67 protein-coding genes and 1 tRNA gene (2 of these 68 running past the window's edge) are annotated in these 56418 nt (G+C 41.5%); 28 read left to right on the top strand and 40 right to left on the bottom strand.

From position 1 onward, the window contains the following. Together ACTS9Y_RS01360 and ACTS9Y_RS01355 are read right to left on the bottom strand one after the other, a co-directional pair. A protein-coding gene (locus ACTS9Y_RS01360; protein ID WP_442584233.1) for a single-stranded-DNA-specific exonuclease RecJ crosses the window boundary here: on the bottom strand, positions 1-863 show its 5' portion. The gene continues 856 nt to the left of window position 1, outside the view; only the first 863 of its 1719 coding nucleotides appear in the window; it begins with the start codon at positions 861-863; its stop codon lies off the left edge, out of view. A gap of 276 nt (positions 864-1139) precedes the next feature. Then, positions 1140-1559, bottom strand: coding sequence for a hypothetical protein (locus tag ACTS9Y_RS01355; protein WP_442584232.1), 420 nt, complete (start codon positions 1557-1559; stop codon positions 1140-1142). Positions 1560-2206: 647 nt separating this feature from the next. Here ACTS9Y_RS01355 and trfA (ACTS9Y_RS01350) point away from each other — a divergent pair. Both trfA (ACTS9Y_RS01350) and pgsA read left to right on the top strand, forming a co-directional pair. Then, positions 2207-3268 carry a plasmid replication initiator TrfA gene (gene trfA / locus ACTS9Y_RS01350; protein WP_442584231.1) on the top strand — a complete coding sequence of 354 codons (1062 nt, stop codon included), beginning with the start codon at positions 2207-2209 and terminating at the stop codon, positions 3266-3268. Positions 3269-3272: 4 nt separating this feature from the next. Continuing rightward, positions 3273-3872, top strand: a complete 600-nt coding sequence (pgsA, locus tag ACTS9Y_RS01345) for a CDP-diacylglycerol--glycerol-3-phosphate 3-phosphatidyltransferase (RefSeq protein ID WP_442584230.1) — start codon at positions 3273-3275, stop codon at positions 3870-3872. Here the strand turns inward: pgsA and ACTS9Y_RS01340 are convergent. The 4 genes from ACTS9Y_RS01340 to ACTS9Y_RS01325 all read right to left on the bottom strand — a co-directional run bounded on the left by ACTS9Y_RS01340 (position 3814) and on the right by ACTS9Y_RS01325 (position 8209). Beyond that, positions 3814-4134 carry a hypothetical protein gene (locus tag ACTS9Y_RS01340; RefSeq protein ID WP_442584229.1) on the bottom strand — a complete coding sequence of 107 codons (321 nt, stop codon included), beginning with the start codon at positions 4132-4134 and terminating at the stop codon, positions 3814-3816. The genes pgsA and ACTS9Y_RS01340 overlap by 59 nt on opposite strands. Beyond that, on the bottom strand, positions 4135-4953 hold the full coding sequence (locus tag ACTS9Y_RS01335; RefSeq protein ID WP_442584228.1) for a hypothetical protein: 819 nt from the start codon (positions 4951-4953) through the stop codon (positions 4135-4137). A 316-nt stretch (positions 4954-5269) separates the two neighbouring features. Next, a complete protein-coding gene (gene dnaN / locus ACTS9Y_RS01330) occupies positions 5270-6412 on the bottom strand; it encodes a DNA polymerase III subunit beta (protein WP_442584227.1) in 1143 nt (380 codons plus the stop codon). Between the two features lie 876 nt (positions 6413-7288). After that, a complete protein-coding gene (locus ACTS9Y_RS01325) occupies positions 7289-8209 on the bottom strand; it encodes an exonuclease domain-containing protein (protein WP_442584226.1) in 921 nt (306 codons plus the stop codon). Positions 8210-8402: 193 nt separating this feature from the next. On the opposite strand from ACTS9Y_RS01325, the gene ACTS9Y_RS01320 reads away from it, so the two are divergent. After that, complete coding sequence (locus ACTS9Y_RS01320) at positions 8403-8711, top strand: hypothetical protein (protein WP_442584225.1); 309 nt, start codon at positions 8403-8405, stop codon at positions 8709-8711. Positions 8712-8740: 29 nt separating this feature from the next. Here the strand turns inward: ACTS9Y_RS01320 and ACTS9Y_RS01315 are convergent, their stop codons facing one another. Beyond that, positions 8741-9382 carry a uracil-DNA glycosylase gene (locus ACTS9Y_RS01315; RefSeq protein ID WP_442584224.1) on the bottom strand — a complete coding sequence of 214 codons (642 nt, stop codon included), beginning with the start codon at positions 9380-9382 and terminating at the stop codon, positions 8741-8743. 3 nt (positions 9383-9385) lie between these two features. After that, on the bottom strand, positions 9386-10660 hold the full coding sequence (locus tag ACTS9Y_RS01310; protein ID WP_442584223.1) for an EAL domain-containing protein: 1275 nt from the start codon (positions 10658-10660) through the stop codon (positions 9386-9388). A gap of 155 nt (positions 10661-10815) precedes the next feature. Between ACTS9Y_RS01310 and ACTS9Y_RS01305 the strand changes: the two genes are divergently transcribed. The 8 genes from ACTS9Y_RS01305 (at position 10816) to ACTS9Y_RS01270 (ending at position 19120) form a co-directional block, all read left to right on the top strand. Continuing rightward, the gene (locus tag ACTS9Y_RS01305; protein WP_442584222.1) at positions 10816-12324 is read left to right on the top strand and encodes a 3'-5' exonuclease; all 1509 of its coding nucleotides are present in this window, start codon (positions 10816-10818) and stop codon (positions 12322-12324) included. 15 nt (positions 12325-12339) lie between these two features. Continuing rightward, on the top strand, positions 12340-14292 hold the full coding sequence (locus tag ACTS9Y_RS01300) for a toprim domain-containing protein (protein WP_442584221.1): 1953 nt from the start codon (positions 12340-12342) through the stop codon (positions 14290-14292). Between the two features lie 4 nt (positions 14293-14296). After that, the gene (gene parC / locus ACTS9Y_RS01295; RefSeq protein WP_442584220.1) at positions 14297-16696 is read left to right on the top strand and encodes a DNA topoisomerase IV subunit A; all 2400 of its coding nucleotides are present in this window, start codon (positions 14297-14299) and stop codon (positions 16694-16696) included. Beyond that, positions 16689-16919 (top strand): hypothetical protein, encoded by a 231-nt coding sequence (locus ACTS9Y_RS01290; RefSeq protein WP_442584219.1) that lies wholly within the window; start codon positions 16689-16691, stop codon positions 16917-16919. Before parC ends, ACTS9Y_RS01290 begins: the two co-directional genes overlap by 8 nt. Further along, the gene (locus ACTS9Y_RS01285; RefSeq protein WP_442584218.1) at positions 16909-17349 is read left to right on the top strand and encodes a hypothetical protein; all 441 of its coding nucleotides are present in this window, start codon (positions 16909-16911) and stop codon (positions 17347-17349) included. The genes ACTS9Y_RS01290 and ACTS9Y_RS01285 overlap by 11 nt, the downstream gene beginning before the upstream one ends. 234 nt (positions 17350-17583) lie before the next feature. Next, on the top strand, positions 17584-17967 hold the full coding sequence (locus tag ACTS9Y_RS01280; protein WP_442584217.1) for a hypothetical protein: 384 nt from the start codon (positions 17584-17586) through the stop codon (positions 17965-17967). A 2-nt stretch (positions 17968-17969) separates the two neighbouring features. Continuing rightward, positions 17970-18284 carry a hypothetical protein gene (locus tag ACTS9Y_RS01275; RefSeq protein ID WP_442584216.1) on the top strand — a complete coding sequence of 105 codons (315 nt, stop codon included), beginning with the start codon at positions 17970-17972 and terminating at the stop codon, positions 18282-18284. Between the two features lie 221 nt (positions 18285-18505). Continuing rightward, positions 18506-19120 carry a hypothetical protein gene (locus ACTS9Y_RS01270; protein WP_442584215.1) on the top strand — a complete coding sequence of 205 codons (615 nt, stop codon included), beginning with the start codon at positions 18506-18508 and terminating at the stop codon, positions 19118-19120. A gap of 74 nt (positions 19121-19194) precedes the next feature. Here the strand turns inward: ACTS9Y_RS01270 and ACTS9Y_RS01265 are convergent, their stop codons facing one another. The 21 genes from ACTS9Y_RS01265 to ACTS9Y_RS01165 form a co-directional block, all read right to left on the bottom strand. Beyond that, the gene (locus ACTS9Y_RS01265) at positions 19195-19518 is read right to left on the bottom strand and encodes a hypothetical protein (protein ID WP_442584214.1); all 324 of its coding nucleotides are present in this window, start codon (positions 19516-19518) and stop codon (positions 19195-19197) included. Between the two features lie 92 nt (positions 19519-19610). Then, positions 19611-20396, bottom strand: a complete 786-nt coding sequence (locus ACTS9Y_RS01260) for a hypothetical protein (RefSeq protein WP_442584213.1) — start codon at positions 20394-20396, stop codon at positions 19611-19613. 1 nt (position 20397) lies between these two features. After that, positions 20398-20682: an HU family DNA-binding protein gene (locus ACTS9Y_RS01255; protein ID WP_442584212.1), complete on the bottom strand. Its 285-nt coding sequence runs from the start codon at positions 20680-20682 to the stop codon at positions 20398-20400. Between the two features lie 77 nt (positions 20683-20759). After that, a complete protein-coding gene (locus ACTS9Y_RS01250) occupies positions 20760-21023 on the bottom strand; it encodes a hypothetical protein (RefSeq protein WP_442584211.1) in 264 nt (87 codons plus the stop codon). A 31-nt stretch (positions 21024-21054) separates the two neighbouring features. After that, positions 21055-21465, bottom strand: a complete 411-nt coding sequence (locus ACTS9Y_RS01245) for a single-stranded DNA-binding protein (protein WP_442584210.1) — start codon at positions 21463-21465, stop codon at positions 21055-21057. Continuing rightward, positions 21462-22511: a recombinase RecT gene (locus tag ACTS9Y_RS01240; protein WP_442584209.1), complete on the bottom strand. Its 1050-nt coding sequence runs from the start codon at positions 22509-22511 to the stop codon at positions 21462-21464. The genes ACTS9Y_RS01245 and ACTS9Y_RS01240 overlap by 4 nt, the downstream gene beginning before the upstream one ends. Positions 22512-22775: 264 nt before the next feature. Further along, positions 22776-23411 (bottom strand): dTMP kinase, encoded by a 636-nt coding sequence (gene tmk, locus ACTS9Y_RS01235; RefSeq protein WP_442584208.1) that lies wholly within the window; start codon positions 23409-23411, stop codon positions 22776-22778. Between the two features lie 101 nt (positions 23412-23512). Next, a complete protein-coding gene (locus ACTS9Y_RS01230; protein WP_442584207.1) occupies positions 23513-23827 on the bottom strand; it encodes a hypothetical protein in 315 nt (104 codons plus the stop codon). Positions 23828-23841: 14 nt separating this feature from the next. Then, the gene (locus ACTS9Y_RS01225) at positions 23842-24621 is read right to left on the bottom strand and encodes a DNA/RNA non-specific endonuclease (RefSeq protein WP_442584206.1); all 780 of its coding nucleotides are present in this window, start codon (positions 24619-24621) and stop codon (positions 23842-23844) included. Positions 24622-24802: 181 nt separating this feature from the next. Then, positions 24803-25480, bottom strand: a complete 678-nt coding sequence (locus ACTS9Y_RS01220; RefSeq protein WP_442584205.1) for a hypothetical protein — start codon at positions 25478-25480, stop codon at positions 24803-24805. 72 nt (positions 25481-25552) lie between these two features. Beyond that, on the bottom strand, positions 25553-25858 hold the full coding sequence (locus ACTS9Y_RS01215; protein ID WP_442584204.1) for a hypothetical protein: 306 nt from the start codon (positions 25856-25858) through the stop codon (positions 25553-25555). Between the two features lie 70 nt (positions 25859-25928). Next, positions 25929-26582 carry a hypothetical protein gene (locus tag ACTS9Y_RS01210; protein ID WP_442584203.1) on the bottom strand — a complete coding sequence of 218 codons (654 nt, stop codon included), beginning with the start codon at positions 26580-26582 and terminating at the stop codon, positions 25929-25931. A gap of 80 nt (positions 26583-26662) precedes the next feature. Then, on the bottom strand, positions 26663-27109 hold the full coding sequence (locus ACTS9Y_RS01205; RefSeq protein WP_442584202.1) for a hypothetical protein: 447 nt from the start codon (positions 27107-27109) through the stop codon (positions 26663-26665). A gap of 225 nt (positions 27110-27334) precedes the next feature. After that, positions 27335-27808: a hypothetical protein gene (locus ACTS9Y_RS01200; protein WP_442584201.1), complete on the bottom strand. Its 474-nt coding sequence runs from the start codon at positions 27806-27808 to the stop codon at positions 27335-27337. Between the two features lie 12 nt (positions 27809-27820). Next, positions 27821-29632: a DUF4942 domain-containing protein gene (locus tag ACTS9Y_RS01195; RefSeq protein ID WP_442584200.1), complete on the bottom strand. Its 1812-nt coding sequence runs from the start codon at positions 29630-29632 to the stop codon at positions 27821-27823. A 1-nt stretch (position 29633) separates the two neighbouring features. Beyond that, positions 29634-29795, bottom strand: coding sequence for a hypothetical protein (locus ACTS9Y_RS01190; RefSeq protein ID WP_442584199.1), 162 nt, complete (start codon positions 29793-29795; stop codon positions 29634-29636). 1 nt (position 29796) lies between these two features. Further along, the gene (locus ACTS9Y_RS01185; protein WP_442584198.1) at positions 29797-29997 is read right to left on the bottom strand and encodes a hypothetical protein; all 201 of its coding nucleotides are present in this window, start codon (positions 29995-29997) and stop codon (positions 29797-29799) included. Positions 29998-30121: 124 nt separating this feature from the next. Then, positions 30122-30580, bottom strand: a complete 459-nt coding sequence (locus tag ACTS9Y_RS01180; RefSeq protein WP_442584197.1) for a hypothetical protein — start codon at positions 30578-30580, stop codon at positions 30122-30124. Positions 30581-30582: 2 nt separating this feature from the next. Next, positions 30583-31197 carry an A1S_2505 family phage non-structural protein gene (locus ACTS9Y_RS01175; protein ID WP_442584196.1) on the bottom strand — a complete coding sequence of 205 codons (615 nt, stop codon included), beginning with the start codon at positions 31195-31197 and terminating at the stop codon, positions 30583-30585. 3 nt (positions 31198-31200) lie between these two features. Further along, positions 31201-31800: a hypothetical protein gene (locus tag ACTS9Y_RS01170; RefSeq protein ID WP_442584195.1), complete on the bottom strand. Its 600-nt coding sequence runs from the start codon at positions 31798-31800 to the stop codon at positions 31201-31203. A gap of 171 nt (positions 31801-31971) precedes the next feature. Beyond that, a complete protein-coding gene (locus tag ACTS9Y_RS01165; protein ID WP_442584194.1) occupies positions 31972-32370 on the bottom strand; it encodes a hypothetical protein in 399 nt (132 codons plus the stop codon). A gap of 464 nt (positions 32371-32834) precedes the next feature. On the opposite strand from ACTS9Y_RS01165, the gene ACTS9Y_RS01160 reads away from it, so the two are divergent. From ACTS9Y_RS01160 to ACTS9Y_RS01150, 3 genes are all read left to right on the top strand, one after another. Further along, positions 32835-33734, top strand: coding sequence for a hypothetical protein (locus ACTS9Y_RS01160; protein ID WP_442584193.1), 900 nt, complete (start codon positions 32835-32837; stop codon positions 33732-33734). Between the two features lie 80 nt (positions 33735-33814). Further along, on the top strand, positions 33815-34069 hold the full coding sequence (locus ACTS9Y_RS01155) for a hypothetical protein (RefSeq protein ID WP_442584192.1): 255 nt from the start codon (positions 33815-33817) through the stop codon (positions 34067-34069). 123 nt (positions 34070-34192) lie between these two features. Then, positions 34193-34486, top strand: a complete 294-nt coding sequence (locus tag ACTS9Y_RS01150) for a hypothetical protein (protein WP_442584191.1) — start codon at positions 34193-34195, stop codon at positions 34484-34486. Positions 34487-34491: 5 nt separating this feature from the next. On the opposite strand, the gene ACTS9Y_RS01145 is transcribed toward ACTS9Y_RS01150, so the two are convergent. Further along, positions 34492-35064, bottom strand: coding sequence for a hypothetical protein (locus ACTS9Y_RS01145; protein ID WP_442584190.1), 573 nt, complete (start codon positions 35062-35064; stop codon positions 34492-34494). Positions 35065-35171: 107 nt separating this feature from the next. Here ACTS9Y_RS01145 and ACTS9Y_RS01140 point away from each other — a divergent pair, with 107 nt between their 5' ends. Then, a complete protein-coding gene (locus ACTS9Y_RS01140) occupies positions 35172-35828 on the top strand; it encodes a nuclease-related domain-containing protein (protein ID WP_442584189.1) in 657 nt (218 codons plus the stop codon). 124 nt (positions 35829-35952) lie between these two features. Here the strand turns inward: ACTS9Y_RS01140 and ACTS9Y_RS01135 are convergent. Continuing rightward, a tRNA-Pro gene (locus ACTS9Y_RS01135) sits at positions 35953-36030 on the bottom strand. 290 nt (positions 36031-36320) lie between these two features. Here ACTS9Y_RS01135 and ACTS9Y_RS01130 point away from each other — a divergent pair. From ACTS9Y_RS01130 to trfA (ACTS9Y_RS01095), 8 genes are all read left to right on the top strand, one after another. Continuing rightward, on the top strand, positions 36321-36740 hold the full coding sequence (locus ACTS9Y_RS01130; protein WP_442584188.1) for a hypothetical protein: 420 nt from the start codon (positions 36321-36323) through the stop codon (positions 36738-36740). 71 nt (positions 36741-36811) lie between these two features. Beyond that, positions 36812-37882, top strand: coding sequence for a hypothetical protein (locus tag ACTS9Y_RS01125; RefSeq protein ID WP_442584187.1), 1071 nt, complete (start codon positions 36812-36814; stop codon positions 37880-37882). A gap of 314 nt (positions 37883-38196) precedes the next feature. Next, entirely contained in the window at positions 38197-38433 is a 237-nt protein-coding gene (locus ACTS9Y_RS01120; protein ID WP_442584186.1) for a hypothetical protein, read from the top strand. Positions 38434-38673: 240 nt separating this feature from the next. Further along, a complete protein-coding gene (locus ACTS9Y_RS01115; protein ID WP_442584185.1) occupies positions 38674-39333 on the top strand; it encodes a YkgJ family cysteine cluster protein in 660 nt (219 codons plus the stop codon). Position 39334: 1 nt separating this feature from the next. After that, positions 39335-39529 carry a hypothetical protein gene (locus ACTS9Y_RS01110; RefSeq protein WP_442584184.1) on the top strand — a complete coding sequence of 65 codons (195 nt, stop codon included), beginning with the start codon at positions 39335-39337 and terminating at the stop codon, positions 39527-39529. Next, a complete protein-coding gene (locus ACTS9Y_RS01105) occupies positions 39529-40638 on the top strand; it encodes a tyrosine-type recombinase/integrase (protein ID WP_442584183.1) in 1110 nt (369 codons plus the stop codon). Before ACTS9Y_RS01110 ends, ACTS9Y_RS01105 begins: the two co-directional genes overlap by 1 nt. Beyond that, on the top strand, positions 40613-41494 hold the full coding sequence (locus tag ACTS9Y_RS01100) for a M48 family metalloprotease (protein WP_442584182.1): 882 nt from the start codon (positions 40613-40615) through the stop codon (positions 41492-41494). The genes ACTS9Y_RS01105 and ACTS9Y_RS01100 overlap by 26 nt, the downstream gene beginning before the upstream one ends. A gap of 1251 nt (positions 41495-42745) precedes the next feature. Beyond that, positions 42746-43708, top strand: coding sequence for a plasmid replication initiator TrfA (gene trfA / locus ACTS9Y_RS01095; RefSeq protein WP_442584181.1), 963 nt, complete (start codon positions 42746-42748; stop codon positions 43706-43708). A gap of 569 nt (positions 43709-44277) precedes the next feature. On the opposite strand, the gene ACTS9Y_RS01090 is transcribed toward trfA (ACTS9Y_RS01095), so the two are convergent. The 7 genes from ACTS9Y_RS01090 to ACTS9Y_RS01060 form a co-directional block, all read right to left on the bottom strand. Continuing rightward, entirely contained in the window at positions 44278-44934 is a 657-nt protein-coding gene (locus ACTS9Y_RS01090) for a hypothetical protein (protein WP_442584180.1), read from the bottom strand. Between the two features lie 19 nt (positions 44935-44953). Beyond that, a complete protein-coding gene (gene traA / locus ACTS9Y_RS01085; protein ID WP_442584179.1) occupies positions 44954-45232 on the bottom strand; it encodes a TraA family conjugative transfer protein in 279 nt (92 codons plus the stop codon). Between the two features lie 76 nt (positions 45233-45308). Further along, positions 45309-45920, bottom strand: coding sequence for a PRTRC system protein A (locus tag ACTS9Y_RS01080; RefSeq protein ID WP_442584178.1), 612 nt, complete (start codon positions 45918-45920; stop codon positions 45309-45311). Further along, positions 45917-46615, bottom strand: coding sequence for a PRTRC system protein B (locus ACTS9Y_RS01075; RefSeq protein WP_442584177.1), 699 nt, complete (start codon positions 46613-46615; stop codon positions 45917-45919). Before ACTS9Y_RS01075 ends, ACTS9Y_RS01080 begins: the two co-directional genes overlap by 4 nt. Positions 46616-46682: 67 nt before the next feature. Then, positions 46683-47801 (bottom strand): hypothetical protein, encoded by a 1119-nt coding sequence (locus ACTS9Y_RS01070; RefSeq protein ID WP_442584176.1) that lies wholly within the window; start codon positions 47799-47801, stop codon positions 46683-46685. Between the two features lie 73 nt (positions 47802-47874). Beyond that, the gene (locus ACTS9Y_RS01065) at positions 47875-48081 is read right to left on the bottom strand and encodes a PRTRC system protein C (protein WP_442584175.1); all 207 of its coding nucleotides are present in this window, start codon (positions 48079-48081) and stop codon (positions 47875-47877) included. After that, positions 48081-48602 carry a hypothetical protein gene (locus ACTS9Y_RS01060; protein ID WP_442584174.1) on the bottom strand — a complete coding sequence of 174 codons (522 nt, stop codon included), beginning with the start codon at positions 48600-48602 and terminating at the stop codon, positions 48081-48083. Before ACTS9Y_RS01060 ends, ACTS9Y_RS01065 begins: the two co-directional genes overlap by 1 nt. A 146-nt stretch (positions 48603-48748) precedes the next feature. Between ACTS9Y_RS01060 and ACTS9Y_RS01055 the strand changes: the two genes are divergently transcribed. Together ACTS9Y_RS01055 and yidC are read left to right on the top strand one after the other, a co-directional pair. Then, a complete protein-coding gene (locus ACTS9Y_RS01055; protein WP_442584173.1) occupies positions 48749-49576 on the top strand; it encodes a PRTRC system ThiF family protein in 828 nt (275 codons plus the stop codon). Between the two features lie 47 nt (positions 49577-49623). After that, positions 49624-51060 carry a membrane protein insertase YidC gene (gene yidC, locus ACTS9Y_RS01050; RefSeq protein WP_442584172.1) on the top strand — a complete coding sequence of 479 codons (1437 nt, stop codon included), beginning with the start codon at positions 49624-49626 and terminating at the stop codon, positions 51058-51060. A gap of 76 nt (positions 51061-51136) precedes the next feature. Here yidC and ACTS9Y_RS01045 read toward each other — a convergent pair whose 3' ends face one another. Next, a complete protein-coding gene (locus ACTS9Y_RS01045) occupies positions 51137-51775 on the bottom strand; it encodes an SOS response-associated peptidase family protein (protein WP_442584171.1) in 639 nt (212 codons plus the stop codon). A 414-nt stretch (positions 51776-52189) separates the two neighbouring features. Between ACTS9Y_RS01045 and ACTS9Y_RS01040 the strand changes: the two genes are divergently transcribed. Together ACTS9Y_RS01040 and ACTS9Y_RS01035 are read left to right on the top strand one after the other, a co-directional pair. Then, positions 52190-53761, top strand: coding sequence for a hypothetical protein (locus ACTS9Y_RS01040; protein ID WP_442584170.1), 1572 nt, complete (start codon positions 52190-52192; stop codon positions 53759-53761). A gap of 154 nt (positions 53762-53915) precedes the next feature. Beyond that, positions 53916-55196: a Y-family DNA polymerase gene (locus ACTS9Y_RS01035; protein ID WP_442584169.1), complete on the top strand. Its 1281-nt coding sequence runs from the start codon at positions 53916-53918 to the stop codon at positions 55194-55196. A gap of 302 nt (positions 55197-55498) precedes the next feature. Here ACTS9Y_RS01035 and ACTS9Y_RS01030 read toward each other — a convergent pair whose 3' ends face one another. Beyond that, positions 55499-56302 (bottom strand): hypothetical protein, encoded by an 804-nt coding sequence (locus ACTS9Y_RS01030; RefSeq protein ID WP_442584168.1) that lies wholly within the window; start codon positions 56300-56302, stop codon positions 55499-55501. A 103-nt stretch (positions 56303-56405) separates the two neighbouring features. On the opposite strand from ACTS9Y_RS01030, the gene ACTS9Y_RS01025 reads away from it, so the two are divergent. Continuing rightward, positions 56406-56418: the beginning of a helicase C-terminal domain-containing protein gene (locus ACTS9Y_RS01025; protein ID WP_442584167.1), read on the top strand. 2084 nt of this gene lie beyond the right edge of the window; only the first 13 of its 2097 coding nucleotides appear in the window; it begins with the start codon at positions 56406-56408; the stop codon falls past the right edge of the window.

The following is a 56418-nucleotide window of genomic DNA, read 5'->3' as shown; positions in this document are numbered from 1 at the left end:
TCTAATCTGCCGGCAGCAGCAATAGCTGGAGCTAATTTAAATCCAATTGTCTCTGCATCAACAGGCCCATTTTGTTCGGAACAAAATACACTCCAGCAAGCTTTACTTTTATTATTAATTAGCTCGAGCCCACGCTTAACGAAAGTTCGGTTAATTAGACTTTTTACAGGACTCATAGATACGCAGTCTGCGACAGTTGCTACTGCAACATAGTCCATCAATGGCAACAAACTACCTATTTCAGTTTTAAATCCAGAATCAATAAGTGCAGTTCTAACTTTAGCCATAGTTAAAAAGGCGACACCCGCTCCACATACATACTTGTCGTATGATGAATCCTGCCTGATTGGATTAACTACAGCGTAGGCTGAAGGCGGTGGACCGGACTCACCAAGTTCATGGTGATCAGTCACAATTACATCAATTCCTACCTCAGATAGCTTTTTGATTCTAATTTCGTCACTACTTCCTTTATCCGCCGTTATCACCAAGTCTGGCTTAAGGTCAATGATCCTAGCCGCTACTGGCTCGGTAATTCCATATCCTTCTGTTAACCTATGACTGGTAACTACATTCAGTAAGTCACTATCGACCTCAAAAAAATTTACAAATGCGCTCCAAAGCAAAGCAGCTGAAGCAGTGCCATCCATGTCATGATCACAAGCAAATACAATTCTTTCCCTATTTTTAATTGCCTCAACAATACGTTTAACTGCTTTTTCCATATCTGGAATTGCTATTGGGTCTGGCAGGTTCTTTAGTTCAAAACTATTCAATTTTGAATATTCGAAGGACTCATTCAGCCTTGTGGCTAAAACTTTCGCCAACCATTGTTCCAAACCCTGTTGGATAAGGTTTTCCATAACTATTTCATTGATAGGTCGCTCTATCAGCAATGGTTGCGGCAATGTATATTTTTTTATTTGCTCCATGGATTGGAATGTATTACCTATTTTTTTGAAGTGAAGTATTAAAAAATTTATTTAAGCGCTTATTACCTTGCCCAATCTAAATCTTCATAGTCCAGAGTTCATTTTGTAAATAAATATGGTCATAAAATGTAGTTTGTTTACAAATTAATTAACCGAACTCCTAGAGATTGAGTAAATAAAGGCTACGAATGGAAAATGGACAATTATTCATCCGTATAAATCCACTGTGATCAGTGCGCAACAACCTTCGTTTTTTGCCTCTTGAACCATGTATTTATTCAAGCCGTACCCTACAGTCCTTAACGGGCATTTAGAAATAACTTTCCCGCCAAAAGCTCTAATTGAGCGTGCAACAACTGCTAAACCAGAAACACCATCTGCGTCATAATCGGCGCATATGCAAATAGTGTTTCCCGAAATAATATGCTCACCAATAATTTCTCCAGCCAGTGCAGCTTGCTGAAGATTGTCTTTGCGTAGGATTGATTTTTCTAGGTACTGTGAGGGTAGGGCACCTCGGCCAGCATAAATGCGTGCTAAAGCATCGCTATATCCATCTCCACGCAGCTTGTGATATATGTCCTGCTGAACTTCACGAACAATTACTTTCTTACCGCCTACAATCATGCTAAATTTTCTTTTTCTTAAGTGATGCTTCACTATACATTTTTCAGGCCAGTATTCTGCCGATCCGGAAGCACCTGAAAAGTACGTTTTTATTGTTATGAACGTTAGCCCAAATGGGCCATAAAAGAATTCGTGTTTTCACATACAAACACAGTCAATTTCTATTCGTGTTTTGACATATTTTCCATTCGTGGTTTCAAATCTAACTATTCGTTTTTTACCATATCAGCATTCGTGTTACTACATAGGTATGAAAAATTCTACTGAAGAAATACAGCAGAATTAATCTAATTTAAACAATAGCTTAGAAACTCTTCTTTCCACAACATAGCCTTACATTTTAGAACCCTAATAAGCTCTAATATCTCTATAAAAGCGCCAAGCCGCCTATATATCAAACCTCGAATGAAATAGTATATTCAAAACTACCTGCTGCTCTGAACCCCGCATTCCAATGTTGAAAAAAGTATATTTCACATATGGGACATAACTTACAGATGGCATCCATCTTGCTATATCGAAACTCGCTTCATTAGATTTTTCGTATATCGATTTTTTTGTTTCTAGTTTTACAGATGGGAGTCTGAGAAACAGCCAATCAATACGAACTATTCGAGTAATCAAATATAAAACAAGATTGGGTGTGTATGTCATTAGAGCAAAATGTAATTGATGCATTGGAGCCAATGCAGAGCGATTTAACTGAGTTTGAATTAACTAATGTTGAAACCAGCTCAAGAAAGCCTGCACCAGTTTCGTTGTCTCTCTTCCTAAACGATCTGAAAAATGGTGTCACACCCAAACTATCACCAGCTGTAAAAAAATCAGCTGGTGATAAGCCTGCAAGAGTAAAGATTGATATCAAGTCAGACATACCAATCACTCAGCAAATGGAATTCTTCCCGCTTCATGCTAATTTTCAGCGTGTTAGTGCTAATGCATTATCCAGGTCATCACTGTTTACCATCAATGCCCGGCCAGCTAAAGACCAGCCGCGCGAAGTCATCAGCAAACGCACCCAAATTTTCAGCTTAAAAGGATGTTCGATTTATTTCTCTGGTGAGTTGCTTGATCAGTATGATCTTGATGTCTTTATGGCAATTATTCTCTGCTATGGCGATAAGTACAAATACAACGAAACCATACGCACAACGCCTCTGCAACTGCTTAAGCATGCTGGCTGGAATAGCTCTAAGAAAGATTATGTACGCTTGATGGAAACATTAAACCGCATGGTTGAAGCTAACATCGAGGTTGAATATGTCCGTACTGAATACCTACGTGATGCAAATGGAAAAAAATTAGCTTTAGATCCTATCGAGCATAAAGTTAAGGTTAAAGGCCACCTTATCTCAACATATAAGCTTTCCGAAATCGGTGAGCGTGGCAACGGTCACAAAAAAGAGCTTGAACTGAAAATCGATGAAGAAATTATCAAGCTATTTAAACCTGGTACTTACTCTTCATTGAACTGGGATAAACATCTCGACTTGTCACAAATGGCAAAGTTTTTAAACCATTTCTACGCCACTCATACAAAACCATTTCCATATGGCGTTGAAATCTTCATGAAGCTCACCGGCTCTCGTTCAAAATCAACCTCATCGTTTAAGCAAGCTTTAAACAAGGCTTTGCAGGAACTGGTTGATGCTCAAATTCTTAAGTTTTACAACATTATCAATAATCAGGTACACGTCATAAAGGTATAGATCTATGTCAATTCTGTCAGCAGACGCTATTAAGCGTATTCCGAATATCCTTACTGTCGGCAGAATTGCGCTCGTACCCATAATTGTCGCTATTTTCTACCTGACACCAGGTACATTTTCGACAGAAACCGCCAATAACCTAGCGTTGGCGGCTTTTTTTATTGCCGCCATCAGTGACTATCTTGACGGACACATCGCTCGCAAATACAACGCTCATTCAGAGTTTGGTGCAACATTTGATCCCATCGCTGACAAGCTGCTTGTTACTGTCATGCTTTTATTGTTCGTGAAGTTAGCTAGAGCCGACCTTGTGTTGGTCACTCTGCTTATCTCGCGTGAAATCATTATGTCTGGCTTCAGGGAGTGGATGTCAAAAGTGGGGAAGGCCGCCGCAGTCAAAGTATCTAACCTCGGTAAATACAAAACGACAGCGCAAATGCTGGCTATTGGTTTCTTGGTTGCAAATCGATATGAACTGATGGATGGCTACACCACTTACCATGTAGGTAACTTTTTGCTGGTGATCGCCGCGATTTTATCTTTGGTCAGCTTGTTGGATTATTTTCACAAGGCTTTTCAGAAGCCTCTACTAAATAAGGCTTGATCCAGCGTAAGTTTAAAACTTCACAGGTTTTCACGAATAGATCAATTTCCTGCCCGTGCTTTTCATCAAATGGGTAAATAGCCCCATATTGAGTGCCACGGGCAAATATGTGAATCCTGTATTCACCTTCTCTGATTACCTGGCATACGTCTGCATGTACAACTTCACTGTTATCCCACTTTTTGTCCACAAAGGCTACCGGCTTATGCCCGGCCAATAACATCTGATGCAGTTCTGCGTAGTCTTGGGATAGGTCGTACATCTAAACGACTTCCTTTGATGGTTTTGCGTGATACAGGTTTGATTTAAATAGCCTGCCAGCATTGATATCAGTGGACTTCTTGTAATGCGGTGTGAGCGTCTTTTTATGCACGTATATCCCGCTGGCATCCACGGCAACGTATTTACCGCTATTGAGTACCATTACTTTGAATAAGCAGAAAAAATCGAAGTTCCTATCTTTCTGACGTAGCAGGTTGCCAATATCTTCATCAATGAAGAATTTCTTATCAAATCCAGTCAGTTTCACGAAGCTGCCACGCTGATTTTCTTCAAGGTGATATTCAAAGATAAATCCTGCCACATAGAATTCGCCACCACATAGGGGCGGCAGGGAGTTAATCACGATAAGGTTTTGCTCTTTTTTATCTTCACCGTACTCCGGGAAAAACAGAAGACCTTCCTGGAAGCTCTCCATGAATTTTTTTCTAAATAGGAATTTATTGCGAACACGCTCAAAGTTAGGCGACCAGACATTCATACCCATGTCCACCAGCGTTAATTCCAGAAGCTTTTGCATGTTGCCCAGGCTGGTTTTTTTGTAAAACTCACCTTTTTTACCCATATGACCACACGGGCACTGCTCTTTATGCTCAGAGCCATCGCGGTTTTTGATGTAGAAATCATCGCCACGCTTCCCTACGCTCATCGTAATAGGCTGCTTAATACCATGACATAGACAGCTGATCGTTTCGCCCTTATTCCAGACGATTTCCAGATACCTGTTCTTGTCTACTGAAATCTCAGACCACCTGGCCGTTAATCCATCATGGATTTTTATAAAAGGATTTAGGAATTTCACAGTTCTTCCCCTGTGTTTTTGTCTTTCACGAAACACACGGCTGCCCACCCCCGGATGAGGCCTAGCCTACTCATTTCCCTGATTTGAGGTACAAGCTCTGGCATTAACGCATACACCATAGCTTTACGCCTCATCGCTTGGTCCAGCTCAAATTGTGAAAGAGGGCGTGCAGGCCGAAATTCTTCTCGATATACGATTTGTTTTTTTTCTTCAGCTTGTTCCGAAGACTGATATTGGTATTGATCGCCCATTGCAAAAGGCAGGCAATAATTATGCCTGCCTTCAAAGCAAACCTTTAGAAATCAGCTGTTTATCGTTATCCGCGTACCGGCATCACTACAGCGGCATACTCAGTGTGGATTGGATTGCTATCGTTATGGAAACGCAACACCATCGCCGTGTTCTCATCTTTCATCATTATTTGCACTTTTTCAGATGAAATGCTGCCCACGATTTCTGCGAGATATTCGTTGTTATACAACCCAGTTGTGCCTTTCCCAGTGCGCTTAATATCGCACTCAACTTGGTCTAGCACGTCATCTATTGTCGCCTGATTACTTAGCATTTCAGATGAAATTAACAGACCATCATCCGTAGTCGTATCAAAGCGAACATGTTTGGCAACGTCAGAAACAATACCTACGCGTGAAAATGACTTCTTCAGTGTGTCCACGTCAGCAACAATCTCAATCCCAAATTCGCTCGTATCTGGAATAACACGTCTGTAGTCAGGGAATTTCCCTTCAAGCAAGCGTGTAACAAACTCCACGTTGCCCACTTCAAAACGAGCCATGTTCGATGAAACGCTAATCGTTACCAGATTATCTGAATCAGACAGCACCTTCAAAAGCTCAGTCATCGTCTTTTTGTAGATGATTGCTGAACAATTTACTTCCTTGTCTTCAATTTCAATATGGGAAAAGCACATTCTGTGGCCGTCTGTGCCAACCATGTGCAACTTGCCGTTTTCCACGTTCATATACAGCCCGTTCATGAATGCACGCACGTCATTGGAAGCAACGCAAGTCAGGCACAATTTAATTAAACGCTTCAGCTCTGACTCTTTCACAGCGACTGATTTAAAATCCTTATCTGTGAAAGCCATCACAGGGAAGTCTTTATGCTCGAAGCCGCGCAATGTGAATTTACTCTTGCCAGACTTCACCACTGATTTCATGTCATCAGATATAGTCGATATATTGACCTCGCCCTCATCAGGAATTGACTTGAATACATCATGCAGCTTTTTACCGTTCAAGCTGCAACTACGCCAGCCTTCGCTAGATATGCACGCCACTTTCATCTTTAGCTGCATCTCAGAGTCACTTGAAATCAAAGTCAACTCTTTGTCGTTAGCGATGATTAAAACAGTCTCAAGAACTGGTGTATTTACTACCTTTGCCGCCACCGCAGACATCAGGCCAAGGCTTTTAACAATTTGTGATTTTGCTACTATCATTTCTTCTCCAATACTTAGATTAGTGATTAGATGATAGCAACTTAGGTGCCCGATTTTGCCGAATCAAATCCTTACTATAAGAACAGAAAAAGGCCCAACTAACCGGGCCTTAAATACATGACTAAAACGGGCTGCTTAAAGCTTTTGAAACCGCATTTCCTACAGACTGTCCTGTACTCTCTAAACCTTTAGTCAGCCCTTTAACTCCTTTTCCAACTTCATTTATAGCTGCTGATGCAGTCTGACCAGGGTTATTCAATTTCTTTAAAGCTATATTTAATTCTTTGACAGCCTGCCTAGATTGCCCTGGTGGTTAATAAAGGACTACGTTGTAAATCTGAAACCTGCGAATTTCTGATCTATATTATTTTTTTAATCTTGTATTTTCATTCCTGGATGGTCGTAATCCATGACCAATGCGTGATCAACGCTTGTGTTATTTTTATATTTACTAGCCCACTTGAGCCTCTGTTCTGGAGTCCAATTTTTGCAACGAAATTCATGACGATTTCTCCAGGCCTTGCAAAGACCACCCATGTCTTTATTGAAAATCGTGAAAAGGCTGTAAGTTGCCCCGCAAAATTCACAAGTTATGCTGTATTGATTATTCATTATTTTGCATTTTCTTATTTGTAGTACCGGTTCCCAGTAGCCCCGTGCAGCATATTTCCATCAACATCTATCCGCCATGTAAGCTTTCGATGCCCATTGCCCTGGCAAACATATGTCACCGTTTCTTCCGCGTCAACTTTAGTGCTTGCGCAAAGAGCATCGCAATCCAAGTGTGGACATTCTAGGGGAGGGTAGGAAGCTACTAAAGCCAGTCTTTTTTCCCTGATTTTTGCAAAATCGTACACAGTCGCCATCATGGTTCCCCTACATCATAATTTTCAATTGATTTGTTCTTGTTACACGTCTGCTGTAACGGTCGTAGCGGTTGAATCTATCCAGACGGATTTCAGTTTTTGGGTTGCAACCTGCATACACCACTTGCTTCAGGAACATGCATTCCTCAATCAATTTGTCTTCAGGTACAACTTTATGCCAAAATTTATTTTTATAACCACCATCAAAAAACTTGTAATCCTGGTCATACAAGAAGGTTTTAGCATCAAATGGTGCATCCAGCGCCGCTATATCAATCACTTCTTGGTCAAGATTATCAATCAGTGATTTCAGGTACGTGACACCCTCATTATTAACGCAGTTTAGTGCCCAAAGGCCCGCCCAGGCATCATCCAGCGCTCTATGCGCATTGAAGTGATATCCAAGCTCCATTAGTATGTAATTTAGCTTTCTGGTTTGAAACTCCCAGTTCACCTCAGTCATTGAGCAAGTAAATTTAACATGCTCTAAATCTTTCGTGGTTTTTTCCATCATTTGACGGTCGAACCCCGCATTGTGCGAACAACCGAAGTCGCATTGTTCAATCATACGATTCACACGTTCTAAATCAATATACTTGCCCCGCACATCGTCCATCGTAAGGCCATGTATCTTGTGTGCTTCCGCGCTAATTTCGGTACCTACAGGCTCGCTGAATCCTTGATAGAAGTCCAGAATTTCAATTAGCTGCCCAGTATCAGCATTTACCTTGGCTAGAACCAAACCAATTTCAATCACATGGTCTGCAAAGAAACTTAACCCGGTAGTCTCACAATCCATATACAGGATGTTTAACGTATTTCTAACGTTAGGCGAAAATATCGCTCCAACCTTCAGCTCCGGAAGAGGTGCTAAAACCTTGTAGCCAGCTGCCTTCACTATTTCAAGTGCCCCACTAATTAATTCTGTCATTTCTCAATTCCTTATCAACTGAGAAAATTATATAAAAAAGTGAGATGCTATTTGCCGAATGGCTAAAAGTTCTGGTTATACTGAAAAAGAAGCGACTTACTGGATCTGTTCTGGCATAGAACATGCAGTAACTGCCCGGTAGAATTAATTACCTGGCTTATTGGAAGTAAGTCACAGTACGAAAGGAATTACCATGAAACAAAACAATAAAAAGACAATTGTTGAATCTGGATGGATGGTTGAATTCTATTCAGGCGTTGCGGTGCATGAGTCAGGCTTCAGTGTGTTTATTACTGATTCGTACAATCACGTATCTTCTCAATTTTTTGAGCATACAACGAACAGCTACCTTACAAAGCACGGCATTACACTTGAAGATCTATACTACGCAGGTAAAGAAATTCTCGTTCAGTCCCTGGTAAATAAAGCACACAGGCTTGAAATCAGTATGTCTGTCATACGCCATACCCAAAGTAAGAGTAGAAATCTCGCCAAAGGATAACAAATAGCGGCTGAATAGCCCCTTATCTTTTACTGCTTCCTGACTAACCTAGATAGCCCAGAAGCAAACTCTGTCGCGCCTCCGTTTGCCGGATGCCTAATACACTCAGCTTTGATACCAGCATTTTGCAACAATCCTTCAGCAATCCGACCGACACCAATAAAAATCGAGTTTGGATAATAATCTCTCAGCATTAGCAAAGATTCTTTTCCGTATTCGATTTCTTCTTTTGTGGGTTTTCTGTTGCTCTGATTGTTCATTTTTTCGTGAGGGTGCATTTGCACCGCATTCCAAAGAACAACTTTCTCCTGGATGCCAAGTTTGTACAGGTTTTTCCAAACTATAGTGGCTGATGGTTCTTTTAATGGCCTTGCAAATTTAGTAAGGCGCTCATGTTTTGAAGAAATCCTCGGAATGGCGTTTTCAACCACTAAAAACTCACTTAAAAAGGCAACCCCAGTATGCCGGCAGCCTTGAAATCCTGGCGCTTCCCCGCATAGTATGTACCTCGCATCACAATTTAAATGTGACTCAAGCCTTTCAAGCTTTGCACCAGTAGTATTCCACTCCTGATCATTCTCGCAAGTGTCTTTCCAGGGGTTAAACAACCCAGGAATGTCATAGGGTAGGGTATTGATTAATTTCTCTCCCAGACCTGATTCGTAAGCCATTTTCTATTTATTCAAAAATCTATCCAAGACAAAAGTGTCAGCTGGCCTGAAAAGCCCAGTACCCTGCAATAGCATATCACCAGCTTTGCGCAAAACTTCCGCGTCTACGATTTCTTCAACACCTTCAGCCACAAAACCAATACCCACGTTTTCGCACATCGTATTCAAAGACTTCACATACTCGAACAGCTTTATGCTTTCACTTAGGCTTTTTGTCAAACCTCGGTCAATCTTGATTAAGTCTATTTCCAGGCCAAGTATTTCAGGACCTGTAATCTCACACTTATCAAAATCATCCACTATTACCTTAAACCCCTCAAACTTTAGCGCTTTGACTATCTGTTTCCAGTCTCCCAGAGATTTCTTCGTAATAGCTGCACCGTTGATCTCAATTCCAACATTACTAGCACTTACACCTTCGTTATCCGCCACTATCCTCAAGCGCTCGGCAGCATTTTCAATGAGCAACGTCTGTTTGCTTACATTGATCGAAATAAACTCAGGGATTGTTTTGTATTCATGCCATCTGCGTTGCTCACGGCAAGCCATTCTAAGCACTGTTTCATCCAGCTGGATAGATACACCTACGTCACATGCTGAATTAACAGCATCCAGCGCCCCTGCATAACGTCTGGTCCCATCATTTACACGTAGAAACGCCTCAACAAATAACGTTTTTCCAGTGACATTGTTTATTATTGGCTGAAGTGCAATTGTTAGGCCTCCAGTCTCGATCAGGTCCTGAACGTCAAAACCTCGATAAACATTCCTACCGGCGTATTGGTTGATGATTATGCGCTCACCACTGTTAACCGCTTCCATCATGTTGCCATACATACGTGCCATGATGCCCTCGCTGTCATTCTCAGCGCCGCGCCATATCAGCCCACCGATGCCAACCTTAAGGTGAACTTTCTTGCTCCCGACAAGCATGCTTTTATCTACTATCTCAGAAATAATTTCACTTGCATTGCGTGCCCTTGACTCAGCATCTAATGGGGTCTCGACGTGATTACCAAAGAACATCAGGTTGCTTCTGTCATCAACATAGAAATTAAAACTCTCTTTTGACATGTGCTTTTGAATTTCGGATTCAATAGCTACAAGTGCGCTCTCGGTCTGGTCGTAGCCAAACAACACGCGCATTTCATCAACGCCGTAAATCCTCACAGAAATCCCCCACAACACAATGCTTTCCTCTTTGTGTCGAATAGATGATTTAACGAGGTTGTAAGATGATCTCTTCACGCCCAACCAGGTGTGAAAATAATCAAACATCGCACTAAACGTTTTCATAATATGTAATTAACGCACATAAATTGTTTTACTTAAATCTGGTTCGGCGGAAATCTATATTTAATTTGCTAACATCGCCTTATTACCAATTTTTTAGTTATCAACACTCTTTACTAAGCATTAAAAATACCAACTTCATGAATTACAACCAACAACAAGATGCAATCATTGCCGCTGATGGTCAAATTGTCCTGACTCCTGCATTCGCTGGCGCTGGAAAGAGCACAACGCTAGACGGGTTCTCTCGTTTTCGGCCAAAAAGCAGAATAATTAATATCTGCTTCAGTAAATCAGTTCAATTGGCAGCTGATAAACGGTTCCCAGAGAACGTGACAAATAAGACATCTCATGCTTTGGCATTCCCAAAGTTTGGTTCAAAGTTTATGAACGCAAAAAAGCTTTCCGGTGAGGTCAAGCCAAACGACATAAAACAGTTTGTACCAAAAAACATGTCACCTACTGTTAGCTTCGTATTTGCAGCCAATGTTCTGTCTATAATTTGCAATTTTATCAGCTCGCCAGATTTGTTAATTGATGTAAAACACCTGAAAAACATCCCTAATTCAAAGTATTACGACTTAGCTGACCTACTGCCAGTAGCCATCAAAGTCTGGTCCAATATGGTCGATTTGGAAAGTAGCGCCAAAGTTACTCATGACGTATACCTCAAGCTGTGGCAGCTTTCTAACCCATCTTTTGACCGTTACGACTACATCCTTTTGGATGAAGCCCAAGACACCACGCCTTGTGTAATAGACGTGTTTTCAAAGCAACGTGCGCGCAAAATCATAGTGGGAGATAGTCACCAATCGATCTTCCAATTCAGGGGTGCTGTTGACGCGATGAGGATGTTCAAACCAGACATCGAACTACCTTTAACTACCAGCTACCGCTTTGGTCCAAACATCGCTTTGTTGGCGAATATGCTCATTCAGTCTTTTTGTGAAGAGCCATATTTGTTAGAAGGCTATAGGCAATCAGACCAAATTGGAACAGTCGATAAGTCTAAACCCTATGCCGTTATTGCAAAAACCAATATCGGACTATTCGACCAGGCAGTTGATGCTGTCCAAGATGGCTTAAGAATTCACTACATTGGTGGCATTCAAGGTTATGGCCTGGATCTGATTATGGATGTCTATTACCTGCGTACAGGTGAGATTTACAGTATCCGCGATGCATTCATCAGGTCATTCCAGACTTATATGCAATTCACCGAATACGCTGATGACTCTGAGGATGTGGGTTGTAAGAACCTGATTAAAATCACAGACAACTACGGCGCGAAAATTCCCGAATTGATCGCCAGAATCAAGGCCGCCAATGTATCAATAGAGAATTCCGTTCAGCCTTCGAGTGCAATTGAAGACATCTACAATGCACAAGTTTTTCTGACCACCGCCCATAAAAGCAAAGGACTTGAATTCAATCAGGTTATTCTCTCAGAAGACTTTAGTAATTTAATCGACCGCAACGAATATGCTCACCCTGATGATTTGTCAGATGCAGATCGAAACCTTCATTATGTGGCATTAACAAGGGCTAAACATGTACTTCAACTCAATCAGCAACTCAAAGATTTTGTAGTCGTATTCAAACAGAAACGACTTCAACGACAACAAGCTAAAAAAACAGCGCAAGCATAAAAAAACAGGTGAAATATGGCAAAAGCAACGCAGGTATATGACGAATCATCAATTAGAGTTCTTGAGGGTCTTGACCCTATTAAGCTCCGCCCTGACATGTATACGGACGTGGAAAATCCTACACACCTGATTGGAGAGATGGTTGATAACGCCGCTGATGAAGCTATAGCCGGTTATGCGGACTCCATTGAAGTTACTCTTTACCGTGATGGCTCCTTGGCCGTAGAAGATACAGGCCGGGGCATTCCTGCCGGGATACACCCAACCAAGAAGATACACACATTCAATGTCTTGCTACAAACGATCCACAGTGGGGGTAAATTTTCTAACACAGATGAAAATGCATCATATAAGCAATCAGGTGGATTGCATGGGGTAGGTATATCCCTAACAAACGCCTTATCAAACAAGCTTGAACTCAGAGTTAAGCGCGGCGGTGAGATCCATCATGCCGTGTTTGAAAATGGTGAAACCGTAGTTGAGCCACAAGTCATTGGAAAGTGCCCAAAGAACCAAACTGGTACTCTCATTCGCTCATGGCCTAATCCAAAATACTTTACTTCACCACATATCAATAAGGCTGCTCTGATTAACTCGCTTAAGTCCAAAGCGATTTTCATCCCAAGCACGAAGATTATATTCAACCTGGAAACTGATTCAGGCTTCGACACTATCGAATGGGCATATAAGAATGGCCCGCTTCAGTATTTCAATGAAGAAATTATTAAAGATGCCGAAATCATCGGCCAGCCTTTGCACTTCGATAAAACACTCCCTGACCAGTCAGACTTTAATCATCCCGGTGATGGCTTTGAGGCAGTTTTTGCATGGTCGATATCCCCAGGCAACGGGGCTAGTTTCTGTAATCTGATCTTGAATAAAATGGGTGGCACTCATGAAAGTGGATTCCGGGATGCTTTATTTGCTGTCATTCGAGACTTTGCAGATTCGCACTCAATGAATCACAAAAACGTAAAGCTCACTGCTGAAGATGTCTGGACTAACCTCAATTTTATAATAAACGCTCGCATGGCCTCACCAGCATTTAAGGGCCAAACTAAGGACAAGCTAAACTCGCCAAACGCCATTCGACTTGTTGCAGCCTGCATTAAGGATCAATTTTCAATCTGGTTCAATAATAATGTACAAATAGCTACAGAGATTACCAAGCTGGCTATCGGAAATGCCATAGCCCGTTCAAAGACAGAAAAACCTGTTGAAAGACGTAAAACAAGTGGTGTGTCATTGCTTCCGGGAAAGCTTACTGATGCTGAAGTTATCGGGCCTGGAAGTGAATTATATTTGGTGGAAGGCGAAAGCGCCGGGGGCAGTGCTAAACAGGCAAGAAACAAAGGCAATCAAGGCATCCTAGCTCTTAAGGGTAAATCACTCAATACTTGGGAAGAGGATAGCGCAACCATTCTATCCAATTCTGAAGTCAATAATATTGCAACTTCAATCGGTATCGATCCTCATGGCCGCCACGACAAAATTGACCTAACTCAGCTTCGATACGGAAAAATTATTTTGCTCATGGACGCAGATTTCGATGGCCTCCACATACAGAGTTTGATCATGACTTTGTTCATGGCGCACTTCCCGCAGCTGCTGTTGAATAACCACGTCTACATCGCGCACCCACCTCTATACATCGTGAGCGTGCAGGCACACGGCAAGATGCCATTTAGACAGCTCTATGCAGCTGACAACACTGAATTAAAGGCCATGACAGATTCCCTTACAGATCAGAAAGTGAGTAAGGACAAAATACATGTCTCTTACTTGAAAGGTTTGGGCGAAATGGATCCAATCAACCTATACGAAAGCACGTTAAATCCCGCTGTAAGACGATTATCGCGCCTTGTCATTACTGATTGGGACAGGGCATTCGCAACTTTTAACACAATGATGGCTGACAACCAGGTAGAAGCCCGTAAAGCCCTCATTTCTAACTTTAAGCCGGAATAACAACATGGCAAATCAACCATCACTATTTGATCAGAACAATGAAAATCCTGAAGCTTTAACGCATTCAAATCAAACATCTGAAACAGTTGAATTGGGCGACCAAGATAAAGATATTGCCCAACATTTGGAATATGCATACGTTAATTACGCATATTCTGTTGTGAATGACCGTGCTTTACCCTCGGTTACAGACGGCCTGAAGCCTGTGCAGCGTAAAATCATTTACGCCATGCATGAACTTGGTATCACCCCATTAGGCAATCAGAAAAAGTGTGCCCGGATCGTTGGCGATACACTCGGTAAGTACCATCCGCACGGCGATGCACCAACCTATGAAGCATTGGTCAGACTTAGCCAAGAATTTGTAATGCGCTACCAATTAATTGTTGGTATCGGCAACTTCGGTTCGCGCGATGGAGATTCAGCCGGCGCAATGCGGTATACAGAATCACGATTATCAGAATACTCGAATCTGCTTCTACCAGATATCAACCAAAATACAGTCGATTTCATTCCAAACTATGATGGCAGCGAAACTGAGCCAAAATACCTTCCAGCACGTTTGCCTTTCATTCTGCTAAATGGTGCATCAGGCATCGCTGTAGGCATGGCAACAAATATACCGCCTCATAACTTAACTGAAATTTCTAAAGCGGCTATAGCTATCCTCAAGGGCAAAATTAAGGACTCCGATAGTATCGAAGTCAAAATCAAGAAGTTAATGGAACATGTGCAAGGTCCTGATTTCCCGGTGCATGCTCAGATAATATCTTCCCCAGAAGAGATTGAAAAAGTTTACAGAACTGGTACCGGCTCTATTAAGTTGCGTGCCAAGTGGACAATCGAGCAGCTTGCCCGTGGTCAATGGCGCATGATTATTACTGAACTGCCTTACGAAGTCTCCGCCGCTAATATCCTGGCAAAACTAAACAAGTTAACTGACCCTAAAGTTCCAGACGGTAAAAAGGAATTTACTGCCAAGCAAAAGCAGCTCAAACAAATATCAAATGACTTGATTGATGCAGCACGGGATGAGTCTGGTAAGGAATATGCCGTCCGCTTAATAATTGAGCCTAAAAATTCCAAGGTAGATCCAAATGCTCTAATTGCATTTTTGTTGAAGCAAACAGACCTTGATACTTCATATTCAGTAAATATGACGATGATCGGCTATGACAGCCGCGCGGTCAGAAAAAACCTTTATGATGTTCTTTCTGAGTGGTGCCAATTTAGGTTCGACCATGCGAGCCGCCGCACACAGTACCGATATGACCAGATTAGCCATAGGATTCATATCCTTGAGGGTAGGTTAATTGTCCACCTGAATATCGACGCAGTAATTAAAGTCATCCGTGAGGCTGATGATCCTGACAAAGAACTGATGGCCGCCTTTGGTTTAACTGAAGTGCAGGCCAAAGATATTCTTGAAATTCGCCTGAGACAACTTGCCAGAATGGAAGGCATCAAGATCGAAAAAGAGCTTAATGAGTCCAAGGAATTGCAAGCCTATCTCCGTAACCTGTTGGATGATCGTGATTCAATGGTTTCACTCATCGTTGATGAAATTAATGCAGACATCAAGAAGTATGGTGACGTGCGCAGAACCACTATCGAACACGGCCAAATCTACGAATCAATTGCACCCGTCCAGCAAGATGACCAAATTGCCATTGTGTTATCTAAAAATGGCTGGCTTCGTAAGAAATCTGGTCATGAGCTGGAGTTGTCGTCATTAAGCTTCAAGGATGGTGACTCATTGCACACATCCCTAAACACAACCACATTAACGCCCGTCATCGCATTTGATACGACTGGTCGAGCCATCACTGTACCTACATCCGAAATATCCTCTTTCCGGGGCGATGGCACCCCAATAGCTTCACTCATTACCGTCCAGCCGGGTGCTAAAGTTGCGCACTTCATTAGCTCACCAGTTACTAGCTTGGCGCTTTTCTCAAACGATGCGGGCTATGCATTTATTTCTAAGATAGAAAATATCGTATCCAAGCAAAAAGCGGGTAGGGCGTTCTATAAGATTCAAGACGACGAACAGTTGCTTGCGCCCGTTATACTAAAACCGACAGACACGCATGTAGCCGTTTACTCAACTGAAGGTAAGTTTGCAGTTATCCCACTTGACCAATTTAAGGAATTGCCTGGTGGCCGTGGCGTAGTTTCCCTCAAAGTAGGGACACCAAACAAAGTAGGCACTATATTTGCATTAAACCTTCAAGACACAATCATTGTGGAAGGTGAGGGCAAGTTGGGTAAGCAGTATGCCGAAAGAATTAAAGGCGAAGCTCTTCAGTCATTTGTTACCGACCGCGCTAAGAAAGGCAAAGTGCTGCCATATAAGTTTGAGGTAGCCAAATTATCCGTACTGGAGTTAGAGAATAATGGCTAGTAATGCAGCTGCTAAAAAGCTTAAACCCGATCAGCAACGCGAGCGTGCTGTTGAAATTCAACGCCTTGAATCCGAGCGCAAGGCCTTGATGAGTATTTATTACTGGATTAAAGACCATCTTGCTCGCAGTGATGATGATGTCATTAAGGCAGTAGCTGAAAAGAAAGCTACTGAAGTTAAAACCGAAGCTGATGCTATTAAGGGGAAGATAGATGCAATCTGAACAAATTGATGATGTCGCAGCACATGTTATCCGTGCGGCCAAGTCTGAAAACCCTCCATATACCTTTATCGAACTTCGAGAAGTCTTGAAAGACATTTACAGCCCAAAAATGACGCTTCAAGACAGCGTTCTAATTTTGAGTGAAGTGTTTCAGAAAGCGGTAATGGATCGCCGCCTTAAAATTGGCTTTAGTCCTGAAGCCATGTCAAAGCTCTTGCTGTCACCGATCAATAGAATCATGACAGACAACATGACTCAATTTCCAAAAGTAGAACTCACAATGGAAACTACGCTAAGTATTGAAACGCTTTACAACTATTTTATCCACCACATCATTACGATTCTCAGGCTTTGCTATCGTGGCGATGCTCCAGAACTTGCTGATGATTATTTAGCTCAGAAACAAGCTGCTCAACTAACAAGTGCGTAGGTAACATATGACTTTAGTTTATATCGGTATATTCATTGCATTTGCATTATTGCAGCTTGCATGGATTTGTCATGGCTCATACACGGTAGGTCATGGCCTTTCAGCTCAGGTAAGTATCTTTGGCAGCAATTATCCAGCAATCCTACTCACAGCATTGCCAGTGTTCTTGTTTGCCTGGTGCTTATTCCTCATGCACACAAGATACAAAACACCAGAATAACCCGGATAATTTAAATGCTTGATTCAATGTCAGTCATGGAAAGGTTCTTTAAGCGGTTAACCCCAACATATGCCTTACATCATTCAGATGAGATGAACTACGTTCAGCTAAGACAGGCTTTAATTAATCTCCACGATGCGATGGGAGATGCTGGCCTACATAATGCGCAGCCGGCACTGATGTACCCTCGTCAAATATTGACTGGAACCATGGACTTTTTTATCGACAAGCTCATGCTTATTTGCCATTTTATTGAAATAAGCGACAGTAAAGCGCCAATACGCTCAATCGTTCCACAATTGAATGAGGCGCTTGTATACCTGGTGTTTTGCGCTAAATCCTCATCCGATACTGTCTTCAGGCAGAAAATCATCAATTCACTTAGGCAACTAAACTGAATATGAAATTAATTCTATTTTGCTTTAAAGCATTTTTAAACTTTTACAAGAACGCATCTGACATCGATGAATTAAAGTTTACGTTCCAGCGCAATGGTGGTGGAATTTACAAAAGAATCGATGAGAACAGGGAATTATTAACTCTGATGCAAAAGCATTCTCCAGAGCTATTAGAAGCCCATCCCCATATCGTTGATCTTATATCAAGCCATGACCAGTTTTTTACTGAAGCTGCAAAACTTGTAACGCCAAAGTCATACACCTTTCCACCTACCAAGAAATTCCCACGCCCATTTCCATTGCGTGCTATTAAATAAATTACCAGTACGACTCAACCTCAACTCACCTCAAGTCCCAAAATTACATCTCCTAGCCTTATAAATTAAGGATTCAACACTCTGAACAATTAAGTTGAGTCGTAGACATTAAAGTTTAGTCGTAGACAATAAAGTTGAGTCGTACAACTTATTTATTCAGTCACCCTAAAAAATCACATATAGCGATCCGTTAAGCATGTACAACAATAAAGGATTCGCTTATGTCACTCTCCAAGTCCCTAATACTCGCGGCCACAGTCGCAGCAGGCGCTGAGACCTTAACGCCAGATCAAGTAGCACAAGCCAATGAAAGCCCAAATAACTATCCAGCCAATTACGAACAGATTGCTACGCTGGTGACAGATGCAAGGGAAAACCTTGTTCTGAATGAAAAAGTAGAAGAATCGATATCCGATCTGCAATCAGCCGCAGACCAGGGTAACAAACAAGCCTCAATGCTCCTTTCAGAAATTTATACTTCTGGCACGTATACCGACCAAGATCCAAAATTAGCCAATTTCTATTTTAAGAATGCAATTTTCAATAGCTGGTCTTTCCCGGAACCGCGCGAGCTAGATGCCATCAATGATCCAGCCAAAGACCTGGATTATGTCTTGCTAAAATTACCAAGCATCATTGCCAATCGAGTTAAGTCAGTTGCCACAAATGGTACCGCGTCTATACTTTATGGTGATCCCGAATTAATGGCTGAAGAGCAAGATTTTGCATATTACGTTGGCCGTGCAATTCGTGGTGTGGCTGAGTATGCATTCTCAGATATGAATGCCACGCATTCAGCCAGGAAGGGCGCTCAGCCTTCACAAAAGAATGTTTGAGTAGTTGTTGTTGTCGTCGTCGTAAAAAAACCCGGCTCTGGCCGGGTTTCATATTTTTACTCTACCTCATTTGATTACTTCTCTAGTTTTCCATTTCGCACCGTCAATGCCATCTCTTTATCAAGATAAGCATCAATAATGTCACCAGGCTCACCAATTATCACTGGCCTTAAAGCCTTAACTGCTTGCCGAACGTATTTCGGAACAGCTTTAGCCTTTTCGTAGGTCTCTACCATCCGCTTTTTTCCATCATTACTTATTTCCTGACCTGCCAATGCTGGCGCAATGCTTTCCAATGTTGCACGCAATTCCTCTGGCGATTGCCCGATCTCGCATGCTACCCATCCAATCAGACGGCGTAGGTGATTTATTTGTGAAGTGGAGAGTGACTTAGCCATTTATGTATTTTCCAGAAATTTAAACCATTTTACACAATCACGGCCCGGTATATGCTGAATTAGATTTCAGAACTCAAGACTGAATCAAGAAATTACGCCCTAGACATCTCAAGCCTCGCCACCAAACCAGAAATAAAATTTTCTTTATCTGGAATATGGCCCAAAAGCTCCAACACCTCATCATTGCCCAGTGCATCTTTTAATGTACTTATAGCCTCATTAACCTTGCCTACAGATAGGTATACATTAGCCACTGCAAGCGGGTTGGTTTTGTCTGTGAACATGTTGTATGGATATAGCCTATTAACTAATTCCCGTAATTCCTTATGCTTCTCATCGAAAGTTGGAAACAGAATACGGTTAATGTCACCCATCACTGATAAAGCCTCATAAGTCTTTCTTGGTGGCTCCGGTGAATCAATATCATTTTTCTCATGGATTACCATACCTTTTTTCATTTGCCTGGTAAGAAACTCATCACTGGCTTTTTTAACTACGTTGTGTGGTTCAACCATCATTTCAGATTGTATGAAGCCTAAGAATATTCTGGGATGTATGTTGCCTCTCTGTATATTGCTTGCCAGCGTATTAAATGCAGACTGTTCTAGTGGTTCGTAAGTCTCTAATAGCCTGTATATGACATCAATGTAGGACTCACGCTTAAATTTATTCAAACCGATAATGAATGCAGATAATCCTGCTGCAATACTTACTGGCCCGGCTCCAATCACACTAAATGCCGTGAATATAACCACACCGAGAGCTATCGACTTATCGTGTCTCGGGCTGATTCCTACGAATCTGCAATGGATGTTTTTTGCCCACATCAATGCGCAAAAGTGGATTTTCTTTAAAATGTATTTTCTGTGTTTGTCCAATTTATTTCCCCTTCAGCTCTGAAGAGAAATTTACACCAGCCGTAAACTTAACTATCTTACGTTCTGGTATTGAAACGGATTGTGCTGTCCTAAAGTTCCTACCCAGATGTGCTTTACGCACTTCCACGCTTAGCGTCCCAAAGTTCTTCAATACTAATGGCTCGCCTTTTAAAAGCTGCTCTTTGCAGTTTCTAAGAAATGAACTAAGTACAGCATCTAAGTCTGACTTTTTAACTACTCCGTCAATATCTTCATGGACTAAATCAATCAGGTCCTTGATAACCATTTATAGCACTCCAATAGCTGATAACCATTCCCATAAAGCAATTTATTTACCAGCTACCGGTGCAACTACAATAAAACTTAGATACTTGATGCAATCGTCACGAAAGCCATGCCAAGGGCAACAGACGCATGCTTTGAATTCAACTTAACTAAGCCTTGCTCACGTTGCTTCAATACATTTGCCATGCCGTGCGAAATGAATAATCCTCCAGCAACAATCATCGCAATCCTGGCTGCATTCAATGAGCTGTTTTCCCCGAAATGAGAAAATGCCTCAACTGAAAGTGCGCCGGCCATGACTAACAAGCAAAGCACCATAATGCGGTCAAATACTTTGTTCATGAATTACCTCCTAAAAATTTCAAAAAAACGATCAACCCTCACGGGAACCAGAGTAGGGCATCTCAGCCCCAGGATTTACTGTCGCGTCATATCTGTACTTACGAAGCCCATGGATCTGGAAGCTGCTAATTACAATTTCAGCTCGCACCCACTCTTTTTGAGATGCGTCCGTAGTTCTGCTATAGGTCAACTCACCCTTAACAGATATTTCACTTCCAATTTTCGCCAATTTAACTAGGGCCAATGCTGTGCGGTCCAAGGCAACTATGCAGTGCTGATCAAAATGCTCCTTACGCACCTTATCCTTGCCCCCAGGCTTCTCTTCTGTCCACGTTTTACATGTCTCTAAGAAAAAGGTGCAAATGCTTCTTTCGCTTCCCTCTTTCATTTTGGGTTCAGTCATTACAAACCCTGACAGGTTTACATCATTGCTTTGGCTCACACAGTTTCCTCAAAATTTATTTGCTGTTGCTGTGTATTATTACCAGTGCGGAAGCCACGTTCAACCTTTTTTGCGCTTGTCGCGTGGTAGTTGCTCATAAGCTTTTTCATATCGCCTTCAGCAAAGGTATCCAAACCCTGTCGTTCACCGACATCGATCATATTGTCTACAGTTTCAGCTAATGATATTTCGCTGCTCATTTGTACCCACTTACGCAGTCTACGAATGACAGCAACACGCCACATTTCGCCTTCATGCTCTACCCACGCACCAGCCACCTGGTTCTTATCGTCGCGCGTTTTAGTCATTTCTTTCACGCGCTCGATATCGTGTTTCTGCATCATTTCAATGTGAGCATCTGAGTCCAATATATTCACGGTAGCGTATACCGCAATTTTTTCGCCTGGATCTTCACCAACGAACGGCGCATGCTCCAAGTCCCAGATGTACATTAGGCGGCCACTAGCAACGACTGATTTTTTCTTCAGCGTGAATTTGTCTTTTTCATAAACAATCACAGCATCAATGTCACCCACGTTGCCAGGTCTGCGCATTAACTCCAGGTAGCCCCGATACCCTATACGCATTTCAACTTCGTACTCACCAAAGTCTGAATTGTATTTCGGCATGATATGGACTAATCCAAGTGGCCCTGGCTCTAATCCAAGTTGCGCGCACAGACGCAGCGCGCCGATCACACTTTTAATCGAGCAACGAGTAACTTCAACGTTTTCGCGCGCCATACTACCCAGTGCGCCAGCCCATATTGCCGCCCGGCCAATGCCTCGATCATCATCTTGACGGAAAGCTTTAGGAAAGCATGCAGCGATGCTCTCATGCAGTTCTGGCTTAGCCATCTCTTCAATAAAGGCTTCCAGTAGCTTTTTATTCGCATCAGCTTGATTAACGATCCTGCCTTTATTGCGAGGCGGCTTTTCGCCTTTTTCAGTCTTTTTTTGCTCTTGTTGCTGTTGCATACCAGACAAGGTAAGTACATCCGTAGATGTGTCTTGGTCGCCACCACTGCTCTTGTCGATTAATGTCATACAAACCTCTTTCAATAAAAACTAACATCGAAAAAGATAGGTAGGGTTAGGACATGGGCGATAGCCCATCTTTGGTATAACCAGAAAATCCATGTTTGAATTTTCCTACAAAGATTTATCACACCTACAAATCTTTAAATATGCACCCAACCGGGCGCGGTACTGCAACGTTTATGTGAGCAATTTTATTAACTGCAAATAATCTAAGTCAATAAAACTGCCCGGATATTTCAAAAAATCTGAGTCGTGGAAAAAATACAACAATCACAGCTCGTAATGCTTTAGCCAACCAATACATTCACTCAGTATGTCCGTGGGTGACTGTGATGCGTCAATCACTACAAACTTACCCGGTCCACCAATTTTCGGGTTTGACGCTTGATCAAGGTATCCCTGACGCACGCGCTTTTGAAATTCCATGTCGTAGCCTTCGTACTTATCTACTTCGCCTTTACGGGCCGCAATACGTTCAGCTGCAAGCTCTGGATCTATATCCAGGATGATTGTTAAATCCGGAACCAGTCCTACAGTCGCCTCATCATTGATTTTTTTGATTACAGCTAAACTAATTCCCTGGCCGTATCCTTGGAAGCTAATCGAAGAGGGTAGGTATCTATCACACAGAACATACTTACCTGTTCTCAAGCCTGGCTCAATGACTTCAACAATATGTTGATGGCGTGCAGCTGCAAAAAGTAGCACTTCAGTAATCGGCTGTAGCCCGGATTCCTTCCCATCAAGCAGTAGTGATCTGATTCGTTCACCAACAATACTTGAACCCGGCTCACGGCTATGCGTGAAACTTTGCTCTTTGGAATGCAGATATTCTTTTATGCCATCCATCAATGTGGTTTTGCCAGCAGCGTTCAATCCTTCCACAACCACCCAACGACCCTTCATATTCACCCCAAAATTTAATTTAATTCCATTCTACAAAATTCCTGCATCGATTCCGCCGAATTCACCGGGCAATAAAAAGCCAGTCAATGACTGGCTCATATTTAATGTTTTGACACGCCGTATTTGTGTCTTGGCCGTTTGTTTGCCAGCAAGTGTGTAGCCCATGCTTTTACATTTGAGTTGAATTCTTTTCTGATTACCTCGGCTCTCGTATTCTCCAGGTTCAGCCCGAATTCATTTGCCCATTTCACGCTTGCTTGCCCTAGTTCAATAGCTCTCTCAAGCTCACACCGGGTTGGTGCCGCCTTATCTGCCAACAATTCAAGCGTTGCCAGGTGCCCTTCAAGTATATAGAGCATCGCATCATTCACATTTTTCACTTCACTTACCTTAATTCCAATTCCAGTTAATGCCATTTTAAATTCCTCACCTAATCGTCCATCCCGTCTGCATTATTAAATACATCTATCCCATATGTGTTCCTGAATGTTTTTAACCCCATAGGCTTTGATACAACTGCCTTTTGTATGTTTGGCATGATATGTACCCAACCCTTATTCACTACCGGGTCGTAGACCGCTTTCCAAAGGTGTGTGGGTATGTACATGCCATTGATGTTCTGTGCATTCTTTGCAAATAACACGCCAGTCACTATGTAGACATCACTGGCCGCGCGCTTAACGTACTTTCGGGTAGATTTTTCAACTTCAGCCCAGGGGCCGCGGTTCATGGATGGGTTTTGTGGGACTATGTTTGCCAGTGAAAAACTCTGATACTCCGAACTTTTGGTCGGCATGTCAGCACTTGCAGTCAGGTGGCCGCGATCATAAGCAATATTGCCTGTCATGCGATTCAGGCGTTTGAAATCATCTAGTGTTGTTCTGTATTGCCTGGGTATGCGTTCTTCTTCATGAAAAGCATCCCGCTCGCTACGGCCAACATCGTAGCCTTTGACTATCTCTCCCTTGTTTGACACTTGGGCGCTATAAAGCGGTACTCTTCCATCATTAAAAAACAGCACTGCCATTTCGTCATAGCATAAATACGATAAGCGACTCTCATTACCGCGCAGTGCCGGCATGTAGGGTTCAACATTCTTGTGGAATTGCGTTGCGCACTGGACAAAGTTATTTTCAGCTGCATCAGCTTCATGCACCAGTGATGAGAGACTTAGTAAAACTATTACCAGCGCATCTACCAGGTATTTCATTGTCGAGATGTCCATGTAAGAAATCGATAAATTGATTATATGAGTTCGGTCGGTCTATTCCGCCGATTCGTTTTTCTGTCATATAAGCAAAGTTCTTACCATCTCAGCCGCACAAATGAAAAAAAGAGGCCAATCAGAAGATTGGGCACTCTTTTATCAAATAAAACAAACTACGAAGACATTAAGCCCAAAGGGTTGAAGACGTTAAACTGTCCGGACCAAAAAACAAACCAACGCTGAGTTCTTCATGTATACAAACTTCAGCACCAGGTATTTCTTTAATCACCTTCGCACAAAATGCTTTAAAACTGGCATGTAGATCCTGCAACAATCCTGATGAGGGTGACTCATCAAACATTGCATCAATTTCCACTACCATTAAGTTGATGTGGTTCCGTTCAGTAAATTCACTGCATCCAAGTATGTCATAAGGCTCACCAGCAAATTCAGCCCTAATATCTTCAATACCGTCAGTAATAAATTCTTCTAAAGCTTCTTCATCAACATCTTTACCACAAGTCACAACTAACTTAGATTTTCCAATCCAAAGATTATCGTGGACCTGGATAGAATCGACATCAGAATACGATTGATCAGTGATGACATAGCCAGCACGATTAACGTAACCAATTTCGCTACCTAACCAGTTAACTCCATCCATTTCATAGAATGTCCAAACCTTGCGAGGGTTTGCAGCAATCGCCTTTTTAACAATATCTGAATCAACCGGATGAACAAACTTTTCCGAGAAACTTTCTTCAGACTCATTACCTACGATTGCAACTGGTAGTAACCTGGCAACAAACTCATCAAATTGGATATGACGAATGACAGGCGATGGTAGAGTATTTGTTTGCATAACTGCTCCTAAAGTAAGAACAGGCTTGCAGACCAAAACCTCAATGGGATTTAGTAACAAGCCCAAGGGGTTTTAAATAAGTGCTATTTGAGAATCAACTTTCTGGTCATTAACATCCCCAACATAAACCTGATAACGATTGCGAGAATGGCGATCAAGAACGGGGAAGGTTAACTTAGCATTAGGCTCAGCGCGTACATTTTCAATAGGTACAACTTTTACCCTAAATTCTGAAAATATTGCTTTCAACCTGTCTTTTACAAAACCAGCGTCATTTTTGGTACGAACACCATAAGAAACTATGAAGTTATCAATACGGTTATATGTACCAACGCGCTCTGAAAGTGAACAATCAACAATTAGATACTGTAGATTCATAGAATGCCTCCAAAAAAAAGAAGGGACATATCTCCCAATGACTGGAGAACATGCCCCAGACTGGGTGAAACTACTTAACTAATACAAATTCAAAAACTTCAGCTAAATCGCTGATGTTATTTAGAATGTAAGTATTACCATCGAATGCAAATTTGCCTTGTGAGACTTCAGTAAACTGCTTGTCCTTAAGATTTGATAGTGCTGCAAATTGATTCAATAGCTCTACCGATGCCTCTTCGCCCTGATTAATTGAAGTTAAATCCAATTTCATGACAGATTCAGGCATCTCATTGTTTACATCAGAGTACCAAATTATCAAGCTTCCATTGCCTGAAGTAATGACAACATCAGGCATAGTTACTAAACCATCGTCATTTAGATTCCAATCAAACATCATGGATGGGTAGCAATACTTGTAGTAAAGATATGACCCGGATTCATCTTGGCAGTTGAATTCCAAACCATCTCTACCCACAAGAATTTCTTCACCAGATAACTCATTTTCACCTTCAGCGTAATACGAATACTCAAAGTCTGCCGGCTGAAAAACTACGCGTGTTGCATAGTCATTTTCTTCCAGGTATTTCTGAGCCTTGTCTACGCTAGTTGGATCAAAAGCGAACCATGTCCTGATAGGGCTTGGAATAGCGTCTTCTGAAGTGGAAAGCGCCTCTTGATTAAACATTAAAACAACTTTAATTGGTAAATTTGCGTTGTTAATCATAACTGTCTCCGAAATAAAGAATAGACAGGCATGACAAAACCCGAATCGGGTAATGTCTTGCTTTGCCCGATAAAAGGTTTTTAGAAATAAGTAACAGAAAAGTCGCCATTAACATCCATAGCGATTCTAGGTACAACAGCTTTTGCAACATCTTCCGATTTGCGGCCACTGCGATTAACAAAGACTTTTTTAAGCTCATTATTGCCACTACAAATAACGTAGGCATGAACGAATTTTTCTTTGTTAGATTTAAATGTTCTGAATTCGTAAAAGATTGCATCATCATCTTGCGATGTGATGTCTTTTAATTCCTTCAAAACATGACTTGGTACGCGCTCAAACAGCTTTAAATCAAACGACTGGAGTTCTCCAGCTGAAAAATTAGAATAACCGTTGCAATCGCGTTTATTGAGGCTTCTAACAAAACCCGATAACTGTGGGGGAGAAAGCACATTACCTTGAGTAATGATCCCTTTATTAGCCAGATCGTCAAAAGATTTACAACCAGATTTGATTTGTTCAAACATAGATTAGCTCCTAAAGAAAATGAAGAGGCTAATGAATGCCCGAACCGGGATTATTAGCCCCAGTGGGTGAAACGAAGAATTTTCCAAAAGTGGAACATGCCACTTCAGGATTGCAGATAAGCACGGAACCCCGTACCTATGAGAGATTTAAAATTAACACAAAAAAGTGTTAGCAGCTTGGCGGACCAAAATGTGAATCCAGTTTAATCCAACATATAAAAAAAATCAATTCACCACATTCGCAGCGGCCCGGCCATTAACTGTCTGATCCACTACTATAAAATCCTGATAGCCAATGTCGTTGTAGACCACGCCGCCAATGCTCATCGCGCGATTGATCAGCCGCTTTAGCATTTCAAGGTTGTACCGCTCCCCATAAGCATCACAGAATACAAAATAATCATGTCTTGCTAGGCTTTTCATCTCTGCCAGGCTCTCGAACAAATAGTCGCTGGACTGAATCACTCTGGCAATCGGTATGGCCGTAATATCCCATACTGAAATTTCTCCGGTCGCAAAATTGATGTCATTCCAGGATAGGGCGTGCAAGTCATACAGTCGCAAACCCTTCGTCAATAATTCCAACATCAATTTTTCCATACCACTCACTGAACTCACCAGGCATTGAGCATCACTGGCCGTCACTGAAAATACACGCATAAAAAAACCCTCACCGTAATAGATAAGGGCTTTTTGCAATTACTGTACCAGTTAGGCCGCAAGGGTCAGCTGTAGCACTTCCTGTTGCTGTCCTTTTGTTGGTTTTGACTCGATACGTTTATTTATGTCAATTCCTCTTTTTGCCATATCTGATTCAATTGCGTTATATACTGCATCCGCAATGCCTTGGAATCTGCCTGGCTCGCGCTCTTCACCTTGATTTAAATACCACCATGGATTATCGTAACTACCACGCGAACAACTCTTGATTGCTTCTTCAACTGCTTTTTCAGATTTCTCCGCAGCCTCGTAATGTTTCCAGTATTCTGAGTCAGTTGCATCGACACTGGTTGGTAACCAGCGACGAATTTGACCTACCCTGAAATTTAGGCGATCAATGATATCTTTGCGAGTAGGGAAGAAGTGAATTGTGCCCACTTTATAAGACCGAATCTCGAAATAATCCGTCTTAATACGCTCTCCACTTTCCAGACGCTTTTCAGTTTCTTTGTCATTAAACGCATCGTACAGGCCAAATTCACACCCTGGCTTGCCGTCAAGCATTGCAAATACTTTGTCAAAGTCTGCCAGCTTTTGTTTAGCTTCCCAACTAACGCTCCCAAACCATCTATTGTTAGGCAATATAAAACGTGTTGTGCGGATTTTCATCCCAATCAAGTGTTTATCATTGGATTTGTAACCGCAGTAGTGAACAGCATTTTTACAATCACTTCTGTACCGGGTAACTGAATCAAAAAATTCCAGCATCATTTCTTCCTGGATTTCACCTTGCTTATCCAAAAGTCCACAAATGAAACCGTAAATATTAGCGGTATTGAACTCCAGCGACTTGATGTGTATGAAGTCAGATTCAAACTTAGCCAATGATTTTTTTGACATTTTATCACGCACTTCTGTACTGCAAAGGATGCTGGTCCAGGCACGGTTTTTAAGATCCTGATAACCTTCAGCGTATTCCACCTGAAGCTCTTTTGGCCTCATTCCCTGAATCTTGTTGTTTGTATCCGATCTCAGGTTCTCAATAGTCTGCCCAAGCATGCTCGCGTAATGGGTAAACCTGTATTTCGCAAACAGGCTTTGACGTAATGCAATATCAGATGCCTTGAACGCAACTACCAGATTTTCAATGTAATTTTTAGGGACTGCCAACGCGTGCTGCTGAAATGCCTCACCAGTAATATCTTCCACTTCCTCGCTTTGCAGCTGTGACCAGATATCCCCTACAACATCATCTGCATATGAGCTAACTTTGTTAAGGTAAATCAGCGCGATTTCTACTGCTGTTTCGCGCTCAGCCTCAATGAAAGCGTTTTCAATATACTCAACGCTCCCATGCTCTTCGATCAAGTCGCAAAGCCTTCTAGCATCATTTGAACGTGGGTTGCGAACAGACTCAGCATTCAAGATAATTACAATCTCAGCTGAATACGCAATATCCCAAGCGTGCAGTGCATGCGTTACCCCTGCATTGAACGGCGGGTTTAAAATGATGTGGCTGAACATGCTACCTGAAGAAAACTTCATAAAGTCCACGCCAACAACCTTATGACCCTTGGCGCGCAATATATCGTGCTTAGAAATATCTAATTCGATGCAATGCACACCCTTGATTTCACGGGTGATCTTATAGCGCTTTCTTTTAGTCATCACGTTAACATCGCCAAATGCCTCGCAACGCTCCCGAAACTCTTCGTCACTCTCAACGATTTCACCAGGGATCAAGTGTCCTTCACCAGCTGAAGGCTCCAGCACTGTCGTAAACTCACGGTTTTGAAACAGCTTCCAGGCACGGTCTCTTAGCTCTGGCGGGGTAGGATAGAACTGATGTACGTCAAACTGCATATCAATCACCTTCCAGCGTCAGTGTTTCATCATTGAAAGGCGACTTAACCTCTTCAGCTGAAGGCTCCAGCACTGTCGTAAACTCACGGTTTTGAAACAGCTTCCAGGCACTGTCTCTTAGCTCTGGCGGGGTAGGATAGAACTGATGTACGTCAAACTGCATATCAATCACCTTCCAGCGTCAGTGTTTCATCATTGAAAGGCGACTTAACCTCTTCAACGTCACCGCTTGTCAGGAAGCTTGAATCAATCCCAAAGATACCCTCTGTTGTCATATCTTTGTAGATGGAAATCTCAACCGGCAGCTTAGTGTCTGGGTCGATGACTACAACTTCTTTAATGAATTTTGCTACACCTTTTGTCATTCGTTTTTCTCCTTCGATAGATAGAAGATATCAAAACGAGGGGTCGTTTTTGCCGAATGGAATTGGCTTGAAACAGTCGAAAAAAAACCAGGCCGAAGCCTGGCTATGAGCTTGGGTGTTTTCTTTACTTAGCTGCTGAGAACCAGCTGGTGATAACTTCAGTAGTCGATTCTTTCGACAAGTATCTGACCATCACTATGACTGTTGTAGCTGTGAGTATCTTAAACAGATATCCCACTGCATTTGTGCTGCCACTGCCAATCCCTGAAATCGTAAAAACGACCATGAAAACCAAAATGACATAGCAGTACCATCTGATATATTTAATCACCTTCACGTTTCCGCTAAAGAAGAAATAGACTAGCGCGATAATGTAGCCAACCGAACTGATTGCATATGCCGCGCCTGAAATGCTGAATGTCCATCCCCACCATTTAACCTGTGGATTAGGAATAAACGCTGTGCCCGTAAAAAACATCGCGCTCCCGGCCAGTATCCCTGAAAGCATCATCAGGAATAAAAATGCAAACACGCCCATCATTAAAAAGCCGTTCTTGCTCAACATGTTTTTGATAAATGGCATTACTAAACCTCAATAAAATTATTAACCCACTCGATAGGCAAGCTGCAATTACCAGTCACGCCTTTAAACAGTGGTCCAATGTCCGAATCCTTAAACCCGGCCAACGTGCATCCAACGCGCGTCACGTAAAAACGCTTGTCGAGATTATCACCAGCAAACTTAATAAAATCCGAAATCGAATTTTCTACTTCATCCAGTGACAGCGACCGTACTTCTGCTTTCTTTACCGATAACTCGTTAGCATCGCGGGTCGGCAGAGCATAAGACCTACCAGCAAAACCCTTGCCAACTCCGTACACTGCGCCATATTCATTTTGTGCGATCAGTGCTGCGCCTTTACCGTGCCGGCCTTTTAGATTGCTTCCGAACACAAATACTTCGCTATACGTTGGTTGCGCCATGTCTTGATGAAACAGAATGCCCTGATGAATGTGAGACTTACGAACAAATTTGAAATTACTCGATAGGCTTTCCCAGTCTTCAGCCTCATATTCAACGTGCAGCGCGCTGATGTCGCTATATAGACCCAGAACGCCAGCCGATCCCGTTTGATCAGCCACGGTGCCATGCAGTGCTATTGTCCGGCCATTTGATTGATAAAGTTCTACCAGACCCATCTCTTACCTGACAAATGACATCCAGCGGGTAGGGTGGCCGCTTTTGTTGTACTCAATCAGGCTTAATGCGCGCATGTTGCGATAGTGCATAGTCAGCCTGAAAGCGCCAATCTCGAAGTCAGCATCGTCACATGTGCTGCTATCAATCCTTACCAAGTAAGTATCGAAGTCAGAATCTTCCTTGATTTCATACTTTCTACCCAGGTGGTCAACAAAAACAGTTCCAATTTCATCTCGTACCAGTGTAAATTTTGAGCGGCATATCTCTTTGTTGTTACTGGCAAGCAATGCATTACCGTAAGCATCGTTCACGCCCCAGTAAATAAACTGGTCAGTCATGATCAGGCTGCCGTAATTAGTAAATGAAGCTGCATCATTAGAGAACCACAAGCCTTTCACGTCATCACTGGTCTTGACTGTAATACTTTCGTCCAGGCTGTCGAACATGTATCCAATTTGGCTAGAGAACAGTTCAGCCACACACGGCTTGTTTTCGCATGCATTCACAGCGGTTTTAAATTCTTCGCTGTTTTTGCTTACGAACTCTTTATTGCCAGAAAACTTGTGGACATACTGATACAGGAAACTCAAAGTATCATCCATGTTAGATATATCACGGTCGCAAACCGCAGTTTGTTTACCCGGCTCGCAGATTTTTAACTCAAGCCCTACTGCATTGAATGACATGCTGAAGAGTAGAGCGGCAATGACTCGTAGTTTCACTTTAATGATTCCAGTATTCAGATAGCCTAATAAAGCAAAAAAGACTCCAAGCTAAGTCAATGAAGCCTTTTTCCTGCGAATTTCTTCCCGTATTTCATCAGCAAGGTTTGCCGCGCCCCTCATTAAGCGCAAATCACCTACAGCCAACTCAATAGCACTGTACTCATCGAAGTAGATAACCGTGCTTTTGTCACCGCCATTCGCTTCAAGGAATTTGATTAAGTCTTCGCTGACCGCTTGGGAGTGGAATCTGTGCCCACACTCCGGGTCAAAAAAACCATTGATTACCTTCACAGTTGAGTCGCCATCAAACTTCAGTCCAAAGTCGTAACCCTCATAATTCACAATCTGTGTACCGCCACCAGTTGCATTAAATGCAAACGATTTCAGCTTTACCTTTGGCATGTGGACCATAATCTCCAATACTTCCGGTGGATACATGTCGCTCATACAATTCCTCTCAAATTGGTTTCAATTGAGTAAATTGTATATTTTTAGATGTTCATTCCCGCCGAATGCCGGGCACATCAAAAGATGGTATTGCAAAGCCGATCCTAAAGAATTAAGATTGACTCACTTCTGCCATTGGCAAAGTTTCTTATCTCGATAAGAATTTTAATCTTCTCAACAGGGAATGAATTTTCCCCGTTGAATAATTCACTCCCTTCATGTTTTAAGGGAGTAAATTATGTTCATAGTCTTAGACTCACTTGGTCGTTATTGGGATGGTTCTGGTTTCCAGTCCGTTTCAGCTAATGTCCATCGTTTTTCATCCTTCCGATTAGCTTCAACATTTGCTGGTGCCTGCAAAGGTTCCGTGGAATTGTTTTAATTAATCACTCAACTTTTCTTTACCCATTTGGGATTTAACTCCCATTGGGAGTTTTGTCCCTTCATTTTTTGGAGACAAAATTATGCAAAGTTCTATTATTTCTCACAAATCTCGCGGACCTTGGGGCCAGTCATCCTGGCGTGGTAATGCTTCTGGGCACGTTTATGTAGATTTATTCAATCAATATAAACCTCAATCTTTCGTTGACCCTTGCTGCGGTTCAAATACCGCACTTGACGTAGCTAAAGAAATGAAGATACCTTTCGCTGTAGGTTTAGATTTACACTCTGGTTTTAATGGGCTTAAGGATTCAATTCTTGAGCGTGTTGGCCGTCAAGTAGAGATGTGCTTTAGCCATTTGCCCTACCACGATGTCGTAAAATATAGCGGCAATGTTTGGGGTAATGAAGCTCATCCTGATGATTTATCTCAATGTTCATCCCCAGAAGACTTTAACGAAAAAGCTATGGTCTTCATGCTCAATCAACGCGAGGCAACTTTACCTGGATTTTGGTACGGTACTTTGCTCGGTGATCAGCGCAAGGCGGGTCGATATTATGCATACACTTCCGAATTGATTTCGCGTATGCCTAGTAATGAACTAGCTTCTGTCATTATCAAAGCACAACACAATTGTGTCTCTGATAGTCGTCAGTATGCAAATATGAAACACCCTCGTATCATGCATGAGTACATTGTTCTTTGGCAAAAACCAAGGTCAATTACCTCATACCTGGGTGATTTGGCATTCATGGCAAGAGAAGCATCAAATAGACTCACATCAATTTGGCGTGCTGTTGTTAAAAGTGCATTGATTTCTCTTGGTGGTAAATCTAATTTGGCCGATTTATACAATCGTGTCGAAAAAGACTCCCCAGAAAATCTTAAGACCAATAAAAATTGGCAAGCTAAGATCAGACAGGTACTTCAGTCCTACAGTGATTTTTCAAATGTGGACCGGGGAATCTGGCAATTAGCGTAATTTTATTTTGTATTAACCCCTGACGGGCATCTTTATCCCGTTTCGGGATGGTGCTCGTTTCTTTTTTTGGAGCATCATTTATGAAAAAAATTAATATCTTTAAATTACACGGCCAAGAAGTTCTCTGGGCCTTGTCTCAAACAGTAGATGGCGCAGCTTATGCCAAGATTTACATGCTTATCCTTGCTATTCAGTCTCGCACTGATCATTCTTTCAAGACTAAAGCTTTGAATCTGTTTATGAAGACTTTGGACGTATTCGCAATTAGATTGCATATTGCTGATCAACTGGGCTATGAGATTAGTGTTCCTGATTTTTGGTGCGCTTATGCTTAATAGCTTTTAATCTATTATCGATTTTTTGATGACTCATTAATCACCTTTTACCGTTTATTTATCCTTGGGGATCTCATAACCCCTCGGGTTCATGATTTCTCCAATCCCTTCATGGAGACAATTATGAATATCCTAGACCAATCCACTTCAGAAACAGGTCTTCAATGCCAAGCTCATGGTAAAACAGATTTTTCTGGTACACCTGGTTTACCGCAGCCGGTATCTGAAGGTCAGTTCACTTTTGAATGTGTGTTTTATTACGCGGCAAGTGTCAGTGTTCAAGCTGATAATGCTTTTGAAGCCATTGAAAAGGCAAGAGCGATGAACATCGAGGTTACTATACATAGCCCTGATGATCCTGAAGCCTCAATTTTCTATGACGAAGGCATTAAGCCCCAGGCTCATCTGGTAGCGTAGTTTCATTAATTAGGGGAGTCCATACGATCCCCTTCTTTTTGACCTTGTTCACTTACCAACTTCCATCCGATTTTCTGACCAGTCGTAGCCAAATAGAGCGACAAACCAGCTTCATCAGTCAACCCGTTAAAAACAACAGCCGTTGGTGTGCGCTTCTTCAATGCTTCAATCATTGCCTTTTCATCGGCAGCATCCGTAAATTTGCGACCCAAAGAGTAAATGTCTTTGCCATCGACAAATGTTACTTTCTTCCCGCGCAGCAACTTTTTATAGTCCTTCATCAGCAGCCATTCATCCAGTAACTTACCGATAATATCTTCACCATCGATATCAAGCGGCTCTGGACTCCAATCAACAATTTCCTTACCCATTGCAGCGCCAATTTCATTTAACTGCTTAACGCATGACTGCGGGTAGATTTTCATACATCCACCGTGCCCATCATCTTCCGCGTCACCAATTTTCTTGCCATCCAGATAAATCGCAGCTACAAAGCAATTGGTCTCTTCGCTCATGCGCTCCGAATGCTCGATTTTCTTTAATTGAACATTGCGTCCGATTTGGTCTACTACTGCCATAAAACCTCCTAAGTGAATGTATTTAGATAATACAAAATTCACTTATCAATTTCGCCAAATGGAAATTGTGGTACCTTCTACTAAAACACGGCCATAAACAACACAACATGAATCAGAACTTAATTGCAGACGTATTATTTAAATCCATCTACATTTATATTCAGCAGTTTTGGTGGCTACTTGCCCTGATAGGTATCTCATTTTTCATCAAGACAGCTTTTTTTAAGGGCTTGATGGGCGAACAGGTAGTTAGGTACATATCACGTACAAGGCTCGAAAAAGAGAATTACCTTGCAGTTCATAATGTCACCCTTGAAACAGGGGAGGGCACTACACAGATAGATCACATTTACATATCGCAATATGGCCTATTTGTAGTCGAGACTAAGAATTTTTCAGGTTGGATATTTGGCTCAGAAAGAAGTGCTACCTGGACACAGCAGATCTACAAGAATCGATACAAATTTCAGAACCCACTCCGGCAGAATTACAAGCACCTCAAAGCCATTGAGTCTGCATTGGACATCGATATCAACAATATCCACTCTGTAATCGTATTTCTGGGCGGTGCTACTTTCAAAACACCCATGCCTGATAATGTTAGGTACGCCTCAGATTACGCTGATTACATCAAATCATTTACTGATGAATTTTTTACACATAACCAGGTGATCGAGATCCACAAACAGTTACTCACGAAACGACTCAGGCCTAGCTATTCCACGCATAAACGGCATGTGAATAATCTTAAAAATCGAACATAGACTTTTATCTATTTTAGGTTGATCACGTTGAGCGCATGACGCCACTCTCGCTATGCTTCAATATCTACAGTTGGTAAATTTACCTTTCGGTAAATTCGCTTTCTCTCAACGGATCAAAACTAACTGGTCCTCGAAGTAGGAATTGAACCTACGACCCCTTGCTCCCAAAGCAAGTGCGCTACCCTGGCTGCGCTATTCGAGGTGTAAAAGGGTAAAAAAAAACCCGTCAAACGTGACGGGCTTTTCTATGCAAAACGTATCAGGTTCACATGACAAAAGACCGCCACCCATCCAAAGATGGTGCTGTAAAGCGCGGGTAAGAAACTGTGAACAACGTTTTCAAAATCATATTCCTAAAAAAAGAAATGCCACTTGCGTTTAAATTTGTGCGCACTATAAACTAATTAATCGAAACTTACAAATATTTTTATTTGTTGGTATTTTTATTGCTATCAGTGAGTTTGTTCCTAAAATAAACAAGGTGATCGCCAAATGAAAAGCACTGTCAGACTTTCAAACACACTTCTCCAGCTTCTGCACTTCGCAAAAAATAATGACTTCGCTGACTGGAGACAGTTACAAATATTGTTGGCACCTTTGTACAACTTTGAACTCCAGCACTTTCACGTTCTAAAAATTACCTTCAAAGCATTTGCTGAAGCCCTACAGCACGACGAAAACTTCTGCATGGGTTTGCCTGACACTCTGTTCCAGGAACTGCTATTGAGTCCTATTCATGGAACCACAAGTATTGAATTTACTGGACCACAGACTATCGAGAAGCAATACTCGGTAGAAGAGTTTTACCACAGCCAGCTCAGATACATCATCAACTGCTTACACATCTCAGTCATTGACGGGAGTGATCAGTATCAAGCTTTCAAGCACGCATCTCTCATAGAGGCTGTATAAGCAAGAGAAATTTAACAGCTATTTAAAATTCTCTTTATTAGTTCCTGCAAACTTCAAATTCAAAATACACCATGCAAAGAAACTACATTAGAAATTTACAAACTACCCGCGCACTCAGGAAGTCTCATTTCAAACCCAAAGCACATAACAATTTATTTACCAAACCTGATAAGGAAACTAAGCGTCTTGCTATCTGGAACCTATCTGCCCTGATTTCTAGTCTGCTCATCGATAAAATTCAGCCCCTTAATTCATTAAGCTATTGGATGTTTATGTTGGTCATCTTATTTACCGCATTCACCTTGACCCACTACTTTATAGACTTTACCGTTTACGTTAACGAGTATGCAGATAAAGATAGACTGTATTTAGTCCGGGCCACCCCAAAATTAATAATCACTTTTGCTACATTTATAATTCTACTGATACGCACATTACAAAACGAATCAGATAATCCTAGTGTATCAAGTCTTATAAATTTTCACTTTGACCCAATAATCAATCCAGGATTAATTACATTCATTTTTGTTTCCGCTTTGTTTTTAAATGTATGGATACTAATCGCTCAGAAGGCCTTGACCACATTTGATAAAATCAGTAATAAACTAAAATTTTCTGTCTATACCTTACTTGCTTTATCAGTGATTATCTTCTTTACTTTCTGTAATAACCCCTCAAAGTTTTTATCCCCATTACCTCAAATCAATAACTTCGTAATTAGATTCAATGCTCAATCAATTAACAATCCAATAACCAACAGCATTAATCAATCAAAATTTACTTGGTATAAGTCAAAGAACGACAACTATTTACTAATCGTTAACAACACTAATGTCTCTGCGGTAGTGATTGACAATCATGCCATACAAAAATTAAACGCATTTATCGACCATCTGCTTAATAATCAAGATGCACAAAATCAGTTTAAACAAGAAGTAACTAACAATATTTCTTTTCAAAATTGCACATCATCTAGCGTAACAAATCAACATACAACCCTTACTGAATCAATAAGCTGCATCATGTTAAATGAACTTTTCTCTAACCTAAAAACCTCTGAAACCAGAAGTATTTCATATCGTGAATTAACGAATTTAAATCTGCCGATATCTTTAACTGGATACTTTAAACAAATCAATTAAGTAAATTATTTAGAAAACAATTAACTCCATCCTACAATTTATTTTAACCATTCTCTAAAAATCTTACTTCCTGAAGACTATATTCTACAGCTTGCAAAACTAATTGAAATTTAGCCCAAAATGAGACTGACACTCTCGGCTTTTGGCATGTCGATTGCATAACTCCTGTATCAATTTAAGGTGATGTTATGCAAGACGCAAACGAATTAAAGGCCATCATTAATACCTTCCATTAAGAATAACTAGATAAATTTCATGTTCATAAAGAGCTTTGATCATCTACAACCAACTTATAGCTAAGTATAGGAAATTGAGTGAATAAACTAACTAAAGTACAGCAGAAGGTCTTGTCGCACCTAGATCATGGTTGGACGACCGAACCCGGTTGTGGAATGTCCATTCATATTAATGGTCAGCGAATTTGTAACCTAGACACCCTTAAATCACTGCAAAAAAAAGGACTTGTTGAGCAAATTCAAAATCCGAATGGAATAAAGCTGGTCGGTCAATGGAAAGCCGTTGATGTACAAACAAAAAAATGTAGAAACTAATTTGCAGCTAGTTAGTGATTAGAGTTTTAATAACTTTCTGAATTACTCCTAAATTAGCTTAAAAACGACATTACATTAATAATGTCGTTTTCTATATACAGCCTTATCTTTCTGGCTATATAATCATTTTAGTTCCGCACTTTGTTACTGATTTACTTCCAGACCTTAATTTGGAACAGATGTTGCTCATGTTCAGTCACTTCCGCAAAAATTGCATCTCTAAAAGATAGAATAGCTCTCATGACACAGATCCAAACTCCAGCTCCATGCCTTGACGAAATCCAAGTCAAACAACAAGAAACAATGCAGCATGCAAATAATGTGCTTCATGTTATTCAAATGCAGCACGGCCAGTTCTTTGACCAGCTTCCACTCAAGATGAACGCCATAGTTACTCAAAATGCCAGCGTCCGCACTAAACGCAATCATATTCGCATTCTGGCGCTTGATATCAATGAGAAAGTAAGCTCACAGACGGCATGCAGAAAGCAATGCAGTCATTGCTGCCACATACCAGTTTTGCTCAGTAGCCATGAGGCTGAAACTATCAGCCAAAAGACCGGCATCCAGATGAATGCTACTCCAGAAGTTTCATTCACACCTGAAGAGCATTTCCGACAGAATAAGGTTGAGAAATACCTGGAAACACGTCCACAAGTGGGACCTTGTACATTCCTTGCCAAAGATGGCGGATGCTCCATATACGAAAACAGGCCTTTGATGTGCATTACCCATCACAGCCTTGATAAAACTGACTTCTTTTGTCGAACTGATTTGGACCCGGATCTAACTACTGTTCCCAGTATCAATACCCACTTTATTCACGAACATTACGCGGGACTTGATCTAAATTTTAAAATTGCAGATATCAGGCAATTCTTTCCTAGCACCCAGGTTTAGTATGACTTCAGAAAATAACACAGCAGCTGAGACAGTTTCTTGGGATATGGTTGATGGTGCCACTGGATACCAAATCACATTTGGCGTAACCCAAATTGAAGATCCACTTAAACAGCTGCAAGAAATTAGTAAGTACCCTACCCGGCAGGATAATACCCGCCCCTACTACCGCCTTTTTTCTAAAAGCAAATATTAATGTCCGTGCCGGCTCTAATGTCCAATCTACGGCCAGAATTAAAACCTGGCTATGATGCTGCCCTTGATCAGCGTGAAAAGTTTCTGAATAAGTACAAAAACTCAAAATCTACACACGAAAACTTTGCGCGAGAAACTAATAGATACCTCTTCTGGCTGTATTTTGTGCATGGCGTTGATATAACCCTTCAAACGCAGGATGAAATCACGTCATACATCGACTTTCTGATGAATCCTCCGGACAAATACGTTGGCATAAAGCGCCCACTGACGCATGAGGATTGGAAACCTTTAAACGGTCCTCTACGTGAATCAAGCCTCAAGTTGGTTAAAAGCTCTCTTAATGCGTTCATGGTCTACCTGATAGGCAAACGGTTTATCAAATTCAATCCCGTGATTGGCCTCGCCAAAATCCAAGTTGAGGAAACAGATGTAGATACAGAAATTGAAAAAACACGCGAGAGGTATCTTACCCTTGAGGTATTCACCAAGTCATTGGCCGCAGTAAAAATACTCCATGAACGGTTAGAAGTTGATTCTGACAAAAGGATGTACTTTGCCAGAAACCGATTTATTCTCTGTTTCTATTATCTGACTATGGTTCGGATATCTGAGTTTGCAAAGATCAACTCAAACCACATTGTCATCATTGATAAGGCCACTAACGACTGGGGCGTAAAGGTGCTAGGCAAGGGGCGTAAAATGCGCGAGATACCTTTGCACCCTACTCTAGTTAAAGAAATCGAGCTGTACCACGACATGCCTATCGAAGCGTTTTCAAAAGGCGAACCTCAACCCTTGCTTAAACCCCTCATAGGTCAAGGCAACCTCGAATCAAAGTCACTTTCAGCCATAGTGAAAACCATGTTTACTGAAATTGCTGATTATTTCAAGATGGAATTAAATGATGAAGAGACTGAAGATGCTGTCAGGCATGCATCTTCACACTGGCTACGCCATACTGGTGGCTCCCACCTTCTTCTAAATGGTGCTGATTTAGTCGTTGTGCGCGATATCCTTGGGCATGCATCAGTAGTTACAACAAATACATACCTTCATACAGACAGCAAGAAAGTAATTAAAAATGCAATTGGAAAACTCTCAATCTGATCAATCCGCCGCTGAACTTAATTCAAGCCAAAACAACCCTAAATGGACTTCAGAAAAGATAAACCTCCCTGGGTGGATAACTTTAGCCATCTATTTGATAGTAGGTACTCTTGCACTGATGCCTGGTCTATTTCCGTCTAAAACCTTTATACCAACGGCAGCGCAAGTAAAGAAATGCACAGAAACCGTTCGCTTTGATAGGAATAATATTCCAGAAAAGCAGAGAATAATTCAAACCTGGTGTTCTGTTGTAGCTTCAGAAAAAAAGATTCCGAATATCCACCTAATTCCAGCTGCATCAATAAAAGACCCCACACAAGCCGCAATAAAGAAAGAAACTTCTAAGCCGGCATATTTAGAATTAGATGAAAATGCACTAACAGTTAATCCTGCGGTATTGCTTTTTACTCTGGCACATGAGTATCAACACGTAAACCAAAGACACGATACATATAGATGCATTTTTACAGCCATGCTTTGGATCAGTGTTGTCTTTTCGATTGTTCAGCTAATGGTCTTTAAGCATGCAACTAAATCAAATCGTATTGCAGCTATCTTCCTATTGCCTGTATTTACTTATTTAGCATGTTTCTACAGTTTCTCTGAACATGAATCCCAGGCCGATGCCCAAGCTTTCATACAGCTACAAGATATGAATGCAGATCCGGCTAATGCAGCTAAACTTTTTATAGCCTACACGAATGACTTTAATGTAGACCCAAACCCTCCTAACCCAATTAATTTTTTATGTTTGTTTGAGTTTGAGGGTATTAAATTTACAGCTACATTCTATAACTGTAACCCCCATCCTTCCAGGGAACAGCGTGAGACAAAGCTTAGAAAGAAGTTTATGTGAAATTTAATTACTGGGTGAATAGCGTATTAACTGGTATTTAGCGCGATCGCTACTATTCAATTAAATTCATTGAATAAATGAATCAATCTATATTTGGTGCATTTTCCCGATATTTAACTAACGTATTTCCAGGTATTTATGTGATATCACCATATCTGTACGCTCACGGTTCATCGGGTATATTTACCCAATTGCTTCTAAGCAATTAAAATTGATAAATCCAATTAAATTAATATGTTATATAACAAACTTAAAGTTATATTTCCGAGCCGCAAAGTTTGCATTTGTAACAACATATTTACAGCCTACCTGCCAGGCAAAACTACTTAGTCAGCAATTGACCACCATAACCCTGAAACCCACGTATGATCTGGTATTCCAGCTAATCGGTATCGTATGAACTGGTATAAATTTGACTAAATTATTATCGTATTATCGGGTATTTCCCAATTAATCAATTCTATCGACTGTCGCACTGAGTCATTCAGATATCATTAATTGAGCATAGATGCCGGTAGCATCTATATAAATCAATAACTTACTGATTCTCAGTATCGTATTAACAGGTATTTATCAGTTTACTTTGCTTGAATTCAATATAAATGAAACCATAGTATTATCGGGTATAAATTCTATGCGTATCATCTGGTATATATTCAATTATTCAGTGGTTTACAATTAATACTTAATATTCTCAGTTAACATTTGTTCATGAGTTAAATTTTTGGTGGATTAGACTAACGTATAAACAGGTATCGCTTGACCTGGGCAAAATTGAAGAATATAAATTGATGAGAAGGCAAATTTACAAACTAATTGACTCACGTATTTGCAGGTATTTCGTATCGTTGAATCAAGTATCACTCGTATGATCAGGTACAAATTTACAGGATTATTAGGTATTTTTCCTCGTATGATCAGGTATTGCTGGATTGCTCTAACTTATTGAATTTAATAGGGTAAAACTACTTATCAACATGGCTGTAGTCTTTTATAGTTATTTTTTATAGAAAAAAGAGAATTTAAATAAACTACTAAATACCAGGTAATACGTTATCCATGAATCCAATCTTGTTTACTTTTAACCTAGAATTCAATTTCCAAATTCAAACTGAGCGAAAACCACAAAAAAGACATATACCTAATAATACGATATAAGAATTGCATATATACCTGATAATACGATAGTACCCACTTGACGCACTGTTTTTTGACTTTACTATTAGCTGAAATCGAACAAGGGAGGGTCAGATGTCAGATAGTGAAGCAAAGTTAAATTCAGATCAAAAAACTGAATTTAAACCTGACAGTTTGTTTGCTGGAGAAGCAACTAAGCAATTGGCAAAAAGTGCAATGCATAGATCCCAAACTAAAGCAGCTGTGAAATTTCATGTATTAGAAAATCAAATGCCACTATGGGGCCATTCGACTTATGGTATCCCTAGATCGATTGTTCGCTCTAGCCTCTTCGGTACGAACTCCCTGATTAATATTGTAGCCGATGATCTCGAAAACCCGGCCAAAGTAAATAGCTTCCGGGTAAATAGAACTATCGAATCGCTTTCTAATTACACGATCACCTACTCGGGTTTTGACTTAAACCAAGAAGTTTTGGACTTCTACCTTGAAATAATCGACATCCACTCTAAACAGCAGGTAGATATGAGCGATGCAGACGCATGCGCGCAGTTCACAGGATACGAGCTATTCAAAAAACTAAACCCAGGTGCCACGTATACCACTGGCGGTGAGTCATATAACCGAATCAGATTGTATTTGCAGCTTCTCCAGGCTGGAAAAATCAATATTGAATGCTACGATGCATCAAAAACAAAGACTGCCGGCTTTCAAGGCTCTCTAATTCGTAAATTTGAATATGCGACAGACTCAACTACTGGTAAGTCACATTTTTTGGTTTATTTTGAAAAAGAAATTATCAATCTATTCCAGGATGGTACCGTTGAAATCTTTAAAGAGCATCGTGAAAAGCTCGGTAAGAAACAGTTGGCTAAGTGGTTGCTAAACTTCTACGCCAGTCACAGTACCAACAAAGCAGTTGTTTATGATATAAAAACTATCAGGGCACTATCAGGCAGCAATATCCAATCTGATGCAAAGTTTAAGCAGCAGCTGAAGAAAGCTATTGAAGCTCTCGGTGAAGTTGGCTTGAAAAACTGCCCATCCATTGTTGGACACCAACTAAAAGTTTTATAAACCTAAATACCTAATCCTACGATAGAAAATGGCCGCATTTGCGGCCATTGTTCCTAAGTCTTATGAATATAAATCGAATAATTTACACCATCATTATTATATTTACTTTGGCTTACTTCCTCTTTTTTAACGAAAAAACTGCTTTACCTTCGCTCTTTATTCAAATTGGACCAGGTAGTATTTAAAACATCGAGTTTAGTTTATTTTTACTTAATACCAATAAAGCCTCTACTTATTTTGCTTCAGCTGGAAACCTTGCAAGGGTTAACCGTTTATTATCAAAGTAAATCTCTCTACCACCTTTATCGACCAAGTAATAATCACCAGACCTTGCCGATATCTTCATGATCCCATGCAATTCGCACGCTTCAGAGTCGCAACCTTTCAGCCTAACTTCTGCGTACTGTCCCGACCAGAAAAGGCCTTTAATTTTCTGCATGTTGAATATCGCTATCAAAACTATTACCAGGACAGCCACATTGAGTCGAAATATTGCCTTCTTGTTCATTATTACCGTTCTCTGTAGAAGCACGCCAAAGCCATTAAAATGAATCTGAATAATAACTCATTTAATTCAATAAAAATGAAGCGACTTTTCTACCAGCTACACCAATCAATGCTGCCCGTGAGCGGCTGTGCTTGCCGCTGAAAATCGGCTTCCACGATGGTGTATTGTTCTCGACCGTAATTGAATCAATATTGCCTTGCTGGTCTATTTCGTAATAAACACGTTCTGCATCTGCAAAATTCAGACCCAGTAGCTTCAGTTGATTTTCAGCAAAGTTGATCAAATGCTCGGCGCAATTTGTCACTGAACAGCTGTCATTTTGCTTTGATTCAATAAACGCCAGGTACAGTTTGTTTTTGTCTACACAACCTTTAATCACAATACCAGTCTCTTGGCCGTAATCAATTTCGCTCACCGCCTTTATACCCTTCGCTTGAAACTCAGCTGCCGATCCCACAGCTACGCGCATATCCAAGACAGTATTTAAATCAGCCATAGCCAATACTCCATTGTTGAATTGAATTGTTTTTATCACTCCGCCGTCCTGCTCTTTGATTGCAACCCTGTAGTCATCCAACGTATCAGGTAATTCGCTATCAGCAGTTGCGGCAACCAGTTTTTTAATCATAGCAAACGCAAGTGGTGCGTTAGCCAATTGGCATTCAGGCACATCCAGCCAGCCTTCAAACATTTCTCGCTGCACAATATAATCAAACATAGAAATTTATAATCAACGCCTAAACAGTGAATGAAGAGAAGTCAGTCAGCACTGCCGGGCCGTAGCTCATAATCAATGCAGCTGCCACTGAAATAATTACCGCAAAAATATTTTGCCTGACAATTCCATAGGCCACGCCAGCCACCATTGCTTCGCCTGCTATTAACTTGCCCAATGTCCCACTACTCCAAGCCTGCAACATGTCTGCGATTGCAGTGAAATCACTACTACCCGTTGTTGCAAAGGCACTTCCACTAAAACCTAATGCTGATAAAACGACTAACTTCTTATTGCTCATACCACTTCCCTAAAATATCGAACATTGATTTTTATGACTGATTATTTTCGAGAGAGTAAAAGCAATTCCCAGGCCATTATGTATAGCTCGCATCCATCTCGGTGTAGGTTCCAAATACGCAGAAACGACCTCTCAAGCTGTTCATCGCCTTTTCAGAGTCCAGACCCATGACAAAGCTGCACTTCACGCCTGTTTTGTCGTCGTCATTGTCCAGCTCAGAGTAAAAAGCGATTGAGTTCGGATGGCTGTGGATGTCACCAATGCACTGCCAGCCATCTTCAATATCCACACGGCCATAGCTGATTTCATCCCCTGTCGCTTTCAGAACGACACCAGGCACCAGGCAAATTTGATTTGTTTCACGATTCCAGTGGATATAAGCAAAAGCTTCATTCGGAAATGAAGCCTTTGCCTGCTCATGAAATTGAGTGAACATTTCACGCGGAAACTTTTTAAATCGAAGATCGATTTTTTCTTCAATAGATCCGTAAGGCACGCTAGCGCTGATATTGCCAACGCGCTTAATCACTTCCAACCAATTACCTACGAATTGAATAAACACGCCATTCTTAGCTACCACAACGCGCTGACCGCTGTTCTCAATGGGTGGCAGCTCCCCAATGACGGGCGCATTTACCAACCCCATATTCATTAAGGCCAGTGCGTTAAGGTTTATGCTTTTATTCATTGTTTTCTCAATTCCTCTGCTAATAGTTTTAGACTTCCGGCCTTGCTCTCGTACAAGGTATCCTCTGGGAAAACCTCACCGCTCTTTGACTGGTCAACCCAGAACCCCACCCACGACTTCTTCGAGCGGATTAGCTTGTCGTTTGAGTGGTGGGTAAAGTAGCTGTCGAAGAACATCTTTTCCCAAGCCGCGAAGCTAGTAGAACCTGTCTCATCTGGCAATACAACATTGCCTGTACACAGCCTGCCAAAAGCATCGATGTTGTAATATGGCGCATTGAATAATTCCGTATCTGCTGTGGGCTTTTCGTCACCCTTCACTGCAAACACCCTCAAGCCATTTCCGCACAATGTAAACACCAAGCTAGGGTGATGCACTTTTAAAGCAAACTCGCCTTCGCTGTTCTTGATGAACATATTGCCGATACCGGCTTTGCGCCACCAAAACCGCACGTTAGGCGATGAGTAAATCAGCTTGTCAGACACAAATCCCTCAGACATGCTCTTTCCCATTCTCACCAAGACGTTTTCGAGATCCAGCAGGTTCATAGGTGTACCTGCTCCAATCATCATTTTTTCTTTTACAAGGTGAACAGGGTGTGTACTCGCATAAATCGTGTTCTGCCCTTCGTAAATGAGCATTGCGCTTTTTAGCACCAGCCTGTCTTTACTTTCCATTTGATTGTTGAATCCCATAAATTTTCTCGTTACTTAATTTTCTGTAGTTTATCGAATAGCCATGCCATTCCCGCCGATACGGTAATCAGTTCCAGCTGTCCTTCTGAAGTGAATTGTTTAGAACGTCAGCAAACCATGCACGCTTTTCCTGCAAGAATTTAAGTTTCCTCACCATGTCGTCAACGTCAGTTTTACTAATGCCATCTAACATCCAGCCAAACGAAACTGCGTTTTCATCAATGCCCACTTCATACAGCGACTGCATGTGCTGGTCGTAGAGGTGGTCAAAGACGCTATTCTCAACTGCGTAAATGGCTATTTCTCCATAGCCGAAACCATTTTCGCCATCCTCTTCTACACATGACCTGTATTGCTCTGCAAACTGCTCAATGCCAAAAGTCACTTCAGTAAGCACCAACAGCATTGCTTCCACTAATTCTTTATATTTCCCAAACAGATTCAGCTTGCCTCTCATTTCTTGCACAAAGGCGACCTTCTCACGGTCATCGATATGGAATGCTGTGAAGTTACCGCCCAATCCATCAATGGCTTCTTGCGTCTTGATGACATTCATATGCATAAGCTCTTCTTCATCGCCATCCATCTCTTCCAAGATTTCCTCGGCAAACTGTTCATACGTGTCGCAAAATCTCCAGTCGCGGGTTGTCACATGATGCCAGGCGTTAAATGGTGTCCATCCACGATATAGGATGCCAACGGCTGTACATACCAAGCGACTGAAACATTCACCCAGTCCAGCCTCTTGCTCATTCAGATACTTTATCGCGGCCTCGATGCTATATGCGCCTAATTCATAGTGAAATGCCTCAACGACAACCTTAACCTTGTCTCTTTTGCCCTTTTGGTAAGACCTGACCTCTTCCATGTTGATAGTGACTTCATCCAAATTCAGCCCAGAAAATAGAGAATTGAATGTAGTCTCAATCACATCACTCAGATTATCGCCAGCATCCAAGTCTGCTTGTGTTAGCAGGCCACGTTCCTCAAGGTGTTCGCAGATTTCAAGGCTTTTGATCAGACTGCCTTCATAATCGATGACAGCTGGAATATCCGCTGACAAGTGAGGCAGAATCAGGGGCGCATGGGCAATTCCGTCATTGGCACTGACATGCGGGAGTTCCCGCGAAAACGTACTGGATGACCCTTCCCACGATTCACCAAATCCCTGATTAGACTCGAACATACTTTCACCTCACTATTAGCAATTGCCAGACTTAACTCACCCTCTTTTTTGAACCTGTCAAAATTGAGTGCCATTAGCCTTTAACCCCTACAGACTTTTCAAAAGTAAACACCAACTCAGTACCAATGTGCTGTGACCCGCCCACAACAGCATTAAGAAGTTCTGGGTACAGCGCAGCGTAATGAAGGCGCACGTCATCTGGAGACATTTCTGGGTCAATGTCCACCAGCTTTGCTCCTGCATACATAAAGCTTCTTGTTAAAAATGTTGCTGTAACCATTACCCACCTACTCTCTCTGCTTCTGCGTCTGTTTCCGTTGATGTTTCGGCTGGTGCCACAACTTGAGGTACTGCTGGAGTCTCTGGCTGCGATTCCTCTAATGCCCCAAACAAAGACATATTAGGTGCGGCTGCATCAGGCTTTTTAGTTTCAGAAGTCGTTTCCTGCTTACCCTCCGCAGCTGGCTTGCCTTTCCCTGCTTTAACAAGCGGCTTGTTCTTTTCCTGTTCGAGCTTCTTACGTGCTTCAGCTGCTACACGCATTTCATCCAGTGAAGCATTCAGGTCGGTGCTAATCACTTCACGCTGCCCCATGAACTCTTTAATTTTTTCAGGGATCGCCGCGTCCATTTCGCTTGCCAGACCACTGAAAATTAGTGGTGGAAACAAAGCTGCTTCCGCTTTCTCTGGCTTACGCGCTGTAATTGCAACCTTGATTTCGCCCTCGTTTGCTCCGGGCATGAGTGCCAACTGAACCATCCCTGATTCTTGTACATAACCTAATAAAGCTGAAAGTAACATTTCGTTTTCTCCTTGTTCAACGTAATGCTAGTTTACAAAATTGCACCCTCTTTCCCGCCGAATGGAATCACCCGCTACCCCACTCCCCAATCGGCAAATATCACCCTTCAAAAATGTATATTGGATGCTGAAAGGGAAAATTAACGATGAAATTTCACACACCTAATGCTTGGCTTAAAGAGCCTTTGAAAATCCACCTAGTAGGTGCTGGCGGCAATGGGAGCCATATGCTTGATGGCCTCGTAACATTAAATTTTGCTTTAAAGAAACTAGGCCATGCCGGATTGCATGTCACTGTTTATGATGGCGATGAAGTCTCTGAAGCTAATATCGCGCGTAGCCAGTTCTATTCGCACGATGTAGGCCATAACAAAGCTATCTTATTGGTCAATCGTATAAACAACTTCCATAACTTAGATTGGGATGCTGTCCCTACCAATTTCAGCCATACAACCCGTTTCTATCTTAAAAATTCCAACCTCGTTATTTCTTGTGTTGACTCAGTGAAGTCACGCCGCGAGATTCATGATGTACTGGCATATCTCCATAGAAATGGAGATAAAGATAACTACTGGCTTGATATGGGTAATGCCGAAAACTATGGTCAAGTCATCTTCGGACAGTTCCGACCACCTAAAGAGCGCGAACCTAGCGATAGCCTTCGCCTTAAAACTGTGACCGACCTATACCCAGACATGCTCGATGAGTCTAAAGACCCTGTAGATGTTGATACACCATCCTGCTCAGTCATGGAAAGTCTTCATAAGCAGGGTCTTTTTATCAACAAGCTGGTGGCAACCAATGCCTTATACCTGCTCAGTTCAATATTTACTGAAGGCGGGCTGGATTCACACCACGGTATGTTTATTAATGCAAAGTCAGGCATTACCTCTCCCCTCCGAATTGACCCTGATGCATGGCGCAGGATGGCCGGTAAACCGCCTGTCAAAAATAAGAAACAGTTAGCTGCGTAATTCGGTACACAAATTGCTATCTGGCTTACAAACTACTAAGGGAAACCATGCTTAAAAAATTGATTGCACCAATTTTAATGATGCTTGCTGTAAATGCAGCCTGTGCGGGAGATACAGTAAAGATTGAGACACCGCTTTATGTATCAAACATAGATACATCTACCGGGCAAATTGTGAATGTCACCCTGAAGAAATATTCAGACGACAATACAGACGGAAAACAATACGAGGTCATCAGTAAAGACGGCCTAAAACTCACTGGCAAGTATTTCACGCCATCTGAAGACATCCCGCAGACATTTACCCACTATGAAAAGCATTTGTCCGGCAATAAAGCTTACCTGGTGTTGGCCAACTCGCCCTATTATCCAACGCTAAAGCGCAAATATGTCTTCGATAACGATAACTATGAGATAACTGTCACTGATACGCTGGTGAATAACACGGCCAAAAGTATCGATGTTGCATATCACTTGTCTCTGTCCACGCCTTCAGAACCAAAAGATGCACCTTTGATTTCTTCATATAAGGGGTTTATGTATGTCGATCAGTATGAGAAAACGCATAAGCACCGTGAACCGGCTGTAATCAAGTCACCTTTATTCGGTATACCAAACCCGCAAATGGTTGCCTACTCAGACCGATTCTTCTCCACTGCCGTGGGCACAACATCAAAAACTAAACATCTCCAGTCTATCGAGCGCGCTGAACGAATTGAGCTGGTTATAGCCACGGATATTCAAACCATTGCCCGTAGTAAATCATTTTCAAATACCACGACCGTTTACGCTGGTCCCATTACCCCTCGTTATATCAACAAGGTTGCCGATATCCCTCACTTGGACGCTGTATTGGATTATGGATTCCTTACCACTATTTCCAATGCCTTTTTCAATGCTCTCTCGTTCATCAACCAGTACATCCCGAACTACGGATTCGCCATCATTGCAATGACTGTGCTGTTTAGGCTTGTTTTATACCCACTGACGCTGAAGGTAGAGCGTTCAAATCGCAAATTGAAAGAATTGCGCCCTGAGATTGACCAAATCAAATCCGAATATAATGAACTCCAAGCGCCCGTCCTCATTAAGTCGCTACTCCAGGAACACAAAGTAAATCCTCTGGTGTCTTTGTTTATCCCTATGCTACAGCTTCCAATTTTCTTATCGATTCTCTGGATGCTGGTATCTAACTCCGAATTAAGGGATTCTTCCTGGATACTCTGGATTAAAGACTTGTCCAGCTCAGATCCATATTTTGTGTTGCCGTTAGTATTTGGCCTGCTTATATTCATTCAGACCCGCATCAATGCCAAAATGAATGCCCATAAGCCAACTGAAGACTACATCAAGTTTGCTTTAAACTTTATGCCGATCCCGATGTTTTTGATTTTTACAATGCTGCCAGCTGGTATCGTTCTATACGCTATCACGAACACGGCCATCACAATGGGAACGCGTGCGGTCGCAAATCAGAATTTATAGCTAACTTACAATCTATCTAAACACAAAGACCCTGATGTCCGGGGCTTTTCATTCGTACAATCAGGTATTCATGCAATCAAATGCCTTCTGCCTCTAAATATCCGACATCGGTTAATTTGATCAACTCGCGCGCACGGTCGTTGCTCGCCGTCAGCCAGTCTTGCATTTCATTGTTATCCAGTACCACTATTGTTCTTTTATCTTTACCCGGCTTGTGGAAAAGGCTTAAAAATGGGTGATCAGTGCAATCCTGAGTAAGCATGCTGAAGCTTTTTTTCACCAGCCCGGTTTTCACCTGGGTGTAGCTCTCCCAGATGCATCCAATGGCTACAGGTTGGCCGTCAGTTCTTTTAATTCTTGCCCACACTGGCTTTGCACCCTCATATTCGTATAAAGGCTCATAGAACGCCTCTGCCAATGCGATGGCGTACCTCCTTGCTTTCCATGCACTCCTGAAACTGCTCAGTGTCGCAACCGTTTCGCTCTTTGCGTTATAGGTGCTTTCAAAGAATCTTTTTTTATCTTCAGCCCAGTGAGGCTCCAGTCCAAATTGGGCAAGCTCACACCTAGTCTTATCATCATCCAAAAATACAATCGGACCCACGCCCCCATGGAAGATATGGTTTTTGTACTCTTCACCTGGTAATTCCAGATTGAAGTTTTCTTTCACCCAACCAGCATTATTTTTCGACAAAGGTTGATAGTTGCTGCACATCAGAAATTCCCCAATTTGTCAGTATAAAAAATAGTCAAATTTTCACAAGCTTAGTTCTAGCCTTGTAAATCAACAAAATATTTTCTAAGAAATTTATAGATAGTATGTTTTTCCACAATATTTAGCAGACTTATCCACAGAAAATGTGGATTGAAAAATCAAGGTCACTGAAAAAAGTCATTTCATGACAATTCTTGCGTAACCTTCAAGTAGTAGTTAATGCAAATGGGCGCAAGGGCACTAATTATGGGTGCAATTTATCCCAACTACATTCCTAATTTCCCTGCCAGAACACATGGAATGAAAGTTGCTGAATGCTTTATAAGCGCTTAAGTCTCTCGCATTTCTCATTCGGATTTTTAAGAGATGCTTTGTGCCATACTCAATCTTAACAAACTTGGATACATTAATTAAATGCGCGAAAGCAAACTAAATAATCAACTGGATCACGAAACTAACGTAGTCGATGAAGGGCCATTCTTCAGGATTGAGGACATTTTTGACAAAGCTATTACCGGCATTCTCTCTGAATCATTCTCTAACTATGTAGAAGAAAGAAACACAGGAGTTTTAGCGAAATCCCCCAACGATGCTAATCTAAAGTTTCTTTTCGTTAAAAGACTTAGGGACGAAATACTCCCGAATAAATACAACGGAGTGTTGCAAAGAGAAAAGAAAATTCTATCACTAATCAATAAAATACCGCCCCTGAGTCATTACAAAAAACAGAAAACCATTACTATAAAAGCTGTAGAGCATTTATTAAAAACGATACCAGCTACAGCATGGGAGATTTCCCAAGACTTCCTAAAAAATGATTACGTTTCACGTATAAATACCATTGAAAGAATTTTTCGTTCCGATAGTATTGTCGGCAATCTATTGCCTGCTGTTTTCGCTAATATTTACTTAAGTGGAGACCGGTCTAGTAAAGTATTTTTTAACACCCTTTTAAGTTCTCAATCACTAACACCAGGCCTCCTAACATCAAAGATTATTGGTTCAAATGAAAACGTTGTTTCATCTGTACTTTGTTTAGCTGTAATGGTTGTGACAGTATCATCATGTTTTTCTCTTCTTGGCCTTAATTATGATGATCCTGAGCCTATTAGTAGTTTGCTTGCAGAGTTTATTGAAAATGAGCCAGAGTTATTTGATGAGATTATTAACACTCTAAATGAGAAAAATATCTTCTCTGATCTCAAAGACTTTCATGCATTCAGAGTCAGGTTGCAAAATCTAAATGCATTGCCATCATTCCTTAAAAGACCGTACATAACTGATCTGAATGCACATCATGAAGATAAAGAGCGTATTTTATTTGGTGGATTCAGCGATACAGCTGCGACTAAAGATGAAGAATTAGAAAAAAGAAACAAAATAAATTCAATTAACAATAAAAATAACAAGTCACAACAAGAAACTATTCATAGACTCAAGCAAGATGTTGCCAGGCTTACTAATGAATTGAAAAACTCAAAGCCTGAAGCAAATCAGAATTCATGCAAAAGCGACCCTTTGCAGAACGAAAACCGAGAACTCAAAAATCAAATTCAAAGGTTAAATGAAGAGTTGGCCGTTCATCGAAAGGAAATCTTAAGTCTAAAAGATTTCACTCAGCTCATTCTAAATAGTGAAAATGAAAACGAGCTTGAAACACAAGCAGCAGAGGGTCCAAAGGTATTCATTAGTGACATTCAGAAACATGTAGCCTTCGTTGGTGGGCACGAAAACCTGCACATGAAACTAAGAAAGAGCTTCCCAAAAGCCCTATACCTCAATCCAGATAAGCTTAATTTTACTAATGATGCATTTGAAAACATAAAATATTGCTTATATTTCACTGAATACTGCAATCACTCTCTGTTTGAAAAGGTTTCCGTGGAAATAAAGAAACGAGGCATTAAATCTACATTCTGCCCATACAATAACGTTGACAAGGTGTTTGATTCACTGAATACCCTGGTGCAATTCAAATTAAATTAGCATGACCGAATTTATAATGCTGCCATGTAAGGCAAAGGTGCTCAAGGCTACGCAATTAATCTAACAAAAACACTTGTAAAAGCCTGCAATTAGCATTTGCAATCACGTCTGTTAGGATAATAATCCAACCTCGATTACTTTGCTAATTCAACAAATGCTACCTGATCAGCTAATCCATTGTGATATAAATAATGCTTATTACAACATGGAAAAGTTGTTCAATCCCAAGCTAGACGGCAAGGCAGTAATCATAGTCTCTGGTATTAGGGGCTGCGTAGTAGCAAGGTCTCCACTGGCAAAGGCCATTGGAATAAGTATGGGCGACCCTGTATTCAAGGTCAAAGAGCTTTTCAAAGATCAAGAGATAATAATAATTAATGCCAACCTCGAACTGTATGGCTCGCTTTCAAATAGATTCAAAAACATCATACGGAATTTCAGCCCAAGCATAGAAGACTACAGTATCGATGAGGTATTCATCTCTATGGCCGGGTTTAACCGTTTAGATCTCACTGCGTATGCACAGGAAATCAAATCCACGATCAATCGAGGCTTAAACTTTCCAATCTCACTAGGTATCGCCCCTACAAAAACACTCTGCAAACTGGGTACCCTCTACGCCAAGAAAAATCCAGAATCAAATGGCGTTTGCAATTTAAACACCATGCCCCCACGCCAACTCAAGGCCTTTTACAAGCAAACACCTGTCGATGATATATGGGGAGTTGGCAAAAGGCTTACACCGCAGCTAAATGCGTTAGGCATCCATACTGTTTACGACCTAAAACAATCTAACCCAGAATTAATGCGCAAAAGATTCAGCGTGCTGATGGCGAAAACCGTAAGTGAGCTAAACGGCATTCCATGCATCCAATTAGAAGAGGTCTCACAACCAAAAAAGCAAATATTACGATCACGCACTTTTGAGCGACAGGTGAAAACGCTCAATGAAGTCAGCCAGGCTATATCTGTACACACATCCAGAGCAGCTGAGAAGTTACGCCAACAAAATTCAACTGCCGGCTTAATTACCGTATTCATTTCTACAAGCAGATTCAGGCCTAACGAAAACCAGTACAGCAATAGCTATACAGTTCCAATCCCATCTCAAACAGATAACACGTTAACTCTTGTGCGACTTGCAATCTATGCCCTGAAGCAAATATTCCGAGATGGATATAACTATTCGAGATCCGGCATATTATTCAGTGAGCTGGTGCCAGCTTCTCAATGCCAACATGATTTATTCACTCAAACCATACCAGACGCTAAATCAGATTCGTTGATGAAAACCATTGATGATATAAACAAGAAAATGGGTAAGAATACAATCAGGGTTGCAAGTGCCGGGTTTGACCATACCTGGCTACCAGACACTGCGCTCACCAGCCCCTGTTACACAACCAGATGGGAAGATTTACTGGCCGTGGACTAATAAAAAAAGTGGACTCATCACAAGTCCACTCCTATCTTGCAGAAAACACTGCGATCAACTTGATACAGCGTGCTGTCTTTCCTTTACTACGCGCTCGTTATGGTCCTCAGAACCTTTCAAGTGCTTACCGTCATCGTTATACTTGATCACGAATAAGGCCACCATCAAAGCCAGTACGATCCATATCATTTTTTTATACGGCTCTTCCGATGAGCTATTTCTTTCTCTCACTATCTCACTCACATTAGCCCGTTCAGTTTGATAGTAAGAGCCGGTTGGTTTATAACTGCCTCCCGAAAACGTTACTCTTCGCTTGCCGCTTCTACTTCTGCTTCTTTTGTCTGACATTTGCTCACCTTAAGTAATCTAGCTTCAATTTCTTTTTTGATTCGTCCTTTTTCCTTAATGCCAGGCGCGAGAATTTCAAACTTCACGGCACCCTCTGCATTAACTTCAAGAACCTTAATTTTTCTGGGTTTAGATCCTGTGTCTCCATACCCATCGAATACTTCACCGGGCTTCATGCCCAATGTCTTAATCGTGTCTAAATTGCACTGCCTGTTTAGCTCCTTCGTGACCAACTCATTCACATGATTGAACTCACTAAGCTGTAGTGCAATGCAGCACTGCCTGGCACTCGGTTTTTCAGTCCAGTGATAACCCGCCTTATGAGAACTGAAAACACGGCCAAATCCGTTTGAAATCATTGCGTCAATCCTGTCGCCATCAGCCGACTTAATCACCAGGAATGCCACAGTGCCACGACCGCTACCTTTCAAGCTTTCAATTAGCTCACTACGACGTTTAATTGCCCCCAACCCAGTACCACTCTCAAACATGCCAATCACTTGCCATACAGCTGTATTTTCGTCATTTGCAAAGCCAATCACGCACGATGTTTTAATTTCCCGCTGATCAGTCCCGGCTGCCAGACCATTAACAATAAATTCGGCATACCGATAGAAGTGGTCCTTTTCTTGCACATCAACTCCAGAATCAATGCATAGCTGGCGCATTTTCATATAGCGCAAGCCACTAGTGACTCTGTTTCCATAAACAGAGAGACCAGCGAGATCTACTTCTTTGTTAATGAGTGCGATATCCATAATCAGATTCTACAAAATTGATATTCAATTTTCGCCAAATGGAATTACTGCGTTGAACAGTCCATTCGGCAAAACAGCCTTACCAAACAGGTAAAATTACTAAATGGAAAACAAGA

The organism is Methylophilus sp. (genome assembly GCF_052173275.1).
Classification (GTDB): domain Bacteria; phylum Pseudomonadota; class Gammaproteobacteria; order Burkholderiales; family Methylophilaceae; genus Methylophilus.
The sequence above is the reverse complement of the archived record's forward strand: the minus strand, read 5'-3'. Positions and strand labels throughout refer to the sequence as shown.

Excerpts from the sequence above, each read along its gene's own strand:
- ACTS9Y_RS01310 (WP_442584223.1), bottom strand. The coding sequence starts at position 10,660 with ATGTTTGATTATTTTCACACCTGGTTGGGCGTGAAGAGATCATCTTAC.
- ACTS9Y_RS01355 (WP_442584232.1), bottom strand. The coding sequence starts at position 1,559 with ATGATTGTAGGCGGTAAGAAAGTAATTGTTCGTGAAGTTCAGCAGGAC.
- ACTS9Y_RS01185 (WP_442584198.1), bottom strand. The coding sequence starts at position 29,997 with ATGACAAAAGGTGTAGCAAAATTCATTAAAGAAGTTGTAGTCATCGAC.
- ACTS9Y_RS01180 (WP_442584197.1), bottom strand. The coding sequence starts at position 30,580 with ATGCCATTTATCAAAAACATGTTGAGCAAGAACGGCTTTTTAATGATG.
- ACTS9Y_RS01110 (WP_442584184.1), top strand. The coding sequence starts at position 39,335 with ATGACTTCAGAAAATAACACAGCAGCTGAGACAGTTTCTTGGGATATG.
- yidC (WP_442584172.1), top strand. The coding sequence starts at position 49,624 with ATGCTTAAAAAATTGATTGCACCAATTTTAATGATGCTTGCTGTAAAT.
- parC (WP_442584220.1), top strand. The coding sequence starts at position 14,297 with ATGGCAAATCAACCATCACTATTTGATCAGAACAATGAAAATCCTGAA.
- ACTS9Y_RS01275 (WP_442584216.1), top strand. The coding sequence starts at position 17,970 with ATGAAATTAATTCTATTTTGCTTTAAAGCATTTTTAAACTTTTACAAG.
- trfA (WP_442584231.1), top strand. The coding sequence starts at position 2,207 with ATGTCATTAGAGCAAAATGTAATTGATGCATTGGAGCCAATGCAGAGC.
- ACTS9Y_RS01055 (WP_442584173.1), top strand. The coding sequence starts at position 48,749 with ATGAAATTTCACACACCTAATGCTTGGCTTAAAGAGCCTTTGAAAATC.
- ACTS9Y_RS01225 (WP_442584206.1), bottom strand. The coding sequence starts at position 24,621 with ATGAAATACCTGGTAGATGCGCTGGTAATAGTTTTACTAAGTCTCTCA.
- ACTS9Y_RS01060 (WP_442584174.1), bottom strand. The coding sequence starts at position 48,602 with ATGTTACTTTCAGCTTTATTAGGTTATGTACAAGAATCAGGGATGGTT.
- ACTS9Y_RS01105 (WP_442584183.1), top strand. The coding sequence starts at position 39,529 with ATGTCCGTGCCGGCTCTAATGTCCAATCTACGGCCAGAATTAAAACCT.
- ACTS9Y_RS01230 (WP_442584207.1), bottom strand. The coding sequence starts at position 23,827 with ATGGCATTAACTGGAATTGGAATTAAGGTAAGTGAAGTGAAAAATGTG.
- ACTS9Y_RS01320 (WP_442584225.1), top strand. The coding sequence starts at position 8,403 with ATGAAACAAAACAATAAAAAGACAATTGTTGAATCTGGATGGATGGTT.
- ACTS9Y_RS01210 (WP_442584203.1), bottom strand. The coding sequence starts at position 26,582 with ATGATTAACAACGCAAATTTACCAATTAAAGTTGTTTTAATGTTTAAT.
- ACTS9Y_RS01100 (WP_442584182.1), top strand. The coding sequence starts at position 40,613 with ATGCAATTGGAAAACTCTCAATCTGATCAATCCGCCGCTGAACTTAAT.
- ACTS9Y_RS01040 (WP_442584170.1), top strand. The coding sequence starts at position 52,190 with ATGCGCGAAAGCAAACTAAATAATCAACTGGATCACGAAACTAACGTA.
- ACTS9Y_RS01300 (WP_442584221.1), top strand. The coding sequence starts at position 12,340 with ATGGCAAAAGCAACGCAGGTATATGACGAATCATCAATTAGAGTTCTT.
- tmk (WP_442584208.1), bottom strand. The coding sequence starts at position 23,411 with ATGAAGGGTCGTTGGGTGGTTGTGGAAGGATTGAACGCTGCTGGCAAA.
- ACTS9Y_RS01115 (WP_442584185.1), top strand. The coding sequence starts at position 38,674 with ATGACACAGATCCAAACTCCAGCTCCATGCCTTGACGAAATCCAAGTC.
- ACTS9Y_RS01255 (WP_442584212.1), bottom strand. The coding sequence starts at position 20,682 with ATGGTTATCAAGGACCTGATTGATTTAGTCCATGAAGATATTGACGGA.
- ACTS9Y_RS01240 (WP_442584209.1), bottom strand. The coding sequence starts at position 22,511 with ATGACATTAATCGACAAGAGCAGTGGTGGCGACCAAGACACATCTACG.
- ACTS9Y_RS01150 (WP_442584191.1), top strand. The coding sequence starts at position 34,193 with ATGAATATCCTAGACCAATCCACTTCAGAAACAGGTCTTCAATGCCAA.
- ACTS9Y_RS01265 (WP_442584214.1), bottom strand. The coding sequence starts at position 19,518 with ATGGCTAAGTCACTCTCCACTTCACAAATAAATCACCTACGCCGTCTG.
- ACTS9Y_RS01340 (WP_442584229.1), bottom strand. The coding sequence starts at position 4,134 with ATGTACGACCTATCCCAAGACTACGCAGAACTGCATCAGATGTTATTG.
- ACTS9Y_RS01090 (WP_442584180.1), bottom strand. The coding sequence starts at position 44,934 with ATGTTTGATTATATTGTGCAGCGAGAAATGTTTGAAGGCTGGCTGGAT.
- ACTS9Y_RS01315 (WP_442584224.1), bottom strand. The coding sequence starts at position 9,382 with ATGGCTTACGAATCAGGTCTGGGAGAGAAATTAATCAATACCCTACCC.
- ACTS9Y_RS01140 (WP_442584189.1), top strand. The coding sequence starts at position 35,172 with ATGAATCAGAACTTAATTGCAGACGTATTATTTAAATCCATCTACATT.
- pgsA (WP_442584230.1), top strand. The coding sequence starts at position 3,273 with ATGTCAATTCTGTCAGCAGACGCTATTAAGCGTATTCCGAATATCCTT.
- ACTS9Y_RS01075 (WP_442584177.1), bottom strand. The coding sequence starts at position 46,615 with ATGGGATTCAACAATCAAATGGAAAGTAAAGACAGGCTGGTGCTAAAA.
- ACTS9Y_RS01130 (WP_442584188.1), top strand. The coding sequence starts at position 36,321 with ATGAAAAGCACTGTCAGACTTTCAAACACACTTCTCCAGCTTCTGCAC.
- ACTS9Y_RS01145 (WP_442584190.1), bottom strand. The coding sequence starts at position 35,064 with ATGGCAGTAGTAGACCAAATCGGACGCAATGTTCAATTAAAGAAAATC.
- ACTS9Y_RS01070 (WP_442584176.1), bottom strand. The coding sequence starts at position 47,801 with ATGTTCGAGTCTAATCAGGGATTTGGTGAATCGTGGGAAGGGTCATCC.
- ACTS9Y_RS01155 (WP_442584192.1), top strand. The coding sequence starts at position 33,815 with ATGAAAAAAATTAATATCTTTAAATTACACGGCCAAGAAGTTCTCTGG.
- ACTS9Y_RS01250 (WP_442584211.1), bottom strand. The coding sequence starts at position 21,023 with ATGAACAAAGTATTTGACCGCATTATGGTGCTTTGCTTGTTAGTCATG.
- trfA (WP_442584181.1), top strand. The coding sequence starts at position 42,746 with ATGTCAGATAGTGAAGCAAAGTTAAATTCAGATCAAAAAACTGAATTT.
- ACTS9Y_RS01170 (WP_442584195.1), bottom strand. The coding sequence starts at position 31,800 with ATGGATGATACTTTGAGTTTCCTGTATCAGTATGTCCACAAGTTTTCT.
- ACTS9Y_RS01305 (WP_442584222.1), top strand. The coding sequence starts at position 10,816 with ATGAATTACAACCAACAACAAGATGCAATCATTGCCGCTGATGGTCAA.
- ACTS9Y_RS01080 (WP_442584178.1), bottom strand. The coding sequence starts at position 45,920 with ATGAATAAAAGCATAAACCTTAACGCACTGGCCTTAATGAATATGGGG.
- ACTS9Y_RS01285 (WP_442584218.1), top strand. The coding sequence starts at position 16,909 with ATGCAATCTGAACAAATTGATGATGTCGCAGCACATGTTATCCGTGCG.
- ACTS9Y_RS01065 (WP_442584175.1), bottom strand. The coding sequence starts at position 48,081 with ATGGTTACAGCAACATTTTTAACAAGAAGCTTTATGTATGCAGGAGCA.
- ACTS9Y_RS01205 (WP_442584202.1), bottom strand. The coding sequence starts at position 27,109 with ATGTTTGAACAAATCAAATCTGGTTGTAAATCTTTTGACGATCTGGCT.
- ACTS9Y_RS01160 (WP_442584193.1), top strand. The coding sequence starts at position 32,835 with ATGCAAAGTTCTATTATTTCTCACAAATCTCGCGGACCTTGGGGCCAG.
- ACTS9Y_RS01125 (WP_442584187.1), top strand. The coding sequence starts at position 36,812 with ATGCAAAGAAACTACATTAGAAATTTACAAACTACCCGCGCACTCAGG.
- ACTS9Y_RS01195 (WP_442584200.1), bottom strand. The coding sequence starts at position 29,632 with ATGCAGTTTGACGTACATCAGTTCTATCCTACCCCGCCAGAGCTAAGA.
- traA (WP_442584179.1), bottom strand. The coding sequence starts at position 45,232 with ATGAGCAATAAGAAGTTAGTCGTTTTATCAGCATTAGGTTTTAGTGGA.
- ACTS9Y_RS01030 (WP_442584168.1), bottom strand. The coding sequence starts at position 56,302 with ATGGATATCGCACTCATTAACAAAGAAGTAGATCTCGCTGGTCTCTCT.
- ACTS9Y_RS01325 (WP_442584226.1), bottom strand. The coding sequence starts at position 8,209 with ATGACAGAATTAATTAGTGGGGCACTTGAAATAGTGAAGGCAGCTGGC.
- ACTS9Y_RS01035 (WP_442584169.1), top strand. The coding sequence starts at position 53,916 with ATGCTACCTGATCAGCTAATCCATTGTGATATAAATAATGCTTATTAC.
- ACTS9Y_RS01175 (WP_442584196.1), bottom strand. The coding sequence starts at position 31,197 with ATGGGTCTGGTAGAACTTTATCAATCAAATGGCCGGACAATAGCACTG.
- dnaN (WP_442584227.1), bottom strand. The coding sequence starts at position 6,412 with ATGATAGTAGCAAAATCACAAATTGTTAAAAGCCTTGGCCTGATGTCT.
- ACTS9Y_RS01165 (WP_442584194.1), bottom strand. The coding sequence starts at position 32,370 with ATGAGCGACATGTATCCACCGGAAGTATTGGAGATTATGGTCCACATG.
- ACTS9Y_RS01290 (WP_442584219.1), top strand. The coding sequence starts at position 16,689 with ATGGCTAGTAATGCAGCTGCTAAAAAGCTTAAACCCGATCAGCAACGC.
- ACTS9Y_RS01045 (WP_442584171.1), bottom strand. The coding sequence starts at position 51,775 with ATGTGCAGCAACTATCAACCTTTGTCGAAAAATAATGCTGGTTGGGTG.
- ACTS9Y_RS01280 (WP_442584217.1), top strand. The coding sequence starts at position 17,584 with ATGCTTGATTCAATGTCAGTCATGGAAAGGTTCTTTAAGCGGTTAACC.
- ACTS9Y_RS01215 (WP_442584204.1), bottom strand. The coding sequence starts at position 25,858 with ATGAATCTACAGTATCTAATTGTTGATTGTTCACTTTCAGAGCGCGTT.
- ACTS9Y_RS01190 (WP_442584199.1), bottom strand. The coding sequence starts at position 29,795 with ATGCAGTTTGACGTACATCAGTTCTATCCTACCCCGCCAGAGCTAAGA.
- ACTS9Y_RS01270 (WP_442584215.1), top strand. The coding sequence starts at position 18,506 with ATGTCACTCTCCAAGTCCCTAATACTCGCGGCCACAGTCGCAGCAGGC.
- ACTS9Y_RS01220 (WP_442584205.1), bottom strand. The coding sequence starts at position 25,480 with ATGCAAACAAATACTCTACCATCGCCTGTCATTCGTCATATCCAATTT.